Raw genomic sequence first — 56,587 nt, forward strand, 5'->3', positions numbered from 1 at the left:
ACGGCCCTGGTTGCCCTCTATTGCGAAGTGAGGCTGTTTTACTGTTTCAGTGTTCCTCCCCTGCTTTTTTTGTTGCTGGAGGCTTTGTTCGTCAAGGTTCCCTTCCCTGCGGTGCACTGGTTGGCGGTAGGATGTCTCATCATCATGCTGGAAACGGGACGCCGCATGCTGAACAGTTGGTTCGTGCTGGCGGTCTCTCGGGAACACGAGAACCTGACACTGGCCCGTCAGCTCGATGCCATGGCCAAACAGGATCCCCTGACCGGGCTGGGTAACCGACGCCATTTTGCCAACGTCAGTGAGCAGATCCTGGCCGAGGCGAGGCAGCAGCATAGTGAGTTTGCCATCCTGTTGCTGGATGTGGATTTTTTCAAACGCTTCAACGATCACTACGGTCATCTGCAGGGGGACAACGGCCTGATTGCGGTTGCCGACTGCCTGCGTGAGGCGGTGCGGCAACCGGCCGATGTCGTGGCCCGTTATGGCGGAGAGGAGTTCGTCATTCTGCTGCCTGGGGCTGACGAGTTGGCCGGGGGCAACGTTGCCATGCGGATCGCCAATGCACTGGCCGAGCGAGCCATACCTCATGCGGTTTCAGATGTGTCGTCGTGTGTTACCGTGAGTCAGGGCATTGCCCTGTGGCGCGGCGATCAGGACACCATCGCCGACATGTTGGTACGTGCCGACGAAGCGCTTTATCGGGTAAAGGAATCTGGCCGCAACGGCTACCTGATCGTGTCCTGAGTCTGCTCCTTCACCCATTGGCTGATGCGCTCTTCCAGCCAGAAGCGGGGGCGCCAGGGGGTGCCGTGCAGGAAGCCCACATGACCACCCCGTTGGCTCAGCTCGTAACGCACCATGGGTGAAAGCTGCTCCGGCCGGGGGATCACGGCCTCTGTCATGAAGGGATCGTCGGCGGCATGGATCACCAGGGTTGGAATGGGGATGCGGGCCAGCAGTCCCAGGCCGGAACAGCGCTGGTAGTAGTGGTCGGCGCTGGCAAAGCCGTGCAGCGGGGCCGTGACCTGCTCGTCGAAGTCGCGCAGGGTGGCGATGCGGCTCACTTGCTCCGGTTGCCAGCGCGACTGGGCCGCGGCTTGATGGCGGATCTTGCTCTGCAGATTGGCCCTCATGGTGCGCAGCAGATAGCTCTGATACACCCGTGAGAAGCCCTGATTGACTCGATCGGCGCAGCTGTCCAGTCGCAGCGGCGCCGAGATAACCACAGCCGCCTGCAGCTCACGCGGGCAGGCTCGCGCCAGCAGATTGACCAGCATGTTGCCCCCCAGCGAATAGCCGATGGCGATCAGTGGCTTGCCGGGAAAGCGGCGGCCCAGCTCGGCGATCAGCGCCTGTGCATCCTCAATGGCACCGGAGTGATAGGCTTGCAGCAGGCGGTTCGGTTCGCCGCTGCAGCCGCGAAAATGCATCAGCACGGCCTCGTTCCCCTGTCGTTGCAGATGGGCGAACAACCCCTTTGCATAGTGGGAGTGGATGCTCCCCTCCAGCCCGTGAAACAGCACTATCAGCGGTCGCTCATCCCGGCTGATCTCGCCGCTCCAGGCGAGATCGACGAAATCCCCGTCCGCCAGTTCGAAACGCTCGGGTACGAAGCGGGCTGGCGCCCGTCGCAGCCACTTTGGCAATATGGTTTGCAGATGGGGGTTGCGCGCCCACCAGGGGGCGTGGAAGTGACTCTCTATGAGCATGATGGGATCCGAAGCAGGCATCTGGGCAGTAAAAACGTGCGGCGAGAAGGGGGCTTCTCGCCGGTTCGTCAGGCCAGCAGGCTGTCGTGGTGCTCGGCACCGCGCAGCATAGCCTGGATCAGCTCATTGGCCTCAAACTTGGTCAGCGCCTCATGGGCGCCTACCTGATGGGCCCGCTCCACGCTGATTTCGCTGGAGAGCGAGGTGTGCAATATGATGTAGGCTCCCGCCAGCTTGGCGTCGCTCTGCACCTCGAAGGCCAGCTCATAGCCGTCGAGCCCCGGCATCTCGATGTCGCTCACCAGGATGTCGATGGGGGCCTTCTGGGCGGCACGGGTTTGCATCAGGGTCAGCGCATCCTTGCCGTTGGTGCACACCTCATAGGGGATGTTGATGTAGTCCAGCGCCGCTGTCAGCTGGCGGCGGGCGACCGAGGAGTCGTCCACCAGCAGGATCCGCATTGGTTTGATCCGCTCACGCTGCACGTCGGTCAGTACCGGGTAGAGGTGGCTGGGATCGTCCGGGTAGACCCGCGACAGTATCAACTCCACGTCCAGCAGCTGGATCAGGTGGTCGTTGACCCGGGTCACCCCGGTCACGAACACGTTATGGCCGAGCGCGGCGGGTGGGGATTCGATGTCGCGCCAGTTGCACTCGGTGATCTTGTCGATGCCGCGCACCAGAAAGCCCACCAGGGTGCGGCGGCAGTCGGTGATGATGATGAAGCAGTTCGGCATCTCCTCCTTGCTGATCGGGCGATAACCCACCGCCATGGCCATGTCGATCACCGGAATGGTGGTGCCCCGCATGCTGGCGGCACCGAGCACGGTCGGGTGAGAGTGCGGCATGGCCGTGAGCTGGGTGTAAGGCACTATCTCCTTCACCTTGAGGGTGCCGATGGCGAAAGATTGTTTGGCCGAGAGATGAAACAGCAACATGCCCTGGGATTGGTTGGCTTTGCTTTTCATGGCAGATGTCCTGTGAGTCAAAACGGTATCAGTCAATTCAGGCCCCTAGCATAAAGGATTATAGGAGAAATGACCCTCCCGTTATTAGCGGCCGTTTGCCGCAAAACTGGACTCATTTCCCCCACTTTTTCGCCTGGCTTGTCCGGTTTTCGGCCCGCCGGGTCAGGCGGGCTGCTGTTCATCCAGGCTGGCGCCAAGCCAGCGTTGGCAGGTCTGGGCGAGGGCCTCTTCGTCTCGGTAGCCGAGTTTGCTCACCACCTGTGCCCGCTTGCTGCCGCTCTTGAGCAGGCGTACCGCCTGCAGCAGCTGCCACTGGGCGCTCAGGGCATCGGCCGCGAGGCCCGGATCCGTGATACCGCGCTGGGAGAGACAGGCCCGCCAGGCGGCGTCACTGCCCGCTTGCTGGCTGATCAGTGCCCGCCAGGCGCCTTGCAGCAGTTGATCCGCATGTTCTGACAGGGGGCAGGCCTGCAACTCGTCGAGCATCACCTGCAAGCGGTGACCATAGGCCCCTTGCCAGTCGCGGGGGCGCTGCCACTGGGCCAGGCTGTCGAACAGGGCATCCAGCAGCGGGGTCGGTTGCAACCAGCCCGCCTGGGCTGGCTGGGCAACCCGCAGGGAACAGGTCAGCAGATCATGGTGGCAGCCCGCCAGCGGACTGAAAGCGGCGAGGGCATCGGCGCAGAGCCAGAAGCTGTTGCCCGCCGTCAGCAGCAATTCATGCTGGCCGAGTCGCAGCAATGCCGCACCCCGGGTTATCCGCAGTAACTGGCCCACCGGCGTGCGTTTGCGACCGCCGACTTGCAGGTACGGAGAGGAAAAATGCTGGCATTCGATGGCGTGATGCATGTAAAAACCCTGATATGATGCTGCCTGGAGGTAACAAGAATGGAAACCAGACGTAAAAAACGCTTCATTGCCGGCGCGGTTTGTCCGGCGTGCGGCAAAATGGACACCATGATGCTGTATATGGAGCATGGAGTCGAGAAGGTGACTTGTGTCGACTGCGGGGATACCCAGGTGCAGACCCAGGCCGAGGTGGACAAGGTGACCCGGGAGACGGAACAGGTGATAGGCGTGTTTCGTCCCGAATGAGCCAGGCCAAGGCAGACAAGGTGACCCGGGAGACGGAACAGGTGATAGGCGTGTTTCGTCCCGAATGAGCCAGGCCAAGGCGGACAAGGTGACCCGAGAGGCCGAACAGGTGATTGGGGTGTTTCGTCCCGAGTGAGGGGCCAGCCGCAATACCCGGGGATGAGGTGCGGGTCAGGCCCATGCTGTTTCACATTGATGACTTTTTCATCACGACTGAGCCGGGCCTGCCATATGCTTGGCCGCCTTTTTGAGGTATTCTGGGCCCGTTTTTTTCTATCCGCAGGATCCCTGACATGAAAGTAGCTCCCCTGAGCGTGGTTACGCTGGAATACACGGTCACCGACGAACACGGTGAAGTCATCGACACCACTGTCGGTAAAGAGCCTCTGGTGTATCTGCACGGTACCCGTTATCTGGTCTCCGGCCTCGAAGCCGAGCTGGAAGGCCGTAGCGTGGGCGAGGCGTTCGACGTCACGTTGGCACCGACCCAGGCCTATGGCGAATACGACGAAAGCCTGGTGCAAGAAGTACCTGGCGAGCTGTTTGACGGCATGGAAGTGTCTGAAGGGGATACTTTTGTGGCCGAGACCGACGACGGCCACCGCCCGGTTACCGTCATTGAAGTGTCCGAAGAGTTCGTCAAGGTGGATGGCAACCATCCGCTGGCCGGCGTGACCCTGGGCTTCAAGGTCGAGATCAAGGACGTACGTGCCGCCACGGCAGAAGAGCTGGCTCACGGCCACGTTCACGGTGCCGGTGGTTGCGGTCACGATCATGGTCACGACCATGACCACGATCACGGCCATGAGCACGGCGGTTGCTGCGGTGGTGGCCACGATCACGGTCATGACCACGGCGACGAGCAGGGTCATGGCGGTTGCTGCGGTGGCGGCGGCTGCGGTGGCAAGGGTCACCAGCACTGATCTGTGCCCTGGGCATAGCCCGATAAAAAAACCCGCGTCTATCGCGGGTTTTTTTATCGCTGGGTGGCGGGAGATCCGCTGTGCGGCTCAGTAGTGCGGTGGCGGCGTCTCTTCGGCCATGCTGGCGATCTGGCTTGGTTGCACGCTCTGCAGCTTGTCTACCAGCAGCTGGATCTGATGCTTGAGCCGATCCAGCTCGCGTCCTTGAGTGGTCACCTCGTCGTTGAGCTGCTCCACCGTGTATTCGGCGAAGGCGAGACGGCTTTCCAGGGTTTCGAGACGATCGTTAAATTGCTGACTCATGGGCCTTTGGGTCCTTACTTGATAGTCCAGATTTCGGCCAGGCCACTGGAGCTGGCGCTGACAATGTGGCCATTGTCGCGCAAAGCCACGCCGTAGACCACCGCGCTTGGCAGTTTCACCCTGGGATGGGGTGAGACACGCCAGCTTTGCAGTAGGCTGCCATCGCTCACCCGCCACAGGGAGAGCTGGCGGGAGGGGGCGCCGGTGATGAGCCATTTTCCGTCGTTGGCGAACCGGGCGCTGGTGTAGACTTCGAAGCGGTGGTCGTACTTCAGCCGGCTCACCTCCTTGCCGGTTCTCAGATCCCAGATGCTGGCCTGGCGGCTATCGGCGGTGAAGGCGAAACGGCCCTTGGGATCCAGTCTCGCCATCACCACCCGACCTGCATGGTTGAAGCGCCACACCACCTGGCCGGAACGGGTATCCCACAGATAGGCGCTGTAGTCGTTGCCACCGGTGAGGGCGTAGCGGCCATTGGCGGAGAGATCCACCGTATTGACCTGCTCGGTGTGACCGAGGAACTGCAATCTGCGACCGGTTTGGGTATCCACTACCTCTGCCTTGCCATCTTCCCGTCCGATCAGCACCTGGCGACCATCAGCCGACAGGGCGATGTCCCTCAGCCTGGATTCAGGAAGCGAATAGTAGCCTTGGGATTGACCATCTCGCAGGCGCCAGATAGCGAAGGTATCCAGAGAGGCGGTCACGGCATGGCTGTTGTCTGCCGAGAAGCGGGTGATGATGACGAAGTTGTCCTGATTATCGGACTGGCGCCAGCGCCAGCGCTCTTTGCCCTGCTCCAGATCCCACACCACTGTACCCTGGCCCAGGCTGGAGACGATGGCTTGCTTGCCGTCACTGGTGATATCAGCGCTCAGCACTCCCTGGCTGGCGAGGGTGATTTTTCGGTCGGGTAGTGAGCTCTGTTCGCAACCTGTCAGTATCAGGCAAATACCGATGAGATAAATGGCACTTTTTATCATTTTTCCTGTCTCATGCTTTCGTTACCTGCGATCACGGCGTTAGTATAAGGCGCTTATCACGATAAACCTCTCATTTCACGAAGGAACCGAGAGCGGTATTTAGAGTTTTGGAGAAACTGATGAACAATTTTCTGAAGGTGTCCCTGTTGGCTGCGGCCGTTGCCGTGAGTCTGACTGCTTGCCAAAAAGACGAGAAGACTGCTGCGAATACCGCAGAGGTCAAGGCAGAAGCCAGCAAGCCGGCAGAGGCCCCCAAGGCTGATGCCAAGAGCTTTGAAGAGCAATCCGGCTATGCAATTGGCCTCTCCATGGGTCGTTATATCGCCAATACCCTGGAACGTCAGCAGGAACTCGGCATCAAGCTGGACAACAGTGTCATCCTCAAGGGTGTGACCGATGGCCTGGGCAAAGAAGCCAAGATGACTGACGAGGAGATCCAGAAGGTTCTGCAGCAGTACGACGCCAAGATCAATGAGTTGACCAAGGCCAAGGCTGACAAGGATGCCGTGGATAACCAGAAGAAGGGTGAAGAGTACCTGGCTGCCAACGCCAAGAAAGAAGGTGTGAAGAGCACCGAATCCGGCCTGCAATACATGGTCGAGAAGATGGGCACCGGCGCCAAGCCGAAGGCCACCGACATCGTCAAGGTTCACTACACAGGTACCCTGACCGACGGCACCAAGTTCGACAGCTCCGTCGATCGCGGCGAGCCTGCCACCTTCCCGCTCAACCAGGTGATCCCGGGCTGGACCGAAGGCGTGCAGCTGATGCCGGTGGGCTCCAAGTTCAAATTCTTCCTGCCGTCCAAGCTGGCCTATGGCGAGCACGGTGCAGGCTCCATCCCGGCCAATGCCGTACTGGTGTTCGATGTTGAGCTGCTGGCGATCGAGAAGCCGGCTGCGGATGGCGACAACACCAAGAAGTAAGCGCTATCGTTAAAAAAACGGCTCCTTAGGGAGCCGTTTTTGCTTGTATCTCTCCGTGAATGGCGGGATAAAAGAGAGCGTAGCCAACTGTGCTAACATGGCTAACATGGCTAACAAGACTTAAAATAGACAACAAAATCAATTGCAAGGATGGCTCCCCGTGGCTGAAAGCAAACCTCGAGTCCTGTTGGTGGAAGATACCCGCAGTCTGGCGGTGGTCTATGAACAGTATCTGGCCCAGGATGGCTATGAGGTAGTGCTGGCCGATTGTGGTCAACAGGCGTTGGCGCAGCTGCTGACCAGCCCGCCGCCTGTGGTGCTGCTCGACCTCGAACTGCCCGACATGTCCGGCATGGATATTCTGCAGCAGATCACCGAGCAGCAGTTGCCCTGCTCCGTGGTAGTGATCACGGCCCACGGCTCCGTGGATGTGGCGGTGGAGGCGATGCGCCTCGGCGCCTTCGACTTCCTGACCAAGCCGTTCGACGGCAAGCGACTGTGTGCCACCGCCCGCAACGCCCTCAAGCACCAGCAACTGAGTTCGCTGGTGGCCCAGTACCGGGAGAACTTCGAGCGCAGCTCGTTCGCCGGTTTCATCGGTGCCTCCATGCCGATGCAAGCCGTCTATCGCATCATAGAGAGCGCTGCGCCGAGCAAGGCGACCGTGTTCATCACCGGCGAGAGCGGCACCGGCAAGGAGGTGTGCGCCGAGGCCATTCACCAGTGCAGCCCCCGCAGCGAGCAACCCTTCATCGCGCTCAACTGCGCCGCCATTCCCCACGATCTGATGGAGAGCGAGATCTTCGGTCACGTGAAGGGTTCCTTTACCGGCGCCCAGGGGGATCGCAAGGGGGCGGCCAGTCTGGCGGACGGTGGCACCCTGTTTCTGGACGAGATCTGCGAGATGGATCTCGACCTGCAGAGCAAGCTGCTGCGCTTCATCCAGACCGGCACCCTGCAGCGGGTTGGCAGCGGCAAGCTGGAGACGGTGGACGTGCGCTTCGTCTGCGCCACCAACCGGGATCCTCTGCTGGAGGTAAAGGCGGGACGCTTTCGCGAGGATCTCTACTACCGCCTGCACGTGATCCCTCTCAGCCTGCCGCCGCTGCGCGAGCGGGGCGAAGACATACTGCTGCTGGCTCGCAGCCTGTTGCAAAGCTACGCCAGGGAAGAGAGCAAGCGCTTCAAGGATTTTGATGCCGAGGCGGTGCGGGTGCTGCTCGATTACCCCTGGCCCGGCAACGTGCGCGAGCTGCAAAACGTGGTGCGCAACATAGTGGTGCTCAACGATCGCGAGCTGGTGAGCCCGGACATATTGCCGCCGCCGCTCAGCGGCCGCAAGGGCATGACGGCGGCCACTGTGCCGACTAGCCCGACCAGCGGCGTCGCCGCGCCTTTGCTCAATACGCCGATCCGCCCGCTCTGGCTGGTGGAGAAAGAGACCATAGAGCAAGCCATCGCCAGCTGTGACGGCAATATCCCCAAGGCGGCGGCCCTGTTGGAGATCAGTCCCTCCACCATCTATCGCAAGAAACAGAGTTGGGAAGAGGCGAGCCTGATTTGAGTGGAGGGGCATGGTCAATGCCCCTCCATCGAGCAGACCATTGCCAGTTGTAAGGTTAATATTCCCAAGGCAGCGGTTCTGCTGAAGATCAGCCCGCAATCCTCCCATCTATCGCAAGAAACAGAGTTGGGAAGAGGCGAGCCTGATTTGAGGCAGGTACCAGGATGGTATTCGTCATCCTGAGATGTAGTGATGTGCAGGGCGGCCAACTGGCCGCCCTGCAGCTTTGCTAGAGCTTGGCCAGTTGCTTGAGTCTGGCCAGTCGTTCTGCCTCGTTGGCTTTGAGCCAGCGATCCTGTGACAGCAGAAACCAGGCGCGGGCGAAGTATTCGGCCGCGGCCGGGTCAGACAGTGCCAGTGCATTTTCCCCCAGCTCCTCGAACAGATAGCCATCCTCCGGCTCGCCTGCCTCCGCCATCTCCGCCTGCAACTGCGTCAGTTCGGCCAGCGCCTGCTCATGCAAGCCTTGCGCCCGGGTTAGCCGTGCCAGACTCCAGCGGGCGATAAAGGCCTTGGCCGGGTTGTTGTGCTGCTCGTGCCAGGCTAAGCATTTTTGCTGACACTGGCGCGCCTCTTCCAGGCGACCCAGTTCGAACAGAGTCCAGCCCTGATTGTTGTAGAGGCTGGGAAGCCAGCCGCGCACCTTCTGATCGGCACTGCGCTCCGCCAGCTCCATCGCCAGCTGGTGCCAGCGGCTCTGCTCCTCCAGCGGGGCGGCGATGGCCACCATGTGGGCCGCATCGATGGCCAAATAGAGCTCCTTGTGTTTGAGCCCCTGCTGCCAGGCCTGCTCGAACAGGGTTCTGGCGCGGGCCTTGTCACCGGCGGAGTTGAAGGTGCGGCCACGTTCCAGCAGGGCGCGAAGGCGGGCTCGCGGGGTGGCATCGGTGAGGCGGGGTTCTATCTCGTCGAGCAGTTGGTGCGCTTCGGCAAACTGGCGTTGCAGCGAATGGGTGCGGGCTATCTGGGTGAGCAGCTCCAGTTCGTACTGCAGATCTGCGGCGCGCGCCTCGGGCAGCAGAGCATGAAAACGCAGGGCACTGGCCGCAGGATCCTTGTAATCCCACTGCGCCATGAAATCGGGCGGATTGTCCATTTGGCCTCCTTGCTGGCGATCCTGTCACCAAGATGCCTGCCGGCCATTGTTTGTACAAGGGGTGCTCGTCACAGAGCGCCCCTTGGGTCATGCAAAAGTGTTCAGCACATTATGTCAGTAGACCATGGCCAGGCTCATCAGCATCAGGCCGAGGGCGGCAAAGGCCCCCTCCTTGATCGCCAGGCGCGGCACCAGCGCCTTGGGCAGGGCCGGAAACAGGGAGAGTGCAAAGCCGAGCCCCGGCATCAGCCAGTGAAAGGCGGGGTTGCGCAGGCTTGGGTCTGCCGCACCATTGATGATGATGAGCAGGATGAAGAGGGTGAAGGCCGGCAGAATAAACCAGCGGGCGTTGCCGGCGGCAACGGCCCGCAGCGGCGAGATGCGATAGAGCACCAGCGTTACGATAAACAGCACCAGTGGGGCCAGCAGATAAAGGGGAGCCGGGTTCATGGCAGATGTCCTCCAGACGGTGAATAAGTGGGGTCGGGGATCAGCGCAGCCAGAACCAGGTGGCAGCAAAGCCCAGCCAGCTCAGCAGCAAGAGGAGCCAGGGCAGGGGATGCTGGCGGGAGACCTCAATAAGCTCGATCTCGCTCTCCTCTATCTGTTCGGCTTGCGGCTGCTGCTTCGCCTTGCTCTGCAGCTTCTTCTGGCGACTGGCCTCCCGGGCCCGCGCCTTCATCTGTTTCTTGTACTCGTCTATGCCTTTCTGGATCCCCTGGGCGATCAGTTGGGTCTGCTCCTTGGTCTGTCCCGGCTTCTGGTTGGCACGGGCGATCTTCAGCGCATCCTGCTGGGTCTCGGGGGATATCTTGTCGTACTTCGCCATCAAAGGGTCTCCTCGGCATCGATTGGCGGGGAGTATGCCATAAAAACGGCGCCCTCAGGCGCCGTTGTAGAAGGTTGTGAGCCGGATCAGGGCTTGTAGTAGGTCACGGTCGCATAGGGCAGCGGATTGAGGGTACCCTGGGCCTCGGCGTACTCCATGAACATCTCGTTCTCACCGACGCCCGAGTCGACGTAGTCACCCTTGTTGGGCAGCTCTTCGCGCTTGAGCAGGCCGCTGTAGCCATCCTTGCCGGAGGCGATGTAGGTGTTGGCACCGACCCGGTACACCTTCTCGTCGTCCAGCGGCAGCCACTGGCCGTTGGCATCCAGCAGTTCCAGCTTGGTAATGCGGGAACCCTTGGCCAGTTTGCCGTCATAGCTGTAGCTCAGGTGGCCGACGTAAGGAAAAGCACCGCTGGAGGCGCCGATCCCGGTCTCCAGGCCGATGGAGTAATCAACGGCGTACTCCAAGGTGGCACGCACGTCCTTGCCCTTGAGGTTGAAGGCGGCGATCTTGTTGCCAAATGGCAGCAAGGTACCCATCACGTAACCGACGGAGAGCGGGCCCGCATTCACATCTGCGCGCACCCCACCGGCGTTCTGGATGGTGAAGTCGACCTTGGTGTTGAGCTTGTTGAGCTTCCAGTACAGGGATTCAGCCACCAGGGGATCGATCAGACCTGCACCATCCGGAGTGAGCGGCACGCGCACGTGAGGCAGCTTGGTCGGCACCTCGGCGATGATCTTGGCCTCGAGCTCGGCCACGGCCGGCTTGTATTCGGTGTCGATCACATCGCGCATGGCGGTGTTCTCCGGCACGATTTCGATGACGGGGGACTTGGTGATGAAGTCGACCACGTTGGTCTGCTCGCTGCCGCTCAAAGGCACCTTCTTCTTGGCCACTTCCTTGGTGAAGTCGTCGCCCGTCATCAGGGTGTTGCGACCCTCGCACTTGGTGATCTGGCCTTCCTTGCTCAGGGAGACGTTGACCAGGCCATAGCCCTTGGCCCATTCACCGGCCTGCACGATACAGGTTTTGCCGCCGTTCGGGTTGCTCACCAGCTGGGCATAGGTGTTGTCATCGGCCGGGTTCTGGTTGTGGGCCGTGTAGCCAATGCTGTTGATCTCGTTGATGTCACCGAGGAAGGTCTGGGAGTGACCGCCGACGATCAGGTCGATACCGTTGACCGCCTTGGCGACGGCCTGGTCATTTTGCAGACCGATATGGGTGACCATGATGATCTTGTTGGCGCCTTTCGACTTGAGGGTGTCGACCATTTTCTGGGCGGTTTCAATCATCGGCAGAAATTGGGTATCGGTGTCTGGTGAGGAGATGTCATGCATATTTTCCAGCACCAATCCGAAAATACCCACGCTCTCGCCATTTACTTCTTTAATGACATATTCATGGATATTTTCACTGTCTTTCAGGGTGGCGCTACTGGATTTCACCATATTGGAAGCCAATACAGGGAAATTCACCCGTGAGACGAAATCTTTAATAGCCTGGTTGCCTAGATCGAATTCGTGGTTGCCCAGCACCATGGCATCTATGCCCATGTCGGAGAGCAGGCGAGACTCCTCTTCCCCCTTGAACTGGGTGAAGTAGAGGGTGCCCTGAAAGGCATCGCCACCGTTGAGCACCATGAAGTTGCGGCCTTCATTGGCGGCCTGGCTGCGCAGCTCGTCCAGCTTGAACTTCAGGCGGGGATAGCCGCCCAGCTTGGCGTTGAACTTGAACAGCTCCTGGCCGGTGGGCTGGATGGCCAGCGCATTTTCGGTCGGGTCAAGGTGGGCGTGGGTATCATTGATATGGGCAATGGTCAGATCCAGCGGAATATGCTCCTTGCTGCTGTTTTCTGAATTGCAGGCGGTCAGCCCGAACAGGGTAATAGAGACGGTGACGGCCAGTAGCGTCTTCTTCATTGGTAATAATCCTCTTGTTGTTATTGTCCTGAATATCGTTCCTGCATGGCAGGAGTGTGGCGATTCTAGGCAAAAAGCAATAATTGGAAATAAAGAGAGCTGATTCCTTTGAGCTACTGCACATTAATAAAGCGAACAAACGTTTGCGAGATTGCGTAACGCCATGACTACAGACTAATGACAAGTTTCACATCGCGTATTCTCAGCTGACTGTATCAGGGGATCAGGCATTTCCGGGCCGAGCCGCCGGCTCTGTGGTGACGGCGGGCAGCAGTCGAAGAAACTGCGCCGGGGTGAGCGGGCGGCCATAGAGATAGCCCTGCAGGTAGTTGACGTTGCGTTCGGTCAGGAAGTCCGCCTGTTCCTGGGTCTCGACCCCTTCGGCTATGGTCTCCAGCCCCAGTCGGGTAGCCAGGTTGATGGTGCTGTCAAGAATATGACGGGAGAGGGCATTGGTGCCTATCATGGCGACGAAGCTCTGATCGATCTTGAGATAATCGACGTGAAACTGCTGCAGATAAGTGAGGCTGGAGTGGCCGGTGCCAAAGTCGTCCAGCCCTATCTTGACCCCCATCTGCCGCAGCTCGTCAAACAGCTGGTCAGTCAGCTCGCAGGGGGGGATCAGTTCCCGCTCGGTCAGCTCCAGCACCAGCGTGACCGGATTGCCGGCGAAGGCGGCGAGGAAAGCGCGGCAGTCATCGATCAGGCTCAGATCCCGGCAGTGCTGGGCGCAGATGTTGAAGCCGAAGTGAAAGCGGGTAGGTAGCAGCGCCGCGTGGGGTGCGAACTGCAGGCGCACCTGCTGCATCAGCGTCTGGGTCATCAGGATGATGAGGCCGCTCTCCTCTGCCAGCGGGATGAAGAGATCAGGCCGGATCAGCCCCTGGCGGTGGTGCTGCCAGCGCATCAACACCTCGCAGCCATGGAGCTGGCCACTCTTGCTGAAGACGATGGGTTGCAGGTAGGGGACGAACTCCTGCTTGATGATGGCGCGTTTGAGCTCCAGAGTCGGGGTCGAGATATGGCTCCACCAGCGGTAGGTGGCAAGGCCCGCTAATCCTCCAAGGGCCAAGATGAAGAGAATGATGGTCCCCTGTTTTTGCAGCGTCAGGGCCAGCACGGCATGCAAGGGGAATCCCTGGTTGAGGCTGTAGTCGAATGCGGCCGAGCTGAGTCGATAGTTGAATCCCCGCAACCTTGGGGGCTGGCCGTCATGGACCTTGCCCTGGATGTCGAGCCACTGTTCGCCGATCTGCACCCAGCTATGGGCTCCGGCGAGCTGCCACTGCAAGGGCTTGCTCAGGTGATAAGGGTTGATGGCGACCATCACGGCACGATCTCCCTCGCGCAGGTGATAAAACAGCAGCGAGGGTTTGTTCCCTAGCTGGGTGACGGCCTCGAGTCGGAGTTGCTCGTGCTGGCTGGCTGGCTGTCGGTCTTTCAGGTTGATTTCGTCGAAAATGGAGGAGCAGTAGAGGCGACCATCGCGGGAGAGGTTGACCGAACGCACATAGGGGGAGGTGGCAACCAGCACCCGCAGCTCGCGGGCCACCTCGGCACAGGGACGGCTTGCCAGTGGCAGTGCCGCTTTGGCCGCCTGACTTGAGTGATAGAGCGCGCCGTCAATCTGCACCATGGCACGCTCGGCGGCATTCTGGGCCTGCTGGCGAGTCTGAGACCAGGTCTGCCAGTAGAGGGTGGCGAGGGAGATGAGGATCAACGAGACGCAGCACAGCAGGCTGGCCAGCAGACGAGGCATGTTGCTGCGACGCAGAAAAGAGAGAGTCATGGACCACGCCTCGGTGAACGGAAATTGAACAAAAAAAGGTCGGCCATACTACACAATCAGACACCATTCTCATAGCCACCACAGGGGTGTCAATGGCAGGGGAAGTCCAGGGGAGGAAGGCGGAGAGGGGAAATGGGGACTCAAAAATAACAGAGGCGGCCCAGGGCCGCCTCTGTTGTCATCGCAGACAAGGGAGTGCTTACAGCTGCTCGATGCCGACTATGTGCCAAGGCGCATTGTCCTTGGCCAGGTTGCGTTCGAGGTGCCACACCTCCTTGATGTCCTCCTCGACCTGCTCCTGGCGATCCATGTAGCGACCGCTGAAGCGCACGCTGACCTGGGCCCAGTCGCTGCCGTAGTCGGCACGCACCAGCTGGGTATCCACATACATGACTTCAGTATGCTGCTCACCGGTCAGCTCGGCACGTTCGGCTTTGAGCTGCTCGAACAGCTCGGGGCTCACGTACTCGCGTACCTTTTCCAGATCGTTTTTATTCCAGGATTCTTGCAGGGTGCGGTAGTGATCGCGGGCACCTGACAGGAAACCGTTCATGTCAAAACCTGGCGGCAGACGGAAGGGCACGTCGCTGTCGGCAAAGCCGGTCGCTTGCGGCGCACTGTTGCTCTGCTCGAACTGCTGGGGGGCGGCCGATGGCGGCTGATAGCCGGCATAGGCTGCCTGTGGCTGGGGCGAGGCAGCCTTGCTCCTGCGCATGGCACGGAACAGGAAGACGGCGCCCAGCGCCAGGGCGGCGATCAGCAGCATGTCCATGCCTTGCAGACCTTCGAAGGCACCGCTACCCAGCAGGTAGGCGAACAGACCACCGGCCAGCAGGCCGCCGAGCAGACCGCCCATCATGCCACCCTTCTTCGGTGCGGCCTGAGCCCCGACCGCCGGGTTCTTGGTGTCGACGGGCTTGGCCGCCGGTTGGGCCGGAGCCGTCTTGTAGCTCTTGCCAAAGGATTTACCGCCGCCAAACTTCTTGGCTTCGGCAATGGGTGCCCCCAGGCCAATGGCCAGGATCACGGCAAACAGGGTCAGCATCTTTTTCATTTTGACTCTTTTCACTCTCATCAGTGGGTGGGGCATGCTCTGCTTTGGCAAGCTCAGCGAGGCGCATGGCAGGCTGCCTGTCCCTCGTTGTATTGCAGCTTGCGACTATGATTAACATGGTTGGCATGAATTATTCATGAACAGATTGTCCCGATCGGGGGCATCAGAGGAGACGCGCAATGAAAAGTCGACGACCGAGCCGCAAGGAGCGCAAACTGCGCAACAAGGCGAGAGCCAAGTCCCATGACCAGACTCTGGTCTGGCCCTTCATAATGGTGTGAGGCCGGGGTGAGCCCCTGGCACAGTTCATCGGCAGCGGTGCCAACCACCATCAGGAGGCGGGTTGCACCAGACAGACGTGAATAGCGTGCATTAGCACTCGCGATGGCGGGGTTTCTTTTGTAAAATTCCCGTCCCCTTCCCGCTGCGGTTTTTATGTGTATGGCAGAGCAAGTGACGGCGAAAAAAGACGCCAAGACACAACAGCTGAAAGTCCCTCCCCACTCTTTTGAGGCCGAACAGTCCGTACTGGGCGGCCTGATGCTGGATAACGACGCCTGGGACAGGGTCGCCGAACGGGTGATCGACAAGGATTTCTACAGCCGTCCGCACCGGCTGATCTTCCAGGCCATGACCCGCCTCTCCAATGTGGGCAACCCCATCGATCTCATCACGCTGCAGGAGGAGCTGGAACGCTCGGAGCAGCTGGAAGAGTCCGGTGGCTTCGCCTATCTGGTGGAGATCGCCAAGAACACCCCGAGTGCCGCCAACATCAATGCCTACGCCGAAATCGTGCGTGAGCGGGCGGTGGTGCGGGAGATGATCTCGGTCGCCAACGAGATAGTCGAAGCAGGCTACGAGCCGCAGGGACGCACCTCGGGCGATCTGCTCGATCTGGCCGAGAGCAAGGTGTTCCAGATCGCCGAGCAGCGCACCAGTGCCAACGAGGGGCCCCAGCCCCTCAAGCTGATCCTCGAGCAGACCGTCGACAAGATTGAAGAGCTGTTCAAGACCCCCCACAACGGGGTGACCGGGGTCTCCAGCGGTTATGGCGATCTCGACAAGATGACCGCCGGTTTGCAGCGTTCGGACTTGATCATCGTGGCGGCCCGTCCCTCCATGGGCAAGACCACCTTTGCCATGAACCTGTGCGAGCACGCGGCCCTCACCGCCGAGAAGCCGGTGCTCATCTTCTCGCTGGAGATGCCCTCCGAGCAGATCATCATGCGTATGCTCGCCTCGGTCGGTCGTATCGACCAGACCAAGGTGCGAACCGGTCAGCTCGACGACGAGGATTGGGCACGGCTCTCCTCCACCATGGGGCTGCTGCTCGAGAAGGGCAAGATGTACATAGATGACGCCTCCGGCCTCACCCCGACCGACGTGCGCTCCCGCGCGCGCCGCATCGCCCGTGAGCATGGCGGGCTGTCGATGATCATGATCGACTACCTGCAGCTGATGCGGGTGCCCGCGCTCTCCGACAACCGGACCCTGGAGATAGGTGAAATTTCCCGCTCCCTCAAGGCGCTGGCAAAAGAGCTGCAGTGCCCCGTGGTGGCGCTCTCCCAGCTGAACCGAAGCCTGGAGCAGCGCGCCGACAAGCGCCCGGTCAACTCGGATCTGCGGGAATCGGGCTCCATCGAGCAGGACGCGGATTTGATCATGTTCATCTACCGCGACGAGGTGTATCACGATGACAGCCCCGACAAGGGGATTGCCGAGATCATCATCGGCAAGCAGCGTAACGGCCCCATCGGTCGCGTGCGCCTCACCTTCCAGGGGCAGTTCTCGCGCTTTGACAACTACGCGGGTCCGGCGTTTGATGACGACTACTAAGCCGGGAGATGGCTCGCCACCCCTGGTTCCAAAAACAATGCTCTCGGTTCGATAATTACGCCGGTCCGGCGTTTGACGATGACTACTAAGCCGGGGGATGGCTCCTGTGCGGATGCCACCCCGGGTTCCTGAAACAGTTTTCCCGGTTCGACAATTATGCCGGTCCGGCCTTAGACGATGACAATTAAGGGCTGACACCATACGGTGCCTGACGCATACACGCGCCATCATGCCCTCGTAAGGGAAAACAGATGAAAGCGGCAATTGCCCAAATCAATACAGTGGCCCTGCGCCACAACCTCGCCGTGGTCAAACGGCACGCCCCCGATTGCAAGATCATCGCCGTGGTCAAGGCCAACGCCTATGGCCATGGCCTGCTGCCGGTCGCCCGCACCCTGGTGGATGCCGACGCCTATGCGGTGGCCCGCATCGAAGAGGCGTTGATGTTGCGCTCCTGCGCCGTGGTCAAGCCCATCGTGCTGCTGGAAGGCTTCTTCAGCGCGGCCGACCTGCCGGTGCTGGCGGCCAACAACCTGCAGACCGCGGTGCACACCTGGGAGCAGCTTGACGCGCTGGAGCAGGCGGATCTGCCTGCGCCTGTGGTGGCCTGGCTCAAGCTCGATACCGGTATGCACCGGCTCGGGGTACGCGCCGATGAGATGCCCGCTTTTATTGCGCGTCTCGCCAAGTGCAAGAACGTGGTGCAACCGTTCAACATCATGACCCACTTCAGCCGCTCCGATGAGCTCGAACAAGCCACCACCCGTGAGCAGATCGACTTGTTCAGTCGCCTCACGGCGCCGCTTCTGGGCGAGCGGGCCATGGCCAACTCGGCGGGGATCCTGGCCTGGCCCGATTCCCACTGCGACTGGGTGCGCCCCGGCGTCATTCTTTATGGCGTATCCCCCTTTCCCAATACGGTGGCGGCCGATTACGACTTGCAGCCGGTGATGACTCTCAAGACCCAGCTCATCGCGGTGCGGGATCACAAGGCGGGCGAGCCGGTGGGCTATGGCGCCAACTGGGTGTCGGACCGGGATACCCGGCTCGGCGTCATCGCCATCGGTTACGGTGATGGCTACCCGCGCATGGCGCCCAACGGCACCTCAGTGCTGGTCAATGGCCGCATAGTGCCGCTGGTGGGCCGTGTCTCCATGGACATGACCACGGTGGATCTGGGGCCGGACGCCACCGACAAGGCCGGCGACGAAGCCGTGCTCTGGGGTGAGGGGCTGCCGGTGGAGCGGGTCGCTGACGAGATTGGCACCATCCCCTACGAGCTCATCACCAAGCTCACCTCCCGGGTCTTTATGGAATACGTCTAGACTCGGCCAGTACCAAACGTAAAAAAGCCCCGCATGCGGGGCTTTTTTACGACTGTCTGCAGGAGTTACTGCCGGTGCATCCTGACAAACTTCTCCAGCAACTACTCTTCGGTCTCCACGTGGGCGGGATCCCAGATGATGCAATCGATGGGGCAGACGCTGATGCTGGCGCTGGCGCTACTGCCGGTGCATCCTGACAAACTTCTCCAGTAACTGCTCTTCGGTCTCCACGTGGGCGGGATCCCAGATGATGCAATCGATGGGGCAGACGCTGATGCAGGTCGGCTTCTCATAGTGACCGACGCACTCGGTGCAGCGACTGGGATCTATCTCGTAGATCTCCTCTCCCAGGCTGATGGCCTGGTTCGGACACTCGGGATCGCACATGTCGCAGTTGATGCACTTGTCGGTGATGAGCAGGGACATATCAGGCCGCCGAGTGCGGCTGACGGGTGTCCTGGCGATCGCCGAGGTTGCGCAGCAGTATGCCGTAGTTGATGTCGATCTCTTTGGGGACAGGCACATAGACCACGTGGCCGTTGCCCGGCGCGGTGTCGATGAGCTCGCCCTTGCGGTTCTGCATCTGCTCCAGATTGAAGCTGACGTTGCCCTGCGGCGTCATCAGCTCCAGGCTGTTGCCCACCAGGAACTTGTTCTTCACTTCCACTTCCACCATGTCGCCCTGGCGGCCGGTGATCTCGCCGACGAACTGCTGGGTGTCGGAAACAGAGTAGCCGTAATCGTAGTTCTGGTACTCGCTGTGGTTGTGACGGCGCAGGAAGCCCTCGGTGTAGCCACGGTGGGCCAGATTTTCGAGGGTGCCCATCAGGGTCGGGTCGAACGGACGACCGGCGACCGCATCGTCGATGGCCTTGCGATAGACCTGGGCGGTGCGGGCGCAGTAGTAGAAGGACTTGGTGCGGCCTTCGATTTTCAGCGAATGCACGCCCATCTTGGTCAGGCGTTCGACGTGCTCGACGGCGCGCAGGTCCTTGGAGTTCATGATGTAGGTGCCGTGCTCGTCCTCGAACGCCGTCATGTACTCGCCGGGACGGTTGGACTCTTCCAGCAGCACCAGCGCATCGCTCGGCTTGCCGAGGCCCAGCGTGTTGTCCGGACGCACGGCGATGGGCTCCTGACGGTGGACTATCTGGCCCACGTCATCTTCCTTGCCCTCGTGCACCTTGTACTCCCAGCGGCAGGAGTTGGTGCAGGTGCCTTGGTTGGGGTCGCGCTTGTTGATGTAACCGGAGAGCAGGCAGCGGCCCGAGTAGGCCATGCACAGCGCCCCGTGGACGAAGACTTCCAGCTCCATCTCCGGCACCTGCATGCGGATCTCTTCGATCTCGTCGAGCGACAGTTCGCGGGAGAGGATGGCGCGGGTCAGGCCCATCTGATGCCAGAACTTCACCGTGGCCCAGTTGACCGCGTTGGCCTGCACCGAGAGGTGGATCGGCATATCCGGGAAAGCTTCACGCATCATCATGATGAGACCGGGGTCGGACATGATCAGCGCATCCGGCTTCATCTCCACCACCGGACGCATGTCGCGGATGAAGGTCTTGAGCTTGGAGTTGTGGGGCTGGATGTTGGCCACCACGTAAAACTGTTTGCCGAGGGCATGGGCTTCGTTGATGCCGAGCTGCAGATTCTCGTGATCGAATTCGTTGTTGCGCACCCGCAGGCTGTAGCGCGGCTGGCCCGCATAGACGGCGTCGGCGCCATAGGCATAGGCGTAACGCATATTCTTGAGGGTCCCGGCGGGGGAGAGCAATTCTGGTCTGAACATGTTGGACTCTTAGTATCTGATTGCAAATCAGGACGGCGCCACCTGATGGCGCCGGATTGGTTGAGCCGTGGTGCGAGACGGCGCTCGCGTCACAACTACCCGATGGCGTACATCATTGTGCAGGATCACAGGGGATGCACCTGATATACGGGGTGCGAGATTGTACTCGCCCCCACGCCATCATGCAATTTGGCAGGCAATGGTTGCCGGTGCGAGCGGCGATGAATGCCTGGGTCCGATCAGGCCCAGCGGGAGAGGGGGGAGGGCATGGCGTAGGCATAGCCCTGCTGGTAGTCGCAGCCGAGCCGGTTGGCTATCTCGATATGCTGCAGTGTTTCTACCCCTTCACACACCACCTTCATGCCGAGCCGCTGCAGGTATTCCACCAGACCGGTCAGCATCTTGAAGGCGTGGGGCGTGCGCGCCGCCTGCAGCAGCAGGGAACGATCCAGCTTGATGATCTCGTAGGGCAGCGCCATCACCCGCTGGAAGTTGCACTCCTGGGTGCCGAAGTCGTCACAGGCAATATGCGCGCCGTGGCTGCGCAATACCTCGATCAGCGCCCTGTGCTCGCTGTGCAGCGGGGCGTGTTCCAGCACCTCGAACCAGATTTCGATACCCACCTTGCGGGCCTGGATCAGCACCAGCAGCAACAGGTTCTGATAGGTCGGGCTGCACAGCGTCGGGTTGAGGTTGATGGAGAGCAGGCAGGGGCCGCCCTTCGCCAGGGTTGGCAGATCACGCATGATGGCTCTGAGCATGACGATGTCCAGATGCAGGGATTCATCCCGCCCGAGGGAAAGAAAGTCGATGCCCTGATAACGCTGCTGGGCAGGATCCCAGCGCCGGGCCAGAACCTCATAGCCTTTGACCTGATGGTCGCGGCCTATGATCGGCTGGTAAAAGGGCATGGCCATCTCGGCTACCGCCCCGGTTGCCATGTCACTCGTCGGATACTCTTCTTTGAACGCAAACATGGCACTTACCTGATGGACATACATGGCTGCGCATAATACCGGATGAACAGCGGGAAACCCTGTAGGAATCGTCTGATAATGCGAGTGAATTTGCCAACTCAATATAGGACTATTCTGATTAACTTCCCCTCTGGCTATAAATAGACTGGCTCCAGTGATATGCAGCCAGTTTGTATTTTGTTAATCAACAACTTTGATAAGACAAACCACGGCATGTAAAAACCAGTCTGGAATCGTCATGAAGAAAATATATCTTATCTTGTCGCTAATATTCAGCGGCAACGCGCTGGCATCGGCCGAAATCAGCATAGGCACGCTTTATGACTATATGTCTGGCCAGCAGAGCACCTATTTGAAGCGCATTCGTAATCAGGGTGACGCCACCGCCTTCGTCAAGGTTGCCATTCACGAGATCACCTATGATGCGGCGGGCCAGCCGCAGGAGTCGGCAGAGCTGACCGAGGGGCGCCGGGCGCTGATTGCCAGCCCGTCCCGCATGATTATTCCGGCCAACGGGGTGCAGGCGACCCGGCTGTTGTTTATGGGAGAACGGGACAAGGAGCGCTATTTCAGGGTCCGTTTTATTCCCGTGTTGCCAAAGCAGGAAGATGGATTCGATCTGGATGCCAATACGGTGCAGGAAAATAAGCAGCAAGTCTCGGCCGGGGTAAATATATTGACCGGATTTGGTGCCATTATTTTTGTGATGCCAAATGAGATCCGGTTTGATACCAAGTTGATAAAGACAGACACCATGACGACAGTTGTGAATAAAGGCAATGCCACCATAGTGCTGGATTTTTTTGAGGAGTGCGATGGGCGGAAGAAAAACTGTTCCACCCCAAGCAAAATTCATCTGTTGCCCAATATGCAGAAGCAACTGATGAAAAAGAGCGATCACCTTTATCGGTTTGAACTGATCGAGGGTGACAAGAGCAGAAACATGGTGATTGGTCACTGATGTTTCTTATATCCGAGAGAGGAGAGTGTGATGAAAGTATGGATAGCTGCGCCTCTGGCAATGCTGGTGTCGGCCCATCTGATGGCTGCCGAACGTATTGAGCATCAGGTCACTGTGACCGCCCAGATCCCGACCGAGGCTTTCTATGTGCAGCCGACCGGCGGGGACAGCTGGATGAGCACGCCGCAGAAGCTGGCTTACAACCCTTATACCAAGAAGCTGGACAAGCTGAGCAAGCAGCTGGACGCCAAGAGCACTATAGGCGCGATTAAAGGTTATCTGACCAACCCTGCCGTGATGGCCAGTGGCAATGACAACATCGCCCTGACCGTCAAGATTGGCGGCGTTACCTTGGGCACTACCTCGGCGGAAGTGATGAAGACCGATGATGCCAAGACCGGCAAGTTGCTCGGGCTGGAAGTGATCCCGGCGGATGCCCCAGTCACCGGCTACAAGCCTGGCAACTACCAGGGGGTGGTGAACATGATATTTGAATCGGAAGCCCCCCAAGGCGGCGTATAAGCCGATTGATGGAGGCTCCCTGCATCGGGGGAGCCTTTTTGTCTGCGCTTAGAAGAGTGGGATAGGTCGTGCCGTATTTCTCTTTCCTGTTGATCCTGGTTGTGTTGTGCGTACCTGCCTGGGCCACGGGGGGGCGTGTTGCACAACCCCTTGATCTGCTGCAACAAGCAGAAGAGTTGCCTGATGGCTTTGCCGATCACTTCTTCGGCGTCCCGCTGGCGGTGCGTATCCTGGTGGATGGGCAGCTGTTGGGGGAGGGCGAGATAGTGCTGGGCAAAGACACCAGCGTGCAGCTGCTGGCCCTGACTGACAGCTACGAGAGTGAGCTGGACGAGCGCGCACGCCAGCGCTGGAGCAAGGTGCTGGCGGCATCCCATCAGTTGGGCCCATGTCAGAACCAGTGTGCCGACGAAGTGCTGGCACTGGAGTACAGCCTGGAGAACTCCCAGTTGTCGGTGCTGACGGCCGGTGCCGAGAAGGGGCAACGGCTGACCCGTTACCACAGCTTGCCCAGCGGGGGCAGCTATGGCGCTCTGTTGCGTCACCAGTTGAACCTGACCCAGGGGGAAGGGGAGCAGCGCAGCGGCCGATACAACCTGATGGCGCAGGGCAGCGTAGGTCAGTGGACCCCGCTGCTGGAGGCGGAAGTGAGCCAGTCCGGTGACGGCCAGGCAGCGCAGCATCATGTACAGCAACTCTATGGCGAGCACGAAGGGACGGGGCGCTTCTACCGGCTGGGCTACTTCTCGCCCTATGCCCAGGGGCTGGTACGCCAGCCCACTCTGCTTGGCGGCGGCACCCCGACCGTGCTGGGGGTCATGCTGGGGGATTCGGACACCCTGCTGGTGGAGCAGAGCCAGGCCAGTACGACGCCGCTCTATGTCACCCCGAGTCGGCCCGGCATGGTCGAGATCTATCGGGATGGGCAGCTTATCAACTCGCAGCAGGTGATCTCCGGCTTGCAGGCGCTGGATACCAAGGTACTGCCCGCCGGTATCTATGAAGTGGAGTTGCGTGTGCTGGAAGATGGTCAGGTGACCGAGCGGCGCCGAGAGATGATCTACAAGCCGATGAACTGGCAAAACCCGGATGAAAGCTGGCGCTTCAACCTGTTTGTGGGCCAGCAGACCCGCTTGTTCAGCAACTGGGAAGAAGAGTCCGCCCAGCCCCTGAGCAGCGGCGTCATGCTCAACTATCTACTCACCCCTTCGGTGATAGTCGGGGCATCCAGCCAGTATATCGACCAGCGCTGGCAGCACGGTCTCTCGGCTGACTGGAGTCTGGATAACCAGTGGCGGCTATTTGGCAACCTGATGGCAACCCAGGCGCTCGGCAGCGGTTTTGATCTGCAGGCCTTGTATCACTATGGCGAGGGCAGCCTGGTGCTGAGCCATCAGCAGCAGCGCCAACAGGGGCAAGCTGGCGAGGAGAGTCGCGACCTCAAACAGAGCAACCTGTCGCTGCAACAGCGGCTCGATGAGCGTCACTCCGCCAACCTCTATCTGGCCCATCAGGTGGGACGCGGATTGGGCGTCGATCTTGGCTGGCGTTACAACGGCGATCTGCTCGGTCAGACGGTGAGCTGGAACCTGACGGTGTTCGACCGGCCGGGCAGCATCAGTACCAATAATGAGAGGGACAGGGGCGGCATGCTCTCCCTGAGCATCAACCTGGGGGGAGATCGCAGCCTGCTCGCCATTGGCATCGGTAGTCGAACTTCCCGCTCCGGCGGACAGGAACGCAACGCCTCCCTCGGTTACCAGCAGTTGCTGGAGTGGGGCGCGCTGCAGAGCGTGGGGGCCAACCTGACCACCGACAGCTACGGCGTCGGTACGGCGGGTTATGCCAGGTTTCAAGGAGATCTTGTCAGCGGTGATGCCCACCTGCAGTCCTCCTCTTATAACCGGGCCCTGAGCGGCGGGCTCAACCTCGACAGCACGCTGGCGTTTGGTGATGAGGGTAGCCTGACCATGACTGGTCAGCCGCAGGGGGTCGAGGCGGGCATGATAGTGGATCTGGAGTCCGATATGCCCGAGCTGACCCTGCGAGCCGATGATGATCAGGGCGGCAACATCAGGTTGCGGCCTGGTCGCAACCTGATACCCGTCGCCGCCTATCGCAGCGGTGCCGTGCAGCTGGATCTGGCAGACCATGATGCGCCCTCGATGAGCATTCGCCCCAACGTGCTGCCCTATCACCTCAACAAGGGTGGCGTGGCCTATCACCAGGTCAGGGTGATGAAGACGGTGACAGTGATAGGCCGCCTGCTGGATGGGCAGGGAGTGCCATTGAAGGGAGCCATGGTGGTCAACCACGCGGGCCGCACCGTCAGCGAGGCCGATGGTTTCTTTGCGGTGGAGATGAGCGAGCGCAATCCCAGCTTGCAGGTGGAGTATCAGGGGGCACAGCAGTGCGATCTGGCGCTGGATACGGCCCGAGCCGAGCGCCAGCAGGCCGTGTTGTTACTAGGCGATCTGGTTTGCAGTGCCCAGGCCTGGGCCAGCCAATAAGTGCTTAAAGCAGGAAGAGATAATGAGAGCCGGTGTGATGCATTATGGTTTGTGGCTAGTCGTGCTACTTGGGTTGCCCGTGCAGGCAGCGTCTATCGATGTGACTGGTGAATATAAGCCCGCGGCTTATGAGGCTGAATACGGTAAGTTTATCAATACAACCCCATGCTCGGTTGCCGAAGAGATGGCTGGGGATTTCTGGTGCAAGGGAACAGCATCCTTAGATAAGGAACAGGCTGTTGTCATTAAAACCACGATACATAGAATAGTTAAAAATAATGACAACCTGCGCGATGCCATTACCTATCAGAAGTTCACCGGAAAGAAAACGGTTGAGCTTGTCAATGAGCATGGTGATAGAAAAACACTCTCATTTATATTGACTAACATTGGTGGAAGCCACAATAACAACATTCTTGAGGCTGCTAGCGCATCAGGCAGTCAATGGCTATCCCCTGTTCGTGGTGATTGTAAATCAAGATTGAATTCATGGGCTGGCTATTATTGGTTGGAGTATTTTTTTGATATAAATAAAACCAACCAAATGACGGGGGGGATATGTTACAACAATGACTTCAAGAAAGGTTTCATTTCAGCGGAAACCTATATGCGAAGATTTTATATTGGTTACAGACTTGTGCCACCCGATCCATTGAAAATGCAAAATGGTACTTATAAAGGTACGCTGACATTATCCGTGGGCGCCAATCAGGATCTTGATTTTGGTAATGGTACTTATTCTGACTCTACATTGACGGTCAATTTTTCCCTTAAAGTTCAGCATCAGATGAAAGTCGAATTTCCGGCTGGCAGTGATAAGGTTGTATTGCAGCCGCCTGGTGGATGGCATGACTGGATTTATCGTGGAAAATCACATTCCCCTCCCTATTTAATTGCGGAGTTACCATATCGACTATGGAGTAGTTCAGACTTTAATGTCTGGCTGAACTGCCAATATGCCTTTGGTGAAGTCTGTATGCTGAACAATGCAAGGCGCGGGATGCAAGTCAGACTTGATGTGATTTATGTAAATAAATCCAAAGAAGAGATTCCCTTGAAACATGGCGTCAAGAAGCTCTTTAAAACAAGCATAGGTGGTCCATACTATATAAATGAAGCACGAAGCATCATATTTAAAGTACAGAAACCAGCCTTGACCGTGATGATGGAGCATCCGGGAAGTACTTATAAAGGCAATGTGACCCTTATTTATGATGCTGCGATTTAAGGACCATGGTGGCTTATTCTGGTCAAGGTTCAGGCCAGACCCTGTTCTTTGGCATAGTGAAACAGGGCGCTATCGCTGGTAATTCCCAGCCGCAGCATAGCGCTCTTTTTTTGGGTGCTGATGGTCTTGACGCTGCGGTGCAGGTGCTCGGCAACCTGGGTGACGGACATGCCGCTGGCCAAGAGCCGCACCACTTCGCTCTCCTTGGGGGTAAGTTGAGCCAAGCTGGTGTGGTGATCCAGGCCTGCTTCGGCCAGCAGGGTTTTCACCGAACTGCCGATATAGCTGTGCCCGGATAATACCTGGCGAATGGCCTCGGACAATTCGCTGATCACCGCTTTTTTGAGCAGGACACCGCTTACCCCCAATTGGAGCAGTGACTGCAAGATACCGGCATTATGTATTTGGGTCAGCACCAGAATAGGCAGGGTAGGATAATCCCGCCTTAACTGCTGGATCATGGCCAGCCCATCGCTGCGCTCATCCCCTGGCATGCTGAAATCGGTGATCAACAGATCGCAGCTATGTTGCTGCAATGTTTTCAAGAGTTCGGTGACTTGATGTGCCTCGGCAACAATGTCGCAACCAGGTTGATTGTGTGCAATAAGGCTGCGGATCCCGGTCAGTATGAGCGGGTGGTCGTCGGCAAGAATGATCTTGAAAGACATAGGTGAGCCCCATATAAAACAGCGAATAATATTTAAACTATCAAACATCTCATTTCTATACTACTTTGCGCACCGCATTTTTTCGAGCGTTTATATGATGTCAGATTTTTCAGGATTGGCACTATGAGGTGTCCTCGTGTGGCTATATCCCGATGCATAATCGTTATGCTGGTATTTAATATCAGCATATTCAGTCAACCACTCTTTGCTAAAAAAGCCGTTTTATTGCCAACAGTAAGAGTCGGGTTATTAGTGGGTGGATGGGGACCATTTCAGCAGTGGGATGGACATAATGGCAGCGGCTTCAGTGTCGAGCTGATAAGCATCTTGGCCAAGAACCTTGACTACCAGATTGAGTGGAAAGCCTACCCCGACTGGAACCAGTTATATGCGGCCAGCTGCAAAGGTGAGGTCGATATTTTACTGGATGCCTTTCGCTCGGAAGAGCGTGAATGTATTTCATATACTCGCCCTTATTATTCGTCCCCGACCGTGGTCGTGGTGCGCCATGATTCCCCTTTCTTTCGTGATGTCAGTGGCTTGAATCAATCACGCATTGCCATCGAAGCCGGTTTTCTGACCGAGAAACTGGTCAGGCTCCATTATCCCGATGTCTCCCGCGTTCTGTTCCAGGACTCCAGCGCGGCCTTGCAGGCGGTGCTGGATAAACAGGCAGATGCCTATATCGGCAACCTGCATGTCACCAATCAATTTATTGCCCGACACCCCGAATTGGCGGTGGTGGCCCAGTCCCCTTTGCTGATGGAAAGCCTCTATCTGGGCATCAGCAAGCATAAGTCCCGGCTGGGGGTTCGCTTTGATACGGCCATTCAGGCGCTGACGGTGGAGCAGCGCAGCACCCTGGAGCAGCGCTGGCTGGGTGACAACAGCCTGAGTTTTCTGGGCCACAGTGCTTTTTTGCTGCGGCCCGATGAGCGGGAGTGGCTCTCTCATTTGCCACCTTTGAAATTGGGCTTTATCCAGGGCTGGATGCCTTTTTCCTATACGGACAGCCAGGGCAAGGTGGCAGGTCTTATTGGTGACTATCTGGCGCTGTTCAAGGACAAGCTGGGGCTGGCGTATCTCTACGATACGGATCAAAGCTGGCTCGAGCTGTTGCAGGCGCTGCTGCATCGGGAGGTTGATCTGACCATCATTCCCACCCGCATCAGTCAACAGATGGTGGGTTGGCAGCTGAGTCAGCCCATTGCCTCCTTTCCTGTGGTGATCGCCATGGCCCGTGGCAGCAATACGATCGGTGGCTTTGCCGAACTGGCGGGCAAGCATCTGATCGTCACCGACAGCATGCTGACCGCAGCGCTGAAGGCGCGTATCCCGGACATCCGGATCACAGTGGTGCCCGGTCCGGAGAAAGGGCTGGCCATGGTGGCCGCAGGGGCGGGGGATGCCTATATGGGCAATCTGGCCGTGATATCACGGCTTATCAATGAGAGGTTTGATGACAGCCTGCATATAGTGGCGCCCACTCCGTTCAAGGATGAGCTGGCGGTGGCGGTGCGTGAACCCTATACCCCCTTGTTGCCGCTGATCAACCGGGTGCTGGCCAGCATGAGCGACAAGGAGCGACAGCAGATCCGCAATACCTGGCTGGCGGTGAGCTACAACGAGGGTATTCCATGGCAAAGACTGATCCGTACCCTGATCCCCGTCGGTGCCGGTCTCACCTTGTTTATCCTTGCGCTCTCCATCGCTTATTGGCGCTTGCGCCAGGAGATCTTGCGCCGCCGCCAGGTGGAGGCAGCCCTGGCCAGGGCCAAGGAGATCGCCGAGCTCGCGGCCAGCAAGAAGGCTGAATTTCTGGCCACCATGAGCCATGAAATTCGCACCCCCATGAATGGCATCGTCGGCATGGCGGAACAGTTGAGCTTTACCCAGCTTGATTTGGAGCAGCGGCAGATGGTGGCCATCATCAACCAGGGCGCCGACGGACTGCTGCAACTGATCGGCAACGTGCTGGATTACTCCAAGCTGGATGCGGGCAAGATGGGTTTGGCGCCCACCAGCTTCCTGCTGCGCGAGATTATCGACAGCGTACTGACCATGACCAGCAGCGAGGTGCTGCGCAAGGGCTTGCAGATCTATCTGCATGTCGATGATGAGGTGGGCGCCCGTTTTTGTGGCGATGTGCTGCGGCTCAAGCAGGTGCTGTTCAATCTGGCCAGCAATGCCATCAAGTTCACCGAGCGCGGTTTCATCGAGATCTCCATCAAGCTGGAGGGGCAAACTGACGGAGAACAGCAGCTGCTGATCGGGGTGCAGGATACCGGCATCGGCATGAGCGCCGAGGTGCAGGCCCGCATCTTCAACGCCTTTGAGCAGGCCGATGGCGCCACTACCCGCAGTTATGGCGGAACCGGGCTGGGCCTCAGCATCAGCCACACTCTGGCCGAACTGATGGGGGGGGAGATCCGGCTGGAAAGTGCTCCCGGGCTTGGGACCTTCATCGGGTTGTTGGTCACGCTACCCCTTGAACAGCGGTGTGAACATGATCCCATGCTCGCCGGATTGAGCGCCTTCATGGCGCAGGCTGATGGCAAGCTGCGCCATACCTTGCGACTGCATCTGCTGTCGCTGGGCGTGCAGATAAGTGATGACCGGCAGACGGCCGACCTGGTATTTGGCGATGCCGCGAGTCAACCGGATAACGGCATCTGTATTGCGCCGCTGGGCAATGCCCTGGGATATCAGTGGCGAGAGGGGCAGTTCTGGCTCAACAGCAATCCCCTGACCTGGCAGGCGGTGCGGGAGGTCTGCTATCGCCAGCTCGGCTGGGGCGAGCAACTGCGGACCGATCATCTCGTGGTCGAGCCAGCCATTGCCCCATTGCCAGGCCGCTTGCTGGTGGTCGAGGATCATCACCTCAACCAGATGCTGGTGCAGCGTCAGCTCAAGCAGCTGAACCTGGTGTGCGATCTGGCCGAGAATGGTCAGCAGGCGCTCGCCATGCTGGCACAGCACAGTTATGACCTGATCCTGTGTGACTGCCAGATGCCGGTGATGGATGGATATGACTTTACCCGCCAGGTGCGTGCAACCGGGGAGCTGGCGTGGCTTCCCATTATCGCCATGACGGCCAATGTGATGCCGGAGCAGGCGCAACGTTGCCTGGCGGCAGGCATGAACGATGTGCTGGGCAAGCCAGTGCGGCTGGACGGGCTTCGCCAGATGCTGACGAAGTGGCACATGTTGCCGGCCTCCAGGCTGCTCGATCTCGCGTCGCTGCAACGCTTCTTCGGGGTGGGGGCGCCGCTTGAGCAGATGCTGACCCTGTTTCGCCAGGAGCTGGAGCAATCCTTGGCGCTGGTGCATGACGACGACAAGGCGCTGGCAAACTGGGTACATCGTCAGGCTGGCACCATCTCCATGATGATGGTGAGCGATCTGGCGCAGCAAGCCTGGCATCTGGAAGAGAAGATCCGCAGGGAGGGAGCCGGTCAGTGTGAAGCCGAACTGGCCGATTTCAGGGCCCTGTTGCAGCAGATAATCGATGAGCTGACCGTGTTGCTTGCCAGAACCTATAAAGAGGGGTCAGGAAGAGACTGCGCTTAGAGGGGGAAAAGCAGGAGCACGGATTGAATCAGGTTGCACGGCCTGCGCCAGCCAGGACCAGTCGAGCAAGGGCGTATCCTCCTTGAAGCGCTGGTAAGCCAGCCCCTGATCGACGGTCAGGAACAGCGTCGTCGGCAGGCCGATGCGATTGGTGTAACGCACCATGACCTCGCCTCGATAGCCGGCCAGCCGCAGCCGCAACTGCGGTAGCGTCAAACTGCTTGCCTGTCCCGTCTCATCCCAAATTTCAAACATGGCTATGCCTCTGACTGATATGCCCTTACTGTTTCCAAAATCAGCATGGTATGCAATTGTCAGATCTTACAGTGTCAAATGGATTCAATTCAGAAAAGCAAAAACCCGGCATTTAGCCGGGTTCTTTAAATGATGGTGGAGGGAGAAGGATTCGAACCTTCGAAGGCAGAGCCGTCAGATTTACAGTCTGATCCCTTTGGCCGCTCGGGAACCCCTCCACAGGGGCAAAGCACATTGTATTCAGCCATTGCAATCGGGAAATGGTGGAGGGAGAAGGATTCGAACCTTCGAAGGCAGAGCCGTCAGATTTACAGTCTGATCCCTTTGGCCGCTCGGGAACCCCTCCACGGGGTATTTCCTGATTGTCACTACTTTTGCACTTGAATGGTGGAGGGAGAAGGATTCGAACCTTCGAAGGCAGAGCCGTCAGATTTACAGTCTGATCCCTTTGGCCGCTCGGGAACCCCTCCCCAAGTGCGAGGCGCATAGTATCAGATCCGGCAGCTTTGTGAACCCCTTCTGATGATATCTGGCGACAAAAAAGTGCGAGTCGGTCATTTTTTGATATCTTTCGCTCATTTTTCATCCTTATCAACGACTTCTGTATCGATTTCCGGCATGAATGCGACGAGATGTCCGTGGCGACAGGCGCTGTTGGGTGGGTGGACCAGGTGTGGCTTGCCAGCATTTTATACTGAAAATATGGCCTCTCCTTGTAACTGTGATGGCTGACCTGTTCACGGATGGACATTGCTGCTGCCGCATTTTACTCTCACCATGTTATTCAACTGTTAACATGGACTGTGGACTCTTCTATGCAAGCTCTCGATATCGCCGTGTTGCGCGGCCAGTTTCCCGCCCTCAATCAATTGGTTGATTGCAAGACTCCCATCTTCTTCGACGGTCCGGGTGGCGCTCAGGTGCCTCGCCCTGTGCTTACGGCCATGACCGACTATCTGGGCCACTTCAACGCCAATCTGGGCGGTCCCTTCTTCTCGGCCCGTGCCACGGAGCAGCAGGCACTGCGAGCAAGGCAGGCCATGGCGACTCTGCTGGGAGCGGAGCGGGTTGAAGAGATCGTCTTTGGCGCCAATTTCACCACCCTGACGTTTGCAGTCAGCCGTGCCCTGTCACGGGAGTGGCAGGCGGGGGACGAGATCATCGTCAGTGCGCTGGATCACTACTCCAATGTGTCGAGCTGGCAGCAGGCGGCGGCCGATCGCGGCGTGGTGGTACATCAGGTGAGGGTGGATGTGGCGAGCGGAGGGCTCGACTATGCGCATTTGCTGACATTGCTGGGCCCCAAGACCCGGTTGGTGGCGGTGACGGCCGCGTCCAATACCACGGGGACTCTGGTCGATATTGCTCGCGTCGCTGATGCCGTGCACGAGGTCGGGGCACTGCTGTATGTGGATGCGGTCCATTTTGCCCCCCACGAGCGCATCGACGTGCAGGCTTGGGATTGTGACTTTCTCGGCTGTTCAGCCTACAAGTTCTTCGGTCCGCACCTTGGCATCCTGTATGGCAAGCACCGCCATCTGGAGCGGTTTACTCCCTACAAGGTGGAGCCTGCGAAGAATGTGGCGCCTTACAAGTGGGAAACCGGCACCCAGAACTGGGAGGCCCTTGCCGGTGTGGAGGCGACCGTTGAATATCTGGCCTCGCTATCCGGGCTGGACGCCGCCGAACACGATCTGGAAACGCGCCTCGATCTGGCATTTGCCCACAGCCAGGCCCATGAGCAGCGGCTCAGCGCTCATCTGCTGGCCAAGTTGGCCGAGCGGCCCTGGTTCACCCTGCACGGCATCAACGACAGCAGGGGGCGCACCCCTACCTTCGCCATCACCTCGAACCGCCATACGCCGATCGAGATGGCCGAGTATCTCGGCCAGCATCAGGTATGCAGTTGGGCTGGCCACTTCTATGCGCTGGCGCTGGTGGAACAGTTGGGGGTGAGTGAGGGGGTGTTGCGGGTGGGTTGCATGCATTACAACACGCAGGCCGAGATCGATAGGCTGTTCGCGCTGCTTGATGACATGCCTGGCTGATACCATGATGCCCGGTAGACTTGGGCATCATGTGCATGGGCTGATGTGCGAGTGCTAGCGACCGACGATGGCGTGGTGAATATCCTGCAGCGGCAATATGTGGCGGGCGGCCCCGAGCTTGATGGCCTCTTTGGGCATGCCGAACACCACGCAGGAGGCCTCATCCTGTGCGAAGGTGTTGGCGCCCGCTTCCAGCATTTCTCGTAGCCCGCGGGCGCCATCATCCCCCATCCCCGTCATTATGATGCCGGTTGCATTGCCACCGGCAAACTTGGCCACCGAGCGAAACAGCACGTCCACCGAGGGGCGGTGGCGGTTGATGAGGGGACCATCCATCACATCGACGTGATAGTAGGCGCCGCTGCGCTTGAGCAGCATGTGTTTGCCCCCCGGCGCTATGAGCGCCAGGCCCGGAATGACCCTGTCATTGCTCTTCGCCTCCCGCACCTCTATCTGGCACAGGTTGTTGAGCCGCTCGGCAAACGAGGCGGTGAACTTCTCCGGCATGTGTTGCACTATGACAATGCCGGGACAGACCCGGGGCAGGGTCGTCAGCACGGTTTCCAGCGCCTGGGTGCCGCCGGTGGAGGTACCGATCGCCACGATCCGCTCCGTGGTCTGAGCCATGGCATGATGCTGGCCGGCCGCGGGCATGATGGCGTCGGCGTTGAGCTTGGGGGCGACACCGGGGGCTGGGGATTTGACCTGCCGTCTGACATTGGCCTGGGCGGCGGCGCGCACTGCCATGGCCAGTTCCTGAGCCGATTCCTGCAAGAAGCTCTTGAGGCCGACCGTAGGCTTGGTGATGATGTCCACGGCCCCGGCGGCCATGGCCTGTAGCGTGGTTTCCGCCCCCTTCTCGGTCAGGGAAGAGCAGATCACTACAGGAGTGGGGTGCTCGGCCATGATCTTGGTGAGGAAAGTGATGCCATCCATGCGCGGCATCTCTACATCCAGCACGATCACATCGGGCCACTCTTTTTTCAGCTTCTCCAAGGCAAACAGCGGATCCGAGGCGGTGGCGATCACCCGGATATCGGGTTCTTGTTCGAGAATGGCCTGTAATACCTGCCTGACCACGGCGGAGTCGTCCACCAGCATGACCTTGATTTGCTTCATTTCCCGTCCCCTTAACGATGTGGCAAGCGATGATGGCGAACCCAGACATTACCGTTGGCCAGATCAAAGATCAGACTTCTGTGGCCGGCGTGGCCGAGGTGGTGAGCCTTGATGGTCAGTCCCAGATGCTGCGTCAGTTGCCAGGCCGCCTTGATGTTTTTGATGGCCACATTCATGGTGTTCAGTGTCTGCTGTTCGATAAACATGTTGCCGCCGCCGAACAACTTGACCTCATATTCATGAATGGGGGCGGGGTACTTGCTTATTTCATTGATAAACAACTGGATTGCCTCATCCGCATAGCGGCCATCCAATTCGTCATCGTTGTGGCCACGGCTCGGCAGCATGTAGTGACACATGCCACCTCGTTTCTGCTCCGGATGCCACATGGTGATGGCTACGCAGGAGCCCAGATGGGTGCGGATGATGATGTCATCCTGACCAAAAAAGAACTCTCCCGGTTGCAGCACTATCTCTTTCATCTTGAAACCCTCAGGGTTTCAGATAAATGGAGGGCGACACCAGCTGCAAACCGTGGGGCAGGCCGTTCAGGCTCTCGGCATGACTGACGATGAGATAGCCCCCTTTCTTCAAGCGTGGCACCAGACGTTGCAGCACCTGCCCCTTGGTTTCCCGATTGAAATAGATCATCACGTTGCGTATCAGAATGATGTCGAACAGGCCGATGTCGGGCAGATCCTGATTCAGGTTGATGTGATGAAATTGCACCTTGTCCCTGAGCTTGCGATCGATGATGAAGGTGCCCTCCTGAAAGCCGACGCCTTTCAGGCAGTACTTCATCAGAAAGGGCAACGGAATATTGTGTGCCCGCTCTATGGGGTATTGCCCCGCTCTGGCCTGCTCCAGCACCCGGCTCGAAATATCCGAGGCAACCACTTCCCAAGCACCCTGACTCAGGGTATCCGCAAGTGTCATGGCTAGGCTGTAAGGCTCTTCGCCGGACGAGCTGGCCGCACTCCAGATGCGCACTGCCCGTTCTTTCGGCAATTGGGTCAGTACTTGCTTGCTGATGAACTCGAAGTGCTTTGGCTCCCGGAAAAAATAGGTTTCGTTGGTGGTAAGCAGGTCGAGTGCAACCTGCAACTCGGCTCCCCGGTTATTCATGATCAGGCTGAAATAATCGCCATAGCTGTCCAGCTCATAATGGCAGAGCCGTTTTGACAACCGGCTGGCGACTAGGGCCTTTTTCGCCGGTGACAGATCTATGCCCGCCGTTTGGTGGATCCAGCGTTGAAACTGCGCAAATTCATCATCATGCAACTGGGTTTGGTACACGCTGCGCCTCATGTGGTTAAAAGGGGACCGGGGCATCATGCTCACCCGGTCCTTTGTTTAAAACCTTACAAAATCAGCATCGTTGTGAGGGCGAGGAGTTGTGTCTAAGCCATCCTGCCCATTGCCACTGGTCATGAAGTGCCCTCTTGTCGAGGTGCGCGGGGCGGTGGTTTTCGGGCTGGAACCATGTCGGTGCTGTTCAAGGGTGAAAAACTCCATCGCAAGTTGCAACTGTTCGGCCTGGCTGCTCATCTCCTCTGCTGTGGCTGCCAGCTCCTCGCTGCAGGAGGCATTCTGCTGGGTCACCTGGCTCAGCTGATTCATGGCGATATTGATCTGACTGACACCGGTGGACTGCTCGGCGGAGGCCGCGCTGATCTCTTGCACCAGATCCGAGGTCTTGTTGATGGAGGGCACCATTTGGTCGAGCAGGCGGCCCGCTTTTTCTGCCATGTCGACGCTGCTGGAGGCCAGTTCACCTATCTCCTGAGCTGCCACCTGGCTGCGCTCCGCCAGTTTGCGGACCTCGGCGGCAACCACTGCGAAGCCTTTGCCGTGATCCCCTGCGCGAGCGGCTTCAATGGCGGCGTTGAGGGCCAGCAGATTGGTCTGGTAGGCGATGTCATCTATGATGCCGATCCGTTTGGCGATCTGCTTCATGGCATCGACCGTGAGCTTGACAGCCTCACCGCCTTCCACCGCCTCCTTGGCCGCCTTGCTGGCCATACCGTCCGTGACCTGGGCGTTGTCGGTGTTCTGGTTGATGCTGGCACTCATTTGTTCGATGGAGGCGCTGGTCTCCTCCATGCTGGATGCTTGCTCACTGCTCGATTGGCTGATGGATTGGGCGGTGGCGCTGACCTGCTCAGAGGCGCTGGAGAGGTTGTCGGACGCACTCCGCACCTCGGTCACTATGTTGGTCAACGAAATGATGGTTTGATTGAGGGAGTCCTTGGTGGTGCCAAATACGCCAGGGTAGTCGGCCACGATAGTTTGGGTCAGATCCCCCTTGGCCAGGCATTGCACCACCCGGATCACATCGTTGAGACTGGTGTCGATTACTTCTGCGATGCGGTTGATGCCTTCCCCCAGAGTCTGGAAAAAACCACTTTTGCCGATCAGGTCCATGCGGCGGTGCAATTCGCCATTGATCACCGCCTGCACTATCTCCGACATTTCCCGCTCGATCGCGACCTCCTTGGTGCGATCTGACCACTCGACCACTGAGCCCAGCCGTTCGCCATCGTCGCCAAACACCGGGTTGGCAATGAGTGAGAAGGTGCGTCCACCGAGCAGGATCTGGGTCTTGTAGGTGTTGTTCAGCTTGGCCAGCATGCTGCGCTGATGACCTGGATGCTTGTGGAAGCTGTCGATGTTGGCTCCCATCAGGGCGGACGAGTTGAAGCTGAAGAGTTCCTTCCTGATGTCGGACTCGGCCTGGTTCAGCATATCCTTGACCGATTCGTTCATGTAGATGATGTTCAAATCTGTGTCGGCAATCATCACGTTGGTACTGGCGCCATCCAGCGCCCTCTTGACTCTCAGGCTTTCGGCGGCGGCGAGCTTGGCCGCCGCGTTGGCTGCTTTCACCTCATTTTCAATGGCGATCTCCTTGGTGCGATCGGCCCACTCCACCACTGAGCCGAGCCGCTCCCCGCTGTCGTTGAAGACAGGGTTGGCAATCAGGGAGAAGATGCGGCCACCGACCGAGATCTGCGCACGGTAGGTCTTGTCCAGTTTGGCCAGCATGCTGCGCTGGTGGGACGGATCCTTGTGAAAGGAGTCTATGTTCTTGCCCATCAGCTGTCTGGTGTCAAAGTTGGGCAGATCTTTGCGGATGTCGGATTCCGCCTGTCCCAGCATGGCGAGCACGGCTTCATTCATATAGACGATGTCGAGATTGGTATCGGCGATCATCACATTGGTCGAGGCGCCATCCAGCGCTTTGCGTACCCGCAGGTTCTCGTCGTACAGAGCCTGGTTTGCGCTGATGGCGGCCAGCCCGCTGCTGAGCCGCTGGCCCAGCAGCGTGATTACTTGGTTGAACTCCTGACAGAGTTCCCGCAGCGGGCCATCCAGTGTGCCAAGTTCCAGCTGGGCCGGCTGCTCACCCTGCTCGATCCGCTGCGAAATGGTGCGAGTAGCCCCGATCAACTGGGTCAGCTGTGCTTGTTGCAAGGTATAAGCGCTACCGTTGCCGAAGAGATTGCCAAAGAATGATTGAGTCATGGGCCTTATCCTTGTGCGACATGTCATTGCGGTGTGGTGTGAACGACACTCTCGTTGTTGTTGACGCCTGGGTTATGGCGTTGGCTGTCTCTGTTCCAGCAACCGTTCCTGCTGCTGGGTCAGTTCACTCAGTTGTGTCATCTCGTCGATGGAGAGCACCTTCTCGGTATTGATGAGGATGACGAACTTTCCGTTCACCTTGCCCATGCCGCTGATGAAATCGGCCCGGATACGGGCGCCAAAACTGGGCGGCGGCTCTATCTCGTTGCAGGGAATGGTCAGCACTTCCGAGACCGAATCCACCACGACACCTATGTCCTGATTACCGTGCTCCGGATCATCCGGGTGTATCCCTTCAATGATGATGATGCAACTACGGCGGGTGATGCTGGAGGGGGCATTGCCAAAGCGGGCGTTGAGATCCACCACAGATACCACGGCTCCCCTGAGGTTGATCACGCCGCGGATGAAGTTCGGCATCATGGGGATGGGGGTGATGTTGCCGTATTCGATGATCTCCTTGACCCCGAGAATGTTGATGGCAAACATTTCTCCCTTGATCAGGAAGGTCAGATACTGGGCATCACTCTTATTGTCATGAGCCAGCGTGACTGGCTGTGGGACCAATTCGGTAGACATGCTCATGAGTCTCTCCGGTTAAAAACGGACAAAATCGGTCTCTTCAATCTGGGGTTGAGAAGCCGTGTTGCCGTGCTGCGGGTGTTGGGCTGGCATGACAAACCGGCCTCTGGGGGGCGTTCCCCTATGTTTACCCTCGCTGATTTTTGAGGATCTGATCAGGTTATCCAGCGAGAAGAAGTCCATTGTCTGCTGCAACTCGTTGGCCTGGGAGCTCATCTCTTCGGCGGTAGCGGCCAGCTCTTCGCTGCTTGCAGCATTCTGCTGGGTGACCTGATTGAGCTGGTTCATAGCCATGCTGATCTGGTTAGCTGCGCTGGCCTGTTCGCCGGATGCCGCGTTGATCTCTTGAACCAGATCGGATGTCTTGCGAATGGAAGGCACTATCTTGTCGAGCAGACTGCCCGCTTTCTCTGCGGTATCGACGCTGCTGGTCGAGAGTTCACCTATCTCCTGCGCCGCGATCTGGCTGCGTTCGGCCAGCTTGCGCACCTCGGCGGCCACCACGGCAAAGCCTTTGCCATGTTCACCGGCGCGGGCTGCCTCGATGGCGGCATTGAGCGCCAGCAGATTGGTCTGGTAGGCGATGTCGTCGATGATGCTGACCTTGCGAGCGATCTGCTGCATCGCGGCGACCGTCTGTTGTACCGAGCGGCCCCCTTCGGTCGCTTCGAGCACGGCGCTGCTTGCCATGTTGTCGGTCACCTTGGCGTTGTCCGTGTTCTGATTGATGCTGGCACTCATCTGTTCGATGGAAGCACTGGTCTCTTCCACGCTCGCGGCCTGCTCGCTGGTAGCCTGACTCAGAGACTGGGCCGTGGTGCTGACCTGGCTAGAGGCATTGGTGAGGTTGTCGGCGGCGTTGCGTACCTCCTCGATAATGGCCGTCAAGGCGTCTATGGTGCTGTTGAGGCCATCCTTGGTCTGGCCAAAAATCCCTGGGTAGGGCTGCTCTATCTTCTGGGTGAGATCCCCCTGCGACAGGGCGGTGGCGATGCGCATGACATCCTTGAGGCTGGTATCTGTGACGTTGGACAAACGGTTCAGCAGCTCGGACAGGCGTTTGATATAACCCTGCCGATTGTCCAGCGCTATCTTGTAGCTGAAATCCCCCTGCTCGACGGCGGCTGTGACCAGGGTTTCGATGTCGTTGATGAGAACCGTCAGCTTGTTGACCATGTTCTGCATGGACATCAACAGTTGGCCCGCCTCATCGTTGGCTCCTATGGTGATGGTGACGTCGAGATTGCCCTCCGCCAGATGGTTGGCCACCTGCAGCGCCTGATTGATAGGGGCAATGATGCTGCGGATAAGCACTATGCCAAACCAGGCCGCCGTCACTATGCCCGCCGTGACCACCATCATCATGGTGAGCAGCATGGCGTCGTACCAGGATTGGGCCTGCTCATATTCGGCTTTGGCCACATCGAGTTGCAAATTGACCAGCTCGGTTATCTTGTTGCCGATGGGATCGATGGAACCGTAAAGCTTGCCGTCAAACTCATTGAGGCTACCGGTGATGACGCCGTGCTGGGTCGCGAGAAACTGCTCCAGTCTGGTGATGTCGCGATCCGCTGCGCTGAACAGGATGCCCGCCTCGGCCGACAGCTGCTGCTCGGCAGCGGTCAGCTTGGTGGATTGATAATGCTGCCACTCCTGCTTGATCTGCTGCTGGGCATGCTGGATCTGTTGCAGTGCCTCTTCGGCGCTGATGAGGCCAGCATTGGCTTTGTTGACGTTGTCGATGACGGCGACGGCGTAGTTGTCGGAGATGGTTTTCAGCTGTTTGAGCGGGACCACTCGGTCGTTATAAACCCGTTGCAGACCCTGGTTGCTGCTCTGCATGTTGTACAGTCCCAACCCACCGACGCCCAGCAGCAGCCCGCATAGCAGACAGAGCAGTATGGTGAGTCGCATTTTTATGGTGGAGTTTCTGAACATGGCTGGCTCCTGGTGTTAATTGACTCTTGGCTGAGTTTGCTGGCGAGGAAGGGCGTACTGGCTCAATTCCTGATCGATGGCATGTTGAATGAGGGAGGGAATATCCAGGATGAGGGCAACCTCTCCGCCGCCCAGAATGGTGGAGCCGCTGATCCCTCGCAGGCGTTGAAACAGTTTGCCGAGCGGTTTGATCACGGTCTGAAATTCCCCCAGCAATTCATCGACCACCAGCCCGGATTTTTTGCCGCCGTGGCTGACGACCACGATGTTTTCCCTGCGCCCTCTCGCCCCGTCGACATCGAAGTAGTGCTGGAGCCGCACGAACGGCAGCACCTCGCCGCGCAGGTTGAGGTAGTTGCGCCCCTGAGTATCGGCCAGCGCACTCTGGGTCAGTTCCACGCACTCGATCACCATATCGAGGGGGATGACGTAATGAGTGGTGCTGACCCGGACCAGAAAGCCGTCGATGATGGCCAGGGTCAATGGCAGCCGGATCTGCACCCGGGTCCCTTGTCCGGGCTTGCTGTCCAGCTCGACGCTGCCACGCAGGGCCGTGATGTTGCGTTTGACCACATCCATGCCGACACCCCGACCCGAGAGGTTGGTGATGGCCTCTGCGGTGGAGAAGCCGGGCTCGAAGATAAGCTGGTAGATCTCCTGATCCGTCAATACCGCATTGGCGGTGACCAGACCTCGCTCTTGCGCCTTTTGCAGAATTCTTGCCTTGTTGAGCCCGGCGCCATCGTCCTTGATTTCGATGACGATGCTGCCGGAGTCGTGATAGGCGTTGAGGGTCATGGTACCCACCGCCGGTTTGCCGGCGGCAAGGCGCTGACCGGCTGATTCGATACCGTGATCCATGGCGTTGCGAACCAGATGCATCAGGGGATCGCCTATCTTTTCCACCACGGATTTGTCGAGTTCGGTGTCACCGCCTGTGATGACCAGTGCAATATCCTTGTTCAGCTCGTGGCTGACGTCGCGTACGACGCGCTGGAAGCGGTTGAAGGTATCCCCGATGGGCACCATGCGCAGGCGCAGGGCGCCATCCCGGATCTCTTCGACCAGCATGGCGATGGTGGAGTTGGCCTCCTGCAACTGGCTGTCCCGTGAACGTTGAGCCAACAGGCTGGCACCCGAGCTGGCAACGACCAGCTCGCCGACCAGATTGATCAGATCATCCAGTTTGTCGGCATGCACCCGGACGTAGCGACCCTCCTTGGTTTTGTTTTCCTTGCTCTGGTTTTGTTTTTTGAGCGCGGCATCCACGACCACCTCGTTGACGGCACCCTGGGCAATCAGGATCTCCCCCAACTTGCTACTGTTTATCTGCATACTGTCATGCTGGGTTTGCAGGCCAAGCGCCAGTTCGCCAGCGGTCAGTGCCCCCGTTTTGACCAGTAGTTGCCCCAGCATGTCACTGTCTTCTGGCAGGGCATTGATGAGGTCTATGTATTCGGCGATTTTGCTGTGGGGAGGCAATATGCTGATGCGGCAGTCATCGTGCACGAATTCAAACACATCGCTCAGGGCACTCTTGTCGGCCTGGGTGTCGACATCGAGTTCATAACCGAGATAGCAGCTCTCGGGATCGAAATGTTCCCAGTCGGGCAGGGCATCGTGGAGGGTTTCGATGGTACAAAGGGTGCCCATGGTGCCGAGGTAGCGCAGAAACGAGGTGGGATCCATGCCATTGCGCAGCACATCCGGGCCAAAGCGCAAGGAGATGTGCCACAGTGAGGTGGCACTGACATGGCCCTCCTCCTTGCTGACCGGATCAGATTCTGCTGATGGGGTGCATTCGGGCAACCGGATTTGGCTGACCGCCTGATGGCGCGCCAGATTGAGCCGTAACTGAGAGTCCAGTGTCTGTTCGTCATCTCCAAGCACAGCCCCCTGCTCTGCAACCAGGCGGACCAGCAGCTCGATATGATCCCGGCTCTCAAGCAGATCCTTGATAAGTGTCGTGGTGATCGCCAGTTGCTGATTGCGTACCTGATCGAGCAAATCTTCGACTATGTGGGTGAAGCTGACGATTGGCTGAAGACCAAACAGGCCGGCGGAACCCTTGATGGTGTGCGCCGCCCGGAAGATGGCGCCTATCAGCTCACTGTTGTCCGGGTCATTTTCCAGCGTCAGCAGGGCGGACTCCATCTCTTCCAGCAGTTCGCGTGCCTCGGCGATGTAGGTTTGCAGGGCCTGATCAAGATTGATGCTCACGAATGACTCCTTGTCACCGGGACTGCCTAGGCGTGATCCGCGTGGGGCATGAGGGTGGGATCGCCAAAGAAGGTTGTCAGCTGGCACAGCTCCAGCGCATCCAGCACAGCATGACTGTGCATGATCAGGTGCAACGGATAACCGCGCTGCTGCGCCGTTTTCTTGGCAGCCAGCAAGAGCTGCAAGCCGGCGCTGTCCATCTCGGATACCTGTGACAGATCCAGCTCCAGCGCTTGCTGGTGGTAAAGTAGGGGGGTGAGTGCCAGCTTGAGCTCGGCGGCTGTGTAGATAGTCATCTCCCCCGATACTTTGATCAGCGTCTTGTGTTCACCCGTCTCTATGTGCAGCGGCATGGGTGGCTCCTGACTCAGGGCATGATGAGCTTGGCGACGGCCGCCAGCATCTGGTCAGGCTGAAATGGCTTGACCACCCAGGCTTTGGCCCCTGCCGCCTGTCCCTCCTGCTTCTTGCTGTCCTGAGATTCGGTGGTCAACATGATGACGGGGGTGAACTTGTAGCTGGCCAGTTTCTTGGCCTCCTTGACGAAGCTGATGCCATCCATGTTCGGCATATTGACGTCGCTGATGATGAGATTGATCTTCTTGCCGTCGAGTTTCCTGAGGGCATCCTTGCCATCGCAGGCTTCCATCACCTCGTAACCGGCTCCCTTGAGCGTCATGCCGACGACTTGGCGAATGGTTGCCGAGTCATCCACGATCAGGACTGTTTTGGCCATATCTGTCTCCTAGAAAAAAGTAACGTCTGCACTGCTGGAGGAATTCACCATGGGTTGCTGGCGGCGGCCATGATGAATGTTGCGTTGTTCATCAGTGGCATAGGAGAGTTCCATGTCTGCCAGCCAGCTCTGTGCATCTATCTGGATGGGGCCGGACTGGTGTGTTCTGTTGCGTGAGGAAATCAGGTGGTCATTGAGGCTGTCCATGTTTTGGCGGACATGGTTGAGGATTTGGCTGACCCTGTCCTGAAATTGTAACGAAACAATGACATCGGAGATCTCGCGGTGGATCCCCGAGCTTTCGCTCTGCAGCAGGGCGGCCGACTCCGCCAGGCTGGTGGTGGCCATGCGAAAACGCTCCAGCACCTGCTCGATGGCACGCTCCGAGTCACTGACGGCGGCTTGATCCCGTGCGGCTGCGCTTTCTGCTATCTGGAAGGCGCGGCCAATGCCGCTATTGATGGTATCGACCTTGTCCGTCATCTTCTGGGCTGTTTCGCTGGAGAGACGCGACAGGGTGCGCACCTCATCGGCCACCACAGCGAAGCCGCGACCTGCCTCGCCGGCCCGAGCCGCTTCTATTGCGGCATTGAGCGCCAGCAAGTTGGTCTGGGAGGCAATCTTGGCCACGTCGAGTGCCATGGCATTGAGCTCTATGGTGTAGGCGGTAAGCGTCTTGATCTCCGCCAGCATGGCATCGCGATTGGCTTGCGCGGAATGCATGATGGCGAGCACCTGGTTGAGCTGGGTCTGACTCTCGGCCAATACGGCAGCCATACCCGCCGATTTTGTTCCCCCGAGATCGCCCGCAGCATTGTGAGAAGCGGCTACCGCCTCTTCCAGCTTGGTGGTGAGCCCGGCGAAACGCTGGGTCAGATCGATCATGGCCCCTTCTGTCTGCTGACGGGAGTTCTCAATCTGCTGTGACCAGATAGGGACGGCTTTCTCGCACACTTGCTCGAGCCCAATAATGGAATGGCTGAGCTGGGCGGCAGACCAGGTATGGGCCGCCTCCTCGTCGTGATGGTTCTCCTCCGGCTTGCCGTGATAGTGATGGGAGCACCAGAGGGCCGCGCCCAGTGCCAGCACGCCGTTGGCCAGCAGATAAGGCAGAGGGCTGCCAGCGAGTGTCAGCAGCAGGGTGCTGAGCAGGCCTGTGCCCAGGCAGCATGCCCAACTCACGGGGTCCCAGAATGCAATGGTCTCTGCCGTCTTGTGATCTGTCATACGCAAACTCATCCCTGCACGTGAGTCGGGGCGGGAACAAGCTGTTATCCCACTGGTGACAGAGAGGATGATCCACGCCCGAACCCGTTAGTTACAAATGGCTCAGTAAGGTTAGCGCAAAAAAATAACTTGGTTACAAATCGGTCCTATTCGGGGGGATCTACTGATAAAACAGGAATATGAAGGCTGCAGACGGGGGCTTTGGCTACACGAGAGCGCAGTGAAGTGGCGGATAACGACGCGGGAATAGCGCGGAGGCAAGTGCATATAAAAAAGGAGCCTGATGACCCAGGCTCCTGATGAGGATTAGGCCTCGTTGGCGTGGGCCTTCTGGCACCCTTCGACCGCATGGGCAATCAGCTCAAGCGCGCTCTTGTCGCACGGGGGGAGTTCGGCATCGCACGAGTTGATGGGGGTGACGCGATCGCCCCACTTGATGATGGCGGCGCCCCAGGTCAGACCGGCACCGAAGGCGGCGGTCAGCAGATAGGAGTTCGGCTTGACGCGGCCTTGCTCCAGCGCTTCGCACAGGGCGATGGGCACGGTGGCGGCGGAGGTGTTGCCATAATTTTCGATGTTGACCATCACCTTCTCCATGGGCGCGTTCATGCGCTTGGCCAGGGTTTCGATGATGCGGATGTTGGCTTGGTGCGGCACGATGAGATCGACCTGCTCCGGGGTGATGCCGGCTTGGCTCAGCACTGTGCCGGTGGCTTCACCCATGCCGCGCACCGCACGCTTGAAGATCTCCGGGCCTTCGAAGTTGAAGGTGAAGAGCCCATCCACATCGGAAAAACGTACCCGATCGGTACCAAAGTTAGGGACGTGCAGTATCTCCCGCGCTTCGCTGTCACAGCCGAGCTTGTTGGCAATCAGCCCGCACTCCTGCTCGCTTGCCTCTATCACCACGGCCCCGGCGCCGTCACCAAACAGCACAGCGGTATCGCGGCGCGCCCAGTCCAGCAGATAGGTCAGGCGCTCGGCACCGATCACCAGCACCTTCTTCATCATGCCGGTCTGCACCAGCGAGGTGGCGACGGAGAGGGAGTAGACAAACCCGGTACAGGCGGCGTTGAGGTCGAATACGGCGGCGTTGACGGCGCCGAGCTTCTTCTGTACCGCAGAGGCGGCATTGGGCAGCAGGTTATCCGGAGTCGCGGTCGCGAGGATGATGCCATCGAGATCGCTCGCTTCCAGGCCTGCACAGGCCAGGGCACGGCGACCGGCCAGGGTGGCGAGATCCGAGGTGCTGACGTGGGAGATCCGGCGGGCCTTGATACCGGTACGCGGATAGATCCATTCATCCGACGTATCCATGATGGTGCTGAGGTCATCGTTGGTCAGCACTGAGGGAGGCAGACATTTGCCCCAACCGGTGATATTGGCGTATTTCATCTTGTTACCGCTTCTCAAAGTGGATCGCCCGCGGGCGGAAAATCGCGCAATTATGCCGCACGGAGCAACCACTGTCATCTTGTGGTCATGGTTATCTGGTAGGGAAGAGGCGTAAAACCGCCGAAAATAGCGGGAAATTTTGCTTAAAATCGAGGACTCGCCTGCCCTAAGATAGGGCTTTCCACCATCCTATGGGGCCGCCCCTTGCACAAAGCCAATCTCAACTTGCTGCCCACCCTCAAGGTGCTGCTGGAGACCCGCAACATCAGCCGGGCGGCTGAGCTGTTGCACCTGAGCCAGCCCTCCATCAGCAAGCAGCTAAGTCAGCTGCGCAGCGAGTTTGGCGACGACTTGCTGGTGCGGGAGGGGCAGCGCTGGCTGTTGACGCCACGGGCAGAGACGCTGGCGGCGGCCCTGGCGGACTCCCTCGGTGCGCTGGATCGGCTCTATGAGGCACCCGGATTCGACCCCGGTCGCTGCGAGCGGGTGTTTCGGCTTGCCTCGTCCGATTATGTGGCCCAGCACATCCTGCCCGATATCTGTGCGGCGCTGGCCAAAGAGGCGCCGCTTGCTGCGCTGGAATACAGCCTGTGGGACAAGCGTCAGCTGCCCCGGCTGTGGCAATCCGAGCTGGATCTGGTCTCCACCATCACGGATTTGGTGCCGGAGCAGATCCGTGGCCTGCATCAGGGAGAAGACAGGTTGGTGGTGCTGATGGGTCTGCATCACCCCTTGGCGAACAATCCGCTCAGTCTGGATGACTACCTCGCCTGGCCCCATTTGCAGGTGAGCGGTGGCGGCGACAAGGACAGCCCGGTGGAGCAGGTGTTGGTGCCACAGGGACTTAACCGGCGCTGGTTTGCCAGGGTGCCCTTCTTTCAGGCTGCGGTAGAGGTGTTGCTGCGCACCGACTGCCTGATGACCACCCCGGCCCATATCGCCTGGCAGCTCTCCCGCGTGCACGATCTCACTTTCCGGACGCTGCCGTTTGCCACCCGCACCCAGCAGTATCATCTGCTGTGGCACCAGCGCCATCACCAGGATCCGGCTCACAAGTGGTTTCGCGAGCTGGCCTACCCCTTCTTGCGCGAACACCTGCAACGCACGGTCGCCGAGAGCCGCAAGCTGTTGGCTGGCATCCGCTAGCCATAGTCGGTTGTGCCAGCCTATAGCCATTGGCTATGGGATCTATTCATAACTTTCACTTCTGGCATAACTGGCAGCCCCTTACCCTGAGCTCAGACATTCATACCCCGCCGAGAGAGAAGGAACACCATGGAACTGACGAGTTGGCTGGCACTGGCTGCAATCTGCGTGATGGGGGCCATCAGCCCGGGGCCGAGTCTGGCGCTGATCATCCGCAACACGGTGCAGGGGGGGCAGGGCCACGGGGTGGCAACCGCGCTGGGTCACGGCCTCGGAGTCGGTATCTATGCGCTGATTACCGCGCTGGGGCTCTCCGTGCTGATCACCCAGACCCCGCTGCTGTTTGATCTCATCCGCTACGGCGGCGCCGCATTTCTCGCCTGGCTCGGCATCAAGGCGCTGCTGGCCAAGCCCGTCAGCGAGTCGACCGAGGAGGTGGCACATCAGTTGCGTGGTCGTCAGGGCGCCTTTGAAGGTTTTATGGTCGCCTTTCTCAACCCCCAGCTTGCCATCTTCTTTATCGCCCTGTTCAGCCAGTTTGTGCGGGCCGATACCGGCTGGAACGAGGGGGGGATTATGATGCTCACCGCCGGCGGCATAGATGCGCTCTGGTACGTACTGGTGGCGCTGGTGCTCTCCCGCGGACCCGTGCTGGCCTGGCTCAAGGCCAAGTCCTTCGTCATCGACAAGGTGAGCGGTCTGGTGCTGCTGGGGCTGGCCTTGAAGGTGGTGCTCTGAGGTTCGCTTGCCAGCGGCTCGCGCTATGAGGGCTGGGCCGCCGAACGAATACCTGGCTCCACGGGCGGGACTGCGAGCTTCGGATTTTTAATCCTGTATCTTGCGGTGATCTTAAGCGGGATCAAGGCAAGCAAAGGACGACTGACCTAGAGTGACGGGCATTTTCTGTCTGCCGATAGACTCAGAGACCATGCACCCACAGACCCATAGCCACGCACTGAACCGCCTCGAACTGCTGGCGCCAGCCAAAAACCTAGCCTACGGCATCGAAGCCATCAACCATGGCGCCGATGCCGTTTACATGGGCGGCCCTGCCTTTGGCGCCCGCAGCGCGGCGGGCAACTCCCTCGACGATATCGAAGCGCTGGCGCGCCACGCCCACCGTTTTGGTGCCCAAGTGTTTGTCGCCTTCAACACCCTGCTGCACGACAGCGAGCTGGAGCAGGCCCGGCGCCTGACCCACCAGATCCATGAAGCGGGGGCCGATGCGCTCATAGTGCAGGACATGGGGTTGCTGGCACTGGACTTGCCGCCCATAGCGCTGCACGCCAGTACCCAGACTGACAACCGTACGCCAGAGAAGGTGAAGTTTCTGCAGGATGTGGGCTTCTCCCAAGTGGTGCTGGCGCGCGAATTGTCGCTGGCACAGATCCACGAGATCAGTGCGGCGACCAGTGTGCAGCTGGAGTTCTTTATTCATGGCGCGCTCTGTGTCTCCTACAGCGGCCAGTGCAACATTAGTCATGCCCGTACTGGCCGCAGTGCCAACCGCGGCGAATGTGCCCAGCTCTGCCGCTTGCCCTGTTCGCTGCAAAAGCCGGACGGTGAGGTTCTGGTGGCCGACAGCCACCTGCTGTCGCTCAAGGATATGGACCAAACCTACAACCTGGAGGCGCTGATCGCGGCCGGTATTCGCTCGTTCAAGATCGAGGGGCGCCTCAAGGGGCTGGATTACGTCAAGAACGTCACTGCCTGGTATCGCCGGAAGCTCGACGCCATTCTGGAGCGCCGCTCCGATCTGGTAGCCGCTTCGGCGGGCCGCTGCAGCTACAGCTTCGAGCCGGATCCGAAAAAGAGTTTCAACCGTGGCAGCACCGACTACTTCCTCAATGGTCGCCAGCAGGGGATCGACTCCACCCTAAGCCCGAAATATGTGGGCGAGCCGCTGGGTCGCGTCACCAGAGTCACCAAGGACGGCATCGAGATCGACGGCAAGCCGATCACCCTCAACAACGGCGATGGTCTGGGCTTCTTCAAGCCGAACAACGAGCTGGTGGGGATGCGCCTGAACAAGGTCGAAGGCAAGCAGTTACTTCTATCAGAACGCATGCCGGGGCTGAAAGTGGGCACCGAGATCTACCGCAACCATGATCAGGCATTCAGCAAGATGCTGGAAAAGGCCAGCGCGGATCGCCGCATCCGGGTCGATATGCAACTCTGTGAATGCGATGAGGGATTGCGGCTCACGCTCACCGACGAGCAGGGCATCAGTGCCGCCGTCACTCTCCCCTGCGACAAGCAGCCTGCCGACAATCCGGAGCGGGCGCTGCAACAGGCGCGCGACCAGCTTGGCAAACTCGGCAATACCCTGTTTGTGGCGCGCAAGATTGAGTTGGTGGTAACGAGGCCGTTATTCATTGCTGCATCCATGCTCAATGGTCTGCGCCGGGATGGGATTGCTGCGCTGGAGGCGGCGCGTCTGGCCAGCTACCAGCGCCCCGAGCGACGCATCGCCCTGCGGGATATCAGCTATCCCCAGCACCGCCTCTCCTACCTTGGCAACGTGCTGAACAGCGCAGCCGAGCAGTTCTTCCGCGAACACGGGGTGGAGCGTATCGCCCCCGCCTATGAAGCGAACAAGGAGGAGGGGGAAGTGGTGCTGATGATCACCAAACACTGCATCCGCTACAGCCAGAACCTCTGTCCGAAAGAGGTGCCCGGTCTCAAGGCCGAGCCGTTGGAGCTCAAGATGGGTAAAGACACCTTCCGTCTGCGCTTTGACTGCCACCGCTGTGAAATGCAGGTGATGGGGAGTCTAAAACGTTAATCCGATTGTACCCTTCTCCTGTCTGGTTGAAGGGCTATCTATCGTGATAGGAGGTTGGCACTCACAGGGTTCAGCGCCAGCTTTGGGCTGGTGGCCTGCGAAGCTCTACAGGCCGGATGCTTTGCCAACGTCCTCTTAGCCAGCACATCCTTCAAGTTCCAGCAGCACCTTTTTAATCTCCAATCCCCCCGCATAACCGGTCAGGCTGCCATTCTGGCCGATCACCCGATGGCAGGGGACGATGATCGACAGCGGATTGCGGCCATTGGCGGCACCGACCGCGCGGCTCGCACTCGGTTTGCCGATGGTGCGGGCGATGTCGCCGTAGCTGCGAGTCTCGCCATAGGGGATATCGCACAGCGCCTGCCATACCGCTTGCTGAAAAGCCGTGCCATGGGCGGCGAGCGGCAGGGTAAAACGCTGCAGGCGACCGGCGAAATAGGCGTCAAACTCGGCAAGATAGGGGGCGAGCGCCTCACTGTCTTGCCGCCAGTCGCTCATCTCGGGCAGCGCCCGCAGGCCAGCCACAAAGTCCACGTGCACCAGACCGCGAGCGTTGATGGCGACCAGCAGCGCGCCGCAGCTCGTTGGCAGCATGTCATAGCGGATCATGGGTTATCTCCTCGTCATTGGTTTGGGGCGCCTTGCTCCCCGTGGTGGGTGATATCAGGTTTTCGATGGCACTCGCTGTGGTGGTTGATGACTGCTTGATCAGCAGTGCCGGTTGTTCGCTCATGGCGTGCCACAGCCAGCTCGCGGCATAGCCACGCCACGGTTGCCATGCTGCGCTTTGCACCAGCACAGCCTTCACTGGCAGCTTGTCGCCGCCCCCCAGCGCCTTTTGCAGCACGAGATCGGAGGCCGGGAAGGCGTCTGGATCCTGCCCGCAGCGCAGCCGCCAGTAGGCAACCGTCCAGGGACCGATTCCCGGCAAGGCCAGCAGTTGCTCGTCACTGGCCGTGCTCAGGGAAATCGTACCGCTCGCAAGCGCGGCGGCGAGTCCCTGCAGCGTACGGATGCGGCTGCCAGGCATGCCGATACCGTTTAGGTTGAGCTCGCACAGTTGCGCCGGGGTAGGTAGCTGCGTCACCCCGAACTGCGCCTCGGTGCGTGCCACCAGCCGTCCCATGATGGTGATGGCGCCCTTGACCGACACCTGCTGGCCGACGATGGCGCGCAGCATCACCTCGTACTCATCCCAGCCGGCGGGCAATCGCACGCCAGGCCAGCGCGCCTGCAGGCCCGCCAGCAGCGGATCCTGCCCGAGCCGCTCGCCTATGCGCTGCATGTCGGCATCGAGATCCCACATGCGGCGCACGCGATACAAGAGATCAGGCAGCGCCGCAGGCGGCAGATCATGCACTGTGAGCCTGATGCTATGGCCCTTGCCCTGCTCGATGCGGATCCAGCCCGCATGATCGCCGACGCTGTGGCGCCGCTCATATGCATCGCCATCGACCCGCTCCAGCCCGGGGATGGCCCGCAGCCGGTAGAACGCCAGCATGGCCGCCACGTCATAAGGCGGGCGATACGGCAGTTGCAGCGTGAGCGCCGCGCCGCTCTCTATGACGTCGGCCTTTCCTTCACGTTGGCGCAGCGCCCGGGGCGCGAGGCCATACGCCTGGCTCCAGGCATCGTTGAAGCGGCGAATGCTCGCAAAGCCCGCCGCAAACGCTATGTCCGTGATGGGCAGTGCTGTTTCGGTCAGCAGCCGCTTTGCGAGCAGCAGCCGGCGCGTCTGCTCCACCTGTTTTGGCGACGCGCCCAGGTGTTGCTCGAACTGGCGGCGCAGCGTGCGCTCACTTATTCCGGCCTCTGCCGCGAGTTCGGCGAGCGAGCCGTCCGCCAGCTCGCCACGCTCTATCCGCGCCAGCAAACGGGCGAGTTCGGGCGGCAGATCGCCGCGTGCGGCGGGGGCGAGCTCCGGGCGACAGCGCAGACACGGGCGCAGGCCATGTTGCTCGGCCGCGGCAGCGCTTTGGAAGTAGCGCACGTTGTGCTCGTGCGGTGGCCGCGCGGGGCAGACGGGGCGGCAGTAGATGCCGGTGGAGAGCACGCCGGTAAAGAAGCGGCCATCGAAACGCGCATCGCGGGCGAGCCGGGCTGCGTGGCATTGTTCGCGGTTGAGGCTCGGGATCCCCTCATCCTGATGGCTGTCGCTGGCTGGTTGCGAGTTCATGGTCCTGGCGCTCTTTACGGGTGCATGAATGAGAGAGTAAGGGGGAGGGGGCGTGGTGACTAGCCGGAAACGGACAGTGATTGAAATAAAAATGTCGCCGGGAGAGCCCCTGTGGCGAGGTTGAAACCGGTCGAACCGGGCGGGCAAGTGTGAGAATCTGGGACGACAACATCCAAGGAGGATAGCACCATGCCAGGACCCGCCCGTGCCGGCGCCCTGATCTACGCCAGGGATCTCGGCCTGCTGACCCACTTCTACCGAACCCTGCTGCAGATGGACATTCGCAGTCAGGATGACGCTTTTGTCGTGATGGAGAACGACGACATCCAGTTGCTGATCCACGCCATTCCCGAGTCGATTGCCTGCGATATTGATATCCAGGTACCGCCGCTCCTGCGGGAACAGGGGGCGATAAAATTGTTCTTTACCGTACCAAGTCTTGCCTGGGCCGAGGCCAGGGCGGCCGATCTCGGTGGCGGACTGTTGCCGCAGCAGTGGTCGGGACCTGGCTTCGTGCTGCGCAATGCATTTGATCCGGAAGGCAATATCCTGCAACTGCGCGAGTTTTTGAGCGTCCCCGACCCCCTCTGAATCCGGTTGTTTGCCAATGAAAAACGGGGCAGCCAAGCTGCCCCGTTGCCCTCTTCACTCGCTGGCGCTGCATCCGTTATTTCAGATAGCGCTGCTCAAGATGCTGGCGCAGCCAGCGCGGGTTCAGCGCCTCGCCGGTCGCGCGGCGAATGAGCTCGTCCGTGCTGTGCTGGCTGCCCTGTGACCAGATGTGGCGGCCAAGCCACGCGAGTATCTCCGGCAGGCGGCCCGCCTCGATCACGTTGCTCATGTTGCCCAGTTCCCGCTCCAGTGCGAAGCGCAACTGCGCCGCATACATGGCGCCGAGCGTGTAGCTAGGGAAGTAGCCAAACGAGCCATCCGTCCAGTGAATGTCCTGCATGCAGCCGTTCTGGTAGTTGCCCTTGGTGGAGAGGCCGAGCCACTGCTGCATCTTGGCATCCCACAGCTCGGGCAGATCGGCCACCTCGATGTGCCCCTCGATGAGGTCGCGCTCCAGCTCGTAGCGCAGGATGATGTGGGCCGGGTAGGTCACCTCGTCCGCTTCGACGCGGATAAAGCCGGGCTCGACCCGGTTGTAGAGCTTCGCCAGGTTCGCCGGCGCAAACGCCGCCTGCTCGCCAAAGTGGGCGCGGATGCGCGGCACCAGCAGCGCCAGGAAGGCGGGATCGTGGCCGAGCTGCATCTCGCAGAACAGGCTCTGGCTCTCGTGAATGCCCATGGAGCGCGCCTCGCCCACCGGCTGCCCCAGCAACTGGCGCGGCAGCCCCTGTTCGTAGCGCGCGTGACCCGTCTCGTGCACGATTCCCATCAGGCTGGAGACGAACTCCTGCTCGTTATAGCGGGTGGTGATGCGCACGTCGGTCGGCACGCCGCCACAGAACGGGTGGCTGCTCACATCGAGCCGACCGTGGGCGAAATCAAAGCCGAGCTGCCCCATCACCTCCTGACCGAGCGCCTGCTGGCTCGCGATGGGGAAGGGCCCCTGCGGGATCAAGATGGCGTCATGTTTCTGCTGCTCACTCACCTGCTGGATGAGGGACGGCAGCCAGCCGGTGAGATCGCCGAAGATCTGATCGAGCCGCGCACTCGTCATGCCGGGTTCGTACAGCGCCAGCATGGCGTCGTAGGGGCGCACACCGAGTGCCTCGGCGCGAAGGCGCGCCACTTCCCGCGACAGCGTCACCACCTCCTTGAGATTCGGGGCGAAGCCTGCCCAGTCGTTGTTTTTGCGCTGGCTGCGCCAGGCGTGCTCGCACTTGCTGCCGGCCAGCGACAGTGCCTCCACCAGATCCCCAGGCAGCAGGCTTGCATCCTGCCAGTGGCGCTTGATTTCGCGCAGGTTGGCGCGCTGGATCTCGTCCAGCGGTTCGCTCTCGGCCTTGGCAATCCAGTCGCCGAGCTCGGGGGCAGTGCGCTTGTGGTGGATCAGCACGCCGAGTTCGGCCATGGCCTCTGCGCGCGCCTCGTTGCCGCCCTCCGGCATCATGGCAGCCTGATCCCAGCCGCAGATGGCGCTGAGGTGGGAGAGCCGGTGCAGCTGTTGCTGATGTTGTTCAAGTTTTTGGTATGACATGGGATTGTCCTTGTTATCGTCCCTGATGGTATGCCCCGTACCTGGCATGATCGGGGCCGATCGATGCTAACACTGCCCTCGTGCGTTTTACCACCCTGGCCGAGGATGCCTGACCAGGTGACGGGTGCTGACTAGCCGAGCCGCTTCTGGTGTCGCTCGCGATTCTCCGCCTTCTTGCGCTCGCTTTTTCGCAGCAGCACATAGAGGGCGCCGCTGCCACCGTGGCGGCGTTCGGCACTGTGCATGGCCATCACGGCCGGCAGTTGCGGCAACCAGGTGCTGACATGGCTTTTCAGCAGGGCGCGCGGTGTGCTGCGCTCCCCCTTGCCGTGCAGGATCAGCAGGCAGCGGATGTCCCGTACCTCGCAATCCGCAATGAACTGCACCAGGCTCCGGCGCGCCTCGTTAAGCGTCTTCTGGTGCAGGTCCAGGCTCGCCTGCAGCTCGTATTTGCCGAGCCGCAGCTTCTTGTAGACCCCCTCCTGCACACCGTCGCGCTTGAAGCCGACGATGGCGTGGGGATCGAGCAGCTCGACCGCCTCCATGCTGAGGTGATCCAGGGTCAGTTGCTCGGCGGTCGCGGCCTGGCGACGGGCCAGTTGCGCCTCGGTCGGGGCGGATGTGCCCGTGAGGGAGAGGGTGTTGTCGCTGCGAATGGGCCGCACGTCGGCCACTTCCTGCAGAAACAGTGAGAGTTCGTCGTCATGAGACACGGCAGGCTCCCCGCATTGGAATGAGCGGGCATTATAGCGGGGGAGTCGGGGTCAGAAAATGGGGGTAGCCAGTCAGGCGGCCCTGTCAGTCGGGCCGGGCAGGCGACAACAGGCGATCGGGGGATCGCCTGACGAGATGTGTTACTGCTCCTCTTTCGGCGGCTTGGCGTTCATCACCTTGTAGATGAAATAGGCCGCGTAGGAACTGATCAGCAGGAAGGTACCGATAATCACCAACATGGACATGAGCCCCACGCTGTTGCCGAACATCAGGTTCATCCAAAATTCCATCTCATGCACTCCTGTCATCCCATTGATGACAGGCATGATAGATACCTCTTTGGGAGCAAAGAGATGATCTCGATCAAGTCCCGATGTGGTTAGTAAATCGGCAATCGGAAGTGTGAACCCCCTCCCACTCTACGGCTCCTTACGGGGCTAGTCAGGCCCCGCTGGCCCCTTATTCGCGGGTTGGCTGGCGCGGGCCTGGCTCGGTGAGCAGGGTGATGCGCCACCCCTGTTGTTCCAGCAGGGCGATCAGCCCCTGATCGCCATAAAGGTGCAGGGCGCCTACCACGATAAAGCTCTCGTTCGGCAGGGTTGGCCATTTCTTCAGCCAGTTGCGGTTGCGTTCCGCCAGCAGGGTCTGCTCCAGCCAGGCTTGCAGCTTGGGCGGCGCCATCTCGGCCTTGAGCAGGTTGACGAGGGCGGCTTCGTCTCCCTCTTCCCACGCCTTCATTACCTTGCGAAAGCCGCGCTCGAGGTCGGGCAGCTCATCCAGGGTACTCTCCAGCATCAGGGTCTGGTTGTCGCCGACGCTGGCGAGGTAGCCGAGCTGCTCGAGCAGGGTCTCGAAGCCGACGATGGGCTTTCCGCTATCGCTGGCCAGTTTGGAGAAGTGTTGATCCACCCCGAGCGCGCTGCTGAAGTTGGTGCGCTCCAGTGCCGCCTGGGTCAGAGTAATGGCCGCAAACCAGGGGCGCAGCGGTGCCAGCATGTTCTCGGTCAGGCCATTCTGGCCTGCGGCTATGATGGTGCGCCGGTAGAGATCGAGCGGCACGTGCTCCTTGAGGGTCTTGCCATCCACCAGCCGGGTGATGGCCCCCATCTCCTGCCACTGCTGCTGGCTGATGTGGGTCAGATCAACCTCCAGCACCAGAGCGCGACTCTGCAGCCAGGCGCGCTCTATGGGGTCGGGCAGCGGGTAGAGCGAGGGGTTGCCCGCGTGGATGGAACCCAGCAGCCAGTGCTGCTGATCGCCCTTGCTCACCCGGTAGAAGGCGGGGTCGGCGAAGGCGCTCAGCGGCAGCAGCAGGCAGAGCAGGAAGGGGAGCAGCAGGCGATGAAATCTCATGGGATACCTTATGTCAGCGGATGGCTTCTCTTCGTCACAATAACCCCTATGATAAGTCCTCATTTGTCACAGCCAAGAGGTTTCCCATGCCCCATCTTCGTTTTCGGGCTGTCTCCGTCGATACCCTGCAGCAGATAAGCACGCCCCTACTGGCGGATCTGTGCACCCTGACCGGCGGCAAGCCGGAGTTTGTCACCATGGAGTGCATCGGCAGCCACTGGGTGCGTGAAGGGGCAAGCGAGGCCGGTTTTCCGTTTGTGGAGCTGGTCTGGTTCGAACGACCGCAGGAGCTGCAAGATGCCGCTGCGGCACTCATTACCCGCCATCTGAAGGCGGTACTGGGGGAGCAGACCTATGTGGTGGTGCAGGTGCTGCCCATCGTCAAAAGCCACTACTACAGCGACGGTCGGCACTACTGAGGGCGAGGCGCCGAATCCGAGGGCCGGACCTTGCATGCCCGAGACGCCATGGCATCGGTAGTGAGCGCGACGAGGCGACGGCATGCGTCGTTACCGGCAAGCGTTTCTCGGGCAGTGCCAGCACAGGGCGTATCTGCCCTGTGCGACGCAAGGCTCAGGCCGACTTGGCCAGGATCCTGTCGAGCCAGCG

Annotated in this window: 52 protein-coding genes and 3 tRNA genes (2 of these 55 cut by a window edge); 18 read left to right on the forward strand and 37 right to left on the reverse strand. The window is 59.5% G+C overall.

What is annotated here, in order from left to right; all coding sequences use genetic code 11:
* Positions 1-744, forward strand: the 3' portion of a protein-coding gene (locus ACW5XD_RS10065) for a membrane-associated sensor domain-containing protein (protein ID WP_456494781.1). Its footprint begins 411 nt before the window's first position; only the last 744 of its 1,155 coding nucleotides appear in the window; the start codon falls outside the window, past its left edge; it ends in the stop codon at positions 742-744.
* On the opposite strand, the gene ACW5XD_RS10070 is transcribed toward ACW5XD_RS10065, so the two are convergent.
* The 3 genes from ACW5XD_RS10070 to ACW5XD_RS10080 all read right to left on the reverse strand — a co-directional run bounded on the left by ACW5XD_RS10070 (position 726) and on the right by ACW5XD_RS10080 (position 3,526).
* On the reverse strand, positions 726-1,709 hold the full coding sequence (locus tag ACW5XD_RS10070) for a hydrolase (protein WP_456494782.1): 984 nt from the start codon (positions 1,707-1,709) through the stop codon (positions 726-728). The genes ACW5XD_RS10065 and ACW5XD_RS10070 overlap by 19 nt on opposite strands.
* A gap of 68 nt (positions 1,710-1,777) precedes the next feature.
* Positions 1,778-2,677 (reverse strand): chemotaxis protein, encoded by a 900-nt coding sequence (locus ACW5XD_RS10075; protein ID WP_456494783.1) that lies wholly within the window; start codon positions 2,675-2,677, stop codon positions 1,778-1,780.
* A gap of 162 nt (positions 2,678-2,839) precedes the next feature.
* Positions 2,840-3,526, reverse strand: coding sequence for a hypothetical protein (locus tag ACW5XD_RS10080; protein ID WP_456494784.1), 687 nt, complete (start codon positions 3,524-3,526; stop codon positions 2,840-2,842).
* 39 nt (positions 3,527-3,565) lie between these two features.
* Between ACW5XD_RS10080 and ACW5XD_RS10085 the strand changes: the two genes are divergently transcribed.
* Together ACW5XD_RS10085 and ACW5XD_RS10090 are read left to right on the forward strand one after the other, a co-directional pair.
* Entirely contained in the window at positions 3,566-3,772 is a 207-nt protein-coding gene (locus ACW5XD_RS10085) for a YheV family putative zinc ribbon protein (RefSeq protein WP_042035019.1), read from the forward strand.
* A gap of 293 nt (positions 3,773-4,065) precedes the next feature.
* Positions 4,066-4,695 (forward strand): FKBP-type peptidyl-prolyl cis-trans isomerase, encoded by a 630-nt coding sequence (locus tag ACW5XD_RS10090; protein ID WP_456494785.1) that lies wholly within the window; start codon positions 4,066-4,068, stop codon positions 4,693-4,695.
* Between the two features lie 87 nt (positions 4,696-4,782).
* On the opposite strand, the gene ACW5XD_RS10095 is transcribed toward ACW5XD_RS10090, so the two are convergent.
* Together ACW5XD_RS10095 and ACW5XD_RS10100 are read right to left on the reverse strand one after the other, a co-directional pair.
* Positions 4,783-4,998: a SlyX family protein gene (locus tag ACW5XD_RS10095; RefSeq protein ID WP_456494786.1), complete on the reverse strand. Its 216-nt coding sequence runs from the start codon at positions 4,996-4,998 to the stop codon at positions 4,783-4,785.
* A gap of 14 nt (positions 4,999-5,012) precedes the next feature.
* Positions 5,013-5,981 carry a WD40 repeat domain-containing protein gene (locus ACW5XD_RS10100; protein WP_456494787.1) on the reverse strand — a complete coding sequence of 323 codons (969 nt, stop codon included), beginning with the start codon at positions 5,979-5,981 and terminating at the stop codon, positions 5,013-5,015.
* Positions 5,982-6,100: 119 nt separating this feature from the next.
* Between ACW5XD_RS10100 and fkpA the strand changes: the two genes are divergently transcribed.
* Positions 6,101-6,907, forward strand: coding sequence for an FKBP-type peptidyl-prolyl cis-trans isomerase (fkpA, locus tag ACW5XD_RS10105; protein ID WP_456494788.1), 807 nt, complete (start codon positions 6,101-6,103; stop codon positions 6,905-6,907).
* A gap of 160 nt (positions 6,908-7,067) precedes the next feature.
* Entirely contained in the window at positions 7,068-8,471 is a 1,404-nt protein-coding gene (locus ACW5XD_RS10110) for a sigma-54-dependent transcriptional regulator (protein WP_456494789.1), read from the forward strand.
* Between the two features lie 229 nt (positions 8,472-8,700).
* Here ACW5XD_RS10110 and ACW5XD_RS10115 read toward each other — a convergent pair whose 3' ends face one another.
* From ACW5XD_RS10115 to ACW5XD_RS10140, 6 genes are all read right to left on the reverse strand, one after another.
* Positions 8,701-9,567: a tetratricopeptide repeat protein gene (locus ACW5XD_RS10115; RefSeq protein ID WP_456494790.1), complete on the reverse strand. Its 867-nt coding sequence runs from the start codon at positions 9,565-9,567 to the stop codon at positions 8,701-8,703.
* Between the two features lie 114 nt (positions 9,568-9,681).
* On the reverse strand, positions 9,682-10,017 hold the full coding sequence (locus ACW5XD_RS10120) for a hypothetical protein (protein ID WP_438546782.1): 336 nt from the start codon (positions 10,015-10,017) through the stop codon (positions 9,682-9,684).
* A gap of 40 nt (positions 10,018-10,057) precedes the next feature.
* Positions 10,058-10,396, reverse strand: a complete 339-nt coding sequence (locus tag ACW5XD_RS10125) for a DUF2956 family protein (RefSeq protein WP_456494791.1) — start codon at positions 10,394-10,396, stop codon at positions 10,058-10,060.
* A gap of 86 nt (positions 10,397-10,482) precedes the next feature.
* A complete protein-coding gene (locus ACW5XD_RS10130) occupies positions 10,483-12,321 on the reverse strand; it encodes a bifunctional metallophosphatase/5'-nucleotidase (protein ID WP_456494792.1) in 1,839 nt (612 codons plus the stop codon).
* A gap of 223 nt (positions 12,322-12,544) precedes the next feature.
* On the reverse strand, positions 12,545-14,110 hold the full coding sequence (locus ACW5XD_RS10135; RefSeq protein ID WP_456494793.1) for an EAL domain-containing protein: 1,566 nt from the start codon (positions 14,108-14,110) through the stop codon (positions 12,545-12,547).
* Positions 14,111-14,309: 199 nt separating this feature from the next.
* On the reverse strand, positions 14,310-15,164 hold the full coding sequence (locus ACW5XD_RS10140) for a Tim44 domain-containing protein (RefSeq protein WP_042867014.1): 855 nt from the start codon (positions 15,162-15,164) through the stop codon (positions 14,310-14,312).
* Between the two features lie 441 nt (positions 15,165-15,605).
* Here ACW5XD_RS10140 and dnaB point away from each other — a divergent pair, with 441 nt between their 5' ends.
* Together dnaB and alr are read left to right on the forward strand one after the other, a co-directional pair.
* A complete protein-coding gene (dnaB, locus tag ACW5XD_RS10145; RefSeq protein ID WP_042034999.1) occupies positions 15,606-17,000 on the forward strand; it encodes a replicative DNA helicase in 1,395 nt (464 codons plus the stop codon).
* 251 nt (positions 17,001-17,251) lie between these two features.
* Positions 17,252-18,325, forward strand: coding sequence for an alanine racemase (gene alr / locus ACW5XD_RS10150; protein WP_456494794.1), 1,074 nt, complete (start codon positions 17,252-17,254; stop codon positions 18,323-18,325).
* A 177-nt stretch (positions 18,326-18,502) separates the two neighbouring features.
* On the opposite strand, the gene ACW5XD_RS10155 is transcribed toward alr, so the two are convergent.
* The 3 genes from ACW5XD_RS10155 to ACW5XD_RS10165 all read right to left on the reverse strand — a co-directional run bounded on the left by ACW5XD_RS10155 (position 18,503) and on the right by ACW5XD_RS10165 (position 21,091).
* A complete protein-coding gene (locus ACW5XD_RS10155; protein WP_021140912.1) occupies positions 18,503-18,751 on the reverse strand; it encodes a YfhL family 4Fe-4S dicluster ferredoxin in 249 nt (82 codons plus the stop codon).
* 1 nt (position 18,752) lies between these two features.
* Positions 18,753-20,114, reverse strand: coding sequence for a prephenate-dependent tRNA uridine(34) hydroxylase TrhP (gene trhP, locus ACW5XD_RS10160; RefSeq protein WP_005311829.1), 1,362 nt, complete (start codon positions 20,112-20,114; stop codon positions 18,753-18,755).
* A 239-nt stretch (positions 20,115-20,353) separates the two neighbouring features.
* Complete coding sequence (locus ACW5XD_RS10165) at positions 20,354-21,091, reverse strand: EAL domain-containing protein (protein ID WP_456494795.1); 738 nt, start codon at positions 21,089-21,091, stop codon at positions 20,354-20,356.
* A 238-nt stretch (positions 21,092-21,329) separates the two neighbouring features.
* On the opposite strand from ACW5XD_RS10165, the gene ACW5XD_RS10170 reads away from it, so the two are divergent.
* From ACW5XD_RS10170 to ACW5XD_RS10185, 4 genes are all read left to right on the forward strand, one after another.
* Complete coding sequence (locus ACW5XD_RS10170) at positions 21,330-22,052, forward strand: hypothetical protein (RefSeq protein WP_456494796.1); 723 nt, start codon at positions 21,330-21,332, stop codon at positions 22,050-22,052.
* 30 nt (positions 22,053-22,082) lie between these two features.
* On the forward strand, positions 22,083-22,574 hold the full coding sequence (locus tag ACW5XD_RS10175) for a CS1 type fimbrial major subunit (RefSeq protein ID WP_456494797.1): 492 nt from the start codon (positions 22,083-22,085) through the stop codon (positions 22,572-22,574).
* 68 nt (positions 22,575-22,642) lie between these two features.
* Positions 22,643-25,084, forward strand: coding sequence for a CS1-pili formation C-terminal domain-containing protein (locus tag ACW5XD_RS10180; RefSeq protein WP_456494798.1), 2,442 nt, complete (start codon positions 22,643-22,645; stop codon positions 25,082-25,084).
* Between the two features lie 22 nt (positions 25,085-25,106).
* The gene (locus ACW5XD_RS10185) at positions 25,107-26,312 is read left to right on the forward strand and encodes a hypothetical protein (RefSeq protein ID WP_456494799.1); all 1,206 of its coding nucleotides are present in this window, start codon (positions 25,107-25,109) and stop codon (positions 26,310-26,312) included.
* A 29-nt stretch (positions 26,313-26,341) separates the two neighbouring features.
* Here ACW5XD_RS10185 and ACW5XD_RS10190 read toward each other — a convergent pair whose 3' ends face one another.
* Positions 26,342-26,980, reverse strand: a complete 639-nt coding sequence (locus ACW5XD_RS10190) for a response regulator (RefSeq protein ID WP_456494800.1) — start codon at positions 26,978-26,980, stop codon at positions 26,342-26,344.
* Positions 26,981-27,103: 123 nt separating this feature from the next.
* Here ACW5XD_RS10190 and ACW5XD_RS10195 point away from each other — a divergent pair, with 123 nt between their 5' ends.
* The gene (locus ACW5XD_RS10195; RefSeq protein WP_456494801.1) at positions 27,104-30,550 is read left to right on the forward strand and encodes a response regulator; all 3,447 of its coding nucleotides are present in this window, start codon (positions 27,104-27,106) and stop codon (positions 30,548-30,550) included.
* Here the strand turns inward: ACW5XD_RS10195 and ACW5XD_RS10200 are convergent.
* The 4 genes from ACW5XD_RS10200 to ACW5XD_RS10215 all read right to left on the reverse strand — a co-directional run bounded on the left by ACW5XD_RS10200 (position 30,530) and on the right by ACW5XD_RS10215 (position 31,275).
* Positions 30,530-30,805 (reverse strand): hypothetical protein, encoded by a 276-nt coding sequence (locus ACW5XD_RS10200; protein ID WP_456494802.1) that lies wholly within the window; start codon positions 30,803-30,805, stop codon positions 30,530-30,532. The genes ACW5XD_RS10195 and ACW5XD_RS10200 overlap by 21 nt on opposite strands.
* A gap of 133 nt (positions 30,806-30,938) precedes the next feature.
* Positions 30,939-31,023, reverse strand: a tRNA-Tyr gene (locus tag ACW5XD_RS10205).
* Between the two features lie 43 nt (positions 31,024-31,066).
* Positions 31,067-31,151 (reverse strand) — tRNA-Tyr (locus ACW5XD_RS10210).
* 39 nt (positions 31,152-31,190) lie between these two features.
* Positions 31,191-31,275 (reverse strand) — tRNA-Tyr (locus ACW5XD_RS10215).
* A gap of 345 nt (positions 31,276-31,620) precedes the next feature.
* On the opposite strand from ACW5XD_RS10215, the gene ACW5XD_RS10220 reads away from it, so the two are divergent.
* Positions 31,621-32,853, forward strand: a complete 1,233-nt coding sequence (locus tag ACW5XD_RS10220) for a cysteine desulfurase-like protein (RefSeq protein ID WP_456494803.1) — start codon at positions 31,621-31,623, stop codon at positions 32,851-32,853.
* Positions 32,854-32,907: 54 nt separating this feature from the next.
* On the opposite strand, the gene ACW5XD_RS10225 is transcribed toward ACW5XD_RS10220, so the two are convergent.
* The 11 genes from ACW5XD_RS10225 to ACW5XD_RS10275 form a co-directional block, all read right to left on the reverse strand.
* Positions 32,908-33,972 (reverse strand): protein-glutamate methylesterase/protein-glutamine glutaminase, encoded by a 1,065-nt coding sequence (locus ACW5XD_RS10225; protein WP_456494804.1) that lies wholly within the window; start codon positions 33,970-33,972, stop codon positions 32,908-32,910.
* Positions 33,973-33,983: 11 nt separating this feature from the next.
* Positions 33,984-34,454, reverse strand: coding sequence for a chemoreceptor glutamine deamidase CheD (gene cheD / locus ACW5XD_RS10230; protein ID WP_456494805.1), 471 nt, complete (start codon positions 34,452-34,454; stop codon positions 33,984-33,986).
* Between the two features lie 10 nt (positions 34,455-34,464).
* Positions 34,465-35,268: a CheR family methyltransferase gene (locus ACW5XD_RS10235; RefSeq protein WP_456494806.1), complete on the reverse strand. Its 804-nt coding sequence runs from the start codon at positions 35,266-35,268 to the stop codon at positions 34,465-34,467.
* Positions 35,269-35,325: 57 nt separating this feature from the next.
* A complete protein-coding gene (locus ACW5XD_RS10240; protein ID WP_456494807.1) occupies positions 35,326-37,497 on the reverse strand; it encodes a methyl-accepting chemotaxis protein in 2,172 nt (723 codons plus the stop codon).
* A gap of 72 nt (positions 37,498-37,569) precedes the next feature.
* Positions 37,570-38,142 (reverse strand): chemotaxis protein CheW, encoded by a 573-nt coding sequence (locus tag ACW5XD_RS10245; RefSeq protein WP_456494808.1) that lies wholly within the window; start codon positions 38,140-38,142, stop codon positions 37,570-37,572.
* Between the two features lie 12 nt (positions 38,143-38,154).
* On the reverse strand, positions 38,155-40,077 hold the full coding sequence (locus ACW5XD_RS10250; RefSeq protein ID WP_456494809.1) for a methyl-accepting chemotaxis protein: 1,923 nt from the start codon (positions 40,075-40,077) through the stop codon (positions 38,155-38,157).
* A gap of 15 nt (positions 40,078-40,092) precedes the next feature.
* Positions 40,093-42,297 carry a chemotaxis protein CheA gene (locus ACW5XD_RS10255; protein ID WP_456494810.1) on the reverse strand — a complete coding sequence of 735 codons (2,205 nt, stop codon included), beginning with the start codon at positions 42,295-42,297 and terminating at the stop codon, positions 40,093-40,095.
* Between the two features lie 26 nt (positions 42,298-42,323).
* The gene (locus ACW5XD_RS10260; RefSeq protein ID WP_456494811.1) at positions 42,324-42,650 is read right to left on the reverse strand and encodes an STAS domain-containing protein; all 327 of its coding nucleotides are present in this window, start codon (positions 42,648-42,650) and stop codon (positions 42,324-42,326) included.
* A gap of 14 nt (positions 42,651-42,664) precedes the next feature.
* On the reverse strand, positions 42,665-43,033 hold the full coding sequence (locus ACW5XD_RS10265; protein ID WP_042867032.1) for a response regulator: 369 nt from the start codon (positions 43,031-43,033) through the stop codon (positions 42,665-42,667).
* Positions 43,034-43,042: 9 nt separating this feature from the next.
* Entirely contained in the window at positions 43,043-44,260 is a 1,218-nt protein-coding gene (locus ACW5XD_RS10270; RefSeq protein ID WP_456494812.1) for a methyl-accepting chemotaxis protein, read from the reverse strand.
* Between the two features lie 306 nt (positions 44,261-44,566).
* Entirely contained in the window at positions 44,567-45,655 is a 1,089-nt protein-coding gene (locus tag ACW5XD_RS10275; protein ID WP_456494813.1) for a beta-ketoacyl-ACP synthase 3, read from the reverse strand.
* A 204-nt stretch (positions 45,656-45,859) separates the two neighbouring features.
* Between ACW5XD_RS10275 and ACW5XD_RS10280 the strand changes: the two genes are divergently transcribed.
* From ACW5XD_RS10280 to ACW5XD_RS10290, 3 genes are all read left to right on the forward strand, one after another.
* Complete coding sequence (locus ACW5XD_RS10280; RefSeq protein WP_456494814.1) at positions 45,860-46,801, forward strand: LysR family transcriptional regulator; 942 nt, start codon at positions 45,860-45,862, stop codon at positions 46,799-46,801.
* Positions 46,802-46,930: 129 nt separating this feature from the next.
* The gene (locus ACW5XD_RS10285) at positions 46,931-47,539 is read left to right on the forward strand and encodes a LysE family translocator (RefSeq protein WP_456494815.1); all 609 of its coding nucleotides are present in this window, start codon (positions 46,931-46,933) and stop codon (positions 47,537-47,539) included.
* A gap of 190 nt (positions 47,540-47,729) precedes the next feature.
* Entirely contained in the window at positions 47,730-49,586 is a 1,857-nt protein-coding gene (locus ACW5XD_RS10290) for a peptidase U32 family protein (RefSeq protein WP_456494816.1), read from the forward strand.
* A 135-nt stretch (positions 49,587-49,721) separates the two neighbouring features.
* Here ACW5XD_RS10290 and ACW5XD_RS10295 read toward each other — a convergent pair whose 3' ends face one another.
* Positions 49,722-50,198 (reverse strand): methylated-DNA--[protein]-cysteine S-methyltransferase, encoded by a 477-nt coding sequence (locus ACW5XD_RS10295; RefSeq protein ID WP_456494817.1) that lies wholly within the window; start codon positions 50,196-50,198, stop codon positions 49,722-49,724.
* Positions 50,185-51,765, reverse strand: a complete 1,581-nt coding sequence (locus ACW5XD_RS10300) for an AlkA N-terminal domain-containing protein (RefSeq protein WP_456494818.1) — start codon at positions 51,763-51,765, stop codon at positions 50,185-50,187. Before ACW5XD_RS10300 ends, ACW5XD_RS10295 begins: the two co-directional genes overlap by 14 nt.
* A gap of 189 nt (positions 51,766-51,954) precedes the next feature.
* Between ACW5XD_RS10300 and ACW5XD_RS10305 the strand changes: the two genes are divergently transcribed.
* Positions 51,955-52,356 (forward strand): VOC family protein, encoded by a 402-nt coding sequence (locus tag ACW5XD_RS10305; protein WP_456494819.1) that lies wholly within the window; start codon positions 51,955-51,957, stop codon positions 52,354-52,356.
* Positions 52,357-52,432: 76 nt separating this feature from the next.
* On the opposite strand, the gene ACW5XD_RS10310 is transcribed toward ACW5XD_RS10305, so the two are convergent.
* The 4 genes from ACW5XD_RS10310 to ACW5XD_RS10325 all read right to left on the reverse strand — a co-directional run bounded on the left by ACW5XD_RS10310 (position 52,433) and on the right by ACW5XD_RS10325 (position 55,978).
* Positions 52,433-53,911 (reverse strand): carboxypeptidase M32, encoded by a 1,479-nt coding sequence (locus tag ACW5XD_RS10310; protein ID WP_456494820.1) that lies wholly within the window; start codon positions 53,909-53,911, stop codon positions 52,433-52,435.
* Positions 53,912-54,042: 131 nt separating this feature from the next.
* Positions 54,043-54,624: a DNA endonuclease SmrA gene (smrA, locus tag ACW5XD_RS10315; RefSeq protein WP_456494821.1), complete on the reverse strand. Its 582-nt coding sequence runs from the start codon at positions 54,622-54,624 to the stop codon at positions 54,043-54,045.
* 141 nt (positions 54,625-54,765) lie between these two features.
* Entirely contained in the window at positions 54,766-54,951 is a 186-nt protein-coding gene (locus tag ACW5XD_RS10320; RefSeq protein WP_098984905.1) for a DUF3149 domain-containing protein, read from the reverse strand.
* Positions 54,952-55,084: 133 nt separating this feature from the next.
* On the reverse strand, positions 55,085-55,978 hold the full coding sequence (locus ACW5XD_RS10325; RefSeq protein ID WP_456494822.1) for a TraB/GumN family protein: 894 nt from the start codon (positions 55,976-55,978) through the stop codon (positions 55,085-55,087).
* Between the two features lie 86 nt (positions 55,979-56,064).
* On the opposite strand from ACW5XD_RS10325, the gene ACW5XD_RS10330 reads away from it, so the two are divergent.
* Complete coding sequence (locus ACW5XD_RS10330) at positions 56,065-56,397, forward strand: DUF1904 family protein (protein ID WP_456494823.1); 333 nt, start codon at positions 56,065-56,067, stop codon at positions 56,395-56,397.
* A 154-nt stretch (positions 56,398-56,551) separates the two neighbouring features.
* Here ACW5XD_RS10330 and ACW5XD_RS10335 read toward each other — a convergent pair whose 3' ends face one another.
* Positions 56,552-56,587, reverse strand: the 3' end of a protein-coding gene (locus ACW5XD_RS10335) for an SDR family oxidoreductase (protein ID WP_456494824.1). Its footprint extends 795 nt past the window's final position; the window shows 36 of its 831 coding nt (coding positions 796-831); its start codon lies beyond the right edge, outside the window — the gene reads right to left on this strand; it ends in the stop codon at positions 56,552-56,554.

The sequence above is a fragment of the Aeromonas enterica genome (assembly GCF_054052465.1).

Bases quoted from the DNA above. Each gene is read 5' to 3' on its own strand.
- ACW5XD_RS10070 (WP_456494782.1), bottom strand. From the start codon at position 1,709: ATGCTCATAGAGAGTCACTTCCACGCCCCCTGGTGGGCGCGCAACCCC.
- ACW5XD_RS10075 (WP_456494783.1), bottom strand. From the start codon at position 2,677: ATGAAAAGCAAAGCCAACCAATCCCAGGGCATGTTGCTGTTTCATCTC.
- ACW5XD_RS10080 (WP_456494784.1), bottom strand. From the start codon at position 3,526: ATGCATCACGCCATCGAATGCCAGCATTTTTCCTCTCCGTACCTGCAA.
- ACW5XD_RS10085 (WP_042035019.1), top strand. From the start codon at position 3,566: ATGGAAACCAGACGTAAAAAACGCTTCATTGCCGGCGCGGTTTGTCCG.
- ACW5XD_RS10090 (WP_456494785.1), top strand. From the start codon at position 4,066: ATGAAAGTAGCTCCCCTGAGCGTGGTTACGCTGGAATACACGGTCACC.
- ACW5XD_RS10095 (WP_456494786.1), bottom strand. From the start codon at position 4,998: ATGAGTCAGCAATTTAACGATCGTCTCGAAACCCTGGAAAGCCGTCTC.
- ACW5XD_RS10100 (WP_456494787.1), bottom strand. From the start codon at position 5,981: ATGATAAAAAGTGCCATTTATCTCATCGGTATTTGCCTGATACTGACA.
- fkpA (WP_456494788.1), top strand. From the start codon at position 6,101: ATGAACAATTTTCTGAAGGTGTCCCTGTTGGCTGCGGCCGTTGCCGTG.
- ACW5XD_RS10115 (WP_456494790.1), bottom strand. From the start codon at position 9,567: ATGGACAATCCGCCCGATTTCATGGCGCAGTGGGATTACAAGGATCCT.
- ACW5XD_RS10120 (WP_438546782.1), bottom strand. From the start codon at position 10,017: ATGAACCCGGCTCCCCTTTATCTGCTGGCCCCACTGGTGCTGTTTATC.
- ACW5XD_RS10125 (WP_456494791.1), bottom strand. From the start codon at position 10,396: ATGGCGAAGTACGACAAGATATCCCCCGAGACCCAGCAGGATGCGCTG.
- ACW5XD_RS10130 (WP_456494792.1), bottom strand. From the start codon at position 12,321: ATGAAGAAGACGCTACTGGCCGTCACCGTCTCTATTACCCTGTTCGGG.
- ACW5XD_RS10135 (WP_456494793.1), bottom strand. From the start codon at position 14,110: ATGACTCTCTCTTTTCTGCGTCGCAGCAACATGCCTCGTCTGCTGGCC.
- ACW5XD_RS10140 (WP_042867014.1), bottom strand. From the start codon at position 15,164: ATGAAAAAGATGCTGACCCTGTTTGCCGTGATCCTGGCCATTGGCCTG.
- dnaB (WP_042034999.1), top strand. From the start codon at position 15,606: ATGGCAGAGCAAGTGACGGCGAAAAAAGACGCCAAGACACAACAGCTG.
- alr (WP_456494794.1), top strand. From the start codon at position 17,252: ATGAAAGCGGCAATTGCCCAAATCAATACAGTGGCCCTGCGCCACAAC.
- ACW5XD_RS10155 (WP_021140912.1), bottom strand. From the start codon at position 18,751: ATGTCCCTGCTCATCACCGACAAGTGCATCAACTGCGACATGTGCGAT.
- trhP (WP_005311829.1), bottom strand. From the start codon at position 20,114: ATGTTCAGACCAGAATTGCTCTCCCCCGCCGGGACCCTCAAGAATATG.
- ACW5XD_RS10165 (WP_456494795.1), bottom strand. From the start codon at position 21,091: ATGTTTGCGTTCAAAGAAGAGTATCCGACGAGTGACATGGCAACCGGG.
- ACW5XD_RS10170 (WP_456494796.1), top strand. From the start codon at position 21,330: ATGAAGAAAATATATCTTATCTTGTCGCTAATATTCAGCGGCAACGCG.
- ACW5XD_RS10175 (WP_456494797.1), top strand. From the start codon at position 22,083: ATGAAAGTATGGATAGCTGCGCCTCTGGCAATGCTGGTGTCGGCCCAT.
- ACW5XD_RS10185 (WP_456494799.1), top strand. From the start codon at position 25,107: ATGAGAGCCGGTGTGATGCATTATGGTTTGTGGCTAGTCGTGCTACTT.
- ACW5XD_RS10190 (WP_456494800.1), bottom strand. From the start codon at position 26,980: ATGTCTTTCAAGATCATTCTTGCCGACGACCACCCGCTCATACTGACC.
- ACW5XD_RS10195 (WP_456494801.1), top strand. From the start codon at position 27,104: ATGAGGTGTCCTCGTGTGGCTATATCCCGATGCATAATCGTTATGCTG.
- ACW5XD_RS10200 (WP_456494802.1), bottom strand. From the start codon at position 30,805: ATGTTTGAAATTTGGGATGAGACGGGACAGGCAAGCAGTTTGACGCTA.
- ACW5XD_RS10220 (WP_456494803.1), top strand. From the start codon at position 31,621: ATGCAAGCTCTCGATATCGCCGTGTTGCGCGGCCAGTTTCCCGCCCTC.
- ACW5XD_RS10225 (WP_456494804.1), bottom strand. From the start codon at position 33,972: ATGAAGCAAATCAAGGTCATGCTGGTGGACGACTCCGCCGTGGTCAGG.
- cheD (WP_456494805.1), bottom strand. From the start codon at position 34,454: ATGAAAGAGATAGTGCTGCAACCGGGAGAGTTCTTTTTTGGTCAGGAT.
- ACW5XD_RS10240 (WP_456494807.1), bottom strand. From the start codon at position 37,497: ATGACTCAATCATTCTTTGGCAATCTCTTCGGCAACGGTAGCGCTTAT.
- ACW5XD_RS10245 (WP_456494808.1), bottom strand. From the start codon at position 38,142: ATGAGCATGTCTACCGAATTGGTCCCACAGCCAGTCACGCTGGCTCAT.
- ACW5XD_RS10250 (WP_456494809.1), bottom strand. From the start codon at position 40,077: ATGTTCAGAAACTCCACCATAAAAATGCGACTCACCATACTGCTCTGT.
- ACW5XD_RS10260 (WP_456494811.1), bottom strand. From the start codon at position 42,650: ATGCCGCTGCACATAGAGACGGGTGAACACAAGACGCTGATCAAAGTA.
- ACW5XD_RS10265 (WP_042867032.1), bottom strand. From the start codon at position 43,033: ATGGCCAAAACAGTCCTGATCGTGGATGACTCGGCAACCATTCGCCAA.
- ACW5XD_RS10270 (WP_456494812.1), bottom strand. From the start codon at position 44,260: ATGACAGATCACAAGACGGCAGAGACCATTGCATTCTGGGACCCCGTG.
- ACW5XD_RS10275 (WP_456494813.1), bottom strand. From the start codon at position 45,655: ATGAAATACGCCAATATCACCGGTTGGGGCAAATGTCTGCCTCCCTCA.
- ACW5XD_RS10285 (WP_456494815.1), top strand. From the start codon at position 46,931: ATGGAACTGACGAGTTGGCTGGCACTGGCTGCAATCTGCGTGATGGGG.
- ACW5XD_RS10290 (WP_456494816.1), top strand. From the start codon at position 47,730: ATGCACCCACAGACCCATAGCCACGCACTGAACCGCCTCGAACTGCTG.
- ACW5XD_RS10295 (WP_456494817.1), bottom strand. From the start codon at position 50,198: ATGATCCGCTATGACATGCTGCCAACGAGCTGCGGCGCGCTGCTGGTC.
- ACW5XD_RS10300 (WP_456494818.1), bottom strand. From the start codon at position 51,765: ATGAACTCGCAACCAGCCAGCGACAGCCATCAGGATGAGGGGATCCCG.
- ACW5XD_RS10305 (WP_456494819.1), top strand. From the start codon at position 51,955: ATGCCAGGACCCGCCCGTGCCGGCGCCCTGATCTACGCCAGGGATCTC.
- ACW5XD_RS10310 (WP_456494820.1), bottom strand. From the start codon at position 53,911: ATGTCATACCAAAAACTTGAACAACATCAGCAACAGCTGCACCGGCTC.
- ACW5XD_RS10320 (WP_098984905.1), bottom strand. From the start codon at position 54,951: ATGCCTGTCATCAATGGGATGACAGGAGTGCATGAGATGGAATTTTGG.
- ACW5XD_RS10325 (WP_456494822.1), bottom strand. From the start codon at position 55,978: ATGAGATTTCATCGCCTGCTGCTCCCCTTCCTGCTCTGCCTGCTGCTG.
- ACW5XD_RS10330 (WP_456494823.1), top strand. From the start codon at position 56,065: ATGCCCCATCTTCGTTTTCGGGCTGTCTCCGTCGATACCCTGCAGCAG.